Origin of the sequence: Ramlibacter tataouinensis (assembly GCF_027941915.1) — a bacterium.
GTDB classification, from domain to species: Bacteria; Pseudomonadota; Gammaproteobacteria; order Burkholderiales; family Burkholderiaceae_C; genus Ramlibacter; species Ramlibacter tataouinensis_C.
The window spans coordinates 3,300,154-3,355,107 of record NZ_CP116009.1; the positions used below are offsets into that span (position 1 = coordinate 3,300,154).

Consider the following 54,954-nt stretch of genomic DNA (forward strand, 5'->3'; position numbering starts at 1 on the left):
GTTCTGCACGCCTGCCGAAAGGCAGCCCTCAATCACGTTCTGGGCACCCAGCACGTTGGTCTTGATGCACTCGAAAGGGTTGTACTCGGCAGCGGGAACCTGTTTCAGTGCCGCGGCATGCACGACCACGTCGATGCCCTCGAGTGCCCGCGTTAGGCGCGCCTCGTCGCGCACGTCCCCGATGAACCAACGTAGACCCGGGTACCGCTGCGCGGGGAACGCCTGCTGCATCTCGAACTGCTTCAATTCGTCTCGCGAATAGACAACGAGGCGCCGCAGGTGCGGCCATCGCTCCAGCAGGGTCTTGACGAAGGCCCGGCCGAACGAGCCCGTTCCCCCGGTGATCAGGATGCTTTTGTTAGTGAGCATGTGCTACAAACGAACAGTCTGCATTATGAGCTACCTGTTTGCCGGGGCTACCTGCCCCGCATCGCTCGCCTGAGGCGATGCGCACCCGGAAAATCGCCATCCTCGCGTGACACGAATCAGCACCCGGCGCGCCGTCTCGATCCTGCTCGACCTACTGCTGGTGTGGGGGGCCTGGTGGCTCTCATTCTGGCTGCGCTTCAACCTCGACCTCCCCGCGGAGTACACCGAGCTCGCCCTGCAGGCCAGCCCGTTCTGCCTGCTGGCGTACGCAGCGGCCTTGCTGGTCGCGGGCGTATGGCGTCCCGTGTGGGCCTACATCGGCTTGCCGGAGCTGCGCCAGCTGGCGCTGGGATTGGTGCTCGGTGCGGCCCTTTCGGCTGCCGTTGTTCTCGCGCTGCGGCTTCCCAACTTTCCCCGATCGGTGCTCGTCCTGCACCCTTTCATTGCCGTCGTATTGCTGGGAGCCGCACGCGCCGGGTGGCGAACCCTGGTGGAGCGCCGTCTTACGATGCCGGGCGGCCGGCGATTGCTGATCGTTGGCCATCTGCAGGAAGCATCCGATGCCTTGCGGGCCTTGAAGAATTCGCCGTACTGGGCGCCCGTCGGCATTGTCAGCCCCCAGGCCGCCGAGGTCGGCCGCTCCATCCAAGGCATTCCCGTACTCGGGACGCTCGATGCCATGGCGAGCGCCTGCGCCGACGTTCAGGCGCAGACAGCCCTTGTCGCCAGCCCGCCCGGGTCGCCGGCACGGCGCCAGGCCCTGCTGGCAGCGCCGGCTGCGGGCGTGACGCTGCTGACCATGCCGCGGCCGGACGAGTGGCTCAAGGCCGAAGGGACGGGCCCGCGCAAGGTGGCGATCGAAGACCTCCTCGGCCGCGACGCCGTGCAACTGGACATCGAAGGCCTGGCCGGCATGCTCTCCGGCCAGACCGTGATGGTGACGGGCGCGGGCGGCTCGATCGGCTCCGAGCTGTGCCGCCAGATCGCGCGGCTGGGCGCCGCCCGGCTGGTGTGCGTGGATCTGTCCGAGTACGCGGTCTACCAGCTGGAGCAGGAGCTGCGCGAGAGCCACCCGCAGATGCGCGGCATCTACTACACGGCGAACGTGCGCGAGCCGCAGCGGCTGGCCGCCATCGCCCAGCGGCACCAGCCGGCGGTGGTGTTCCACGCGGCCGCCTACAAGCACGTGCCGCTGATGGAGCAGCTCAACGAGATCGAGGCGCTGCGCACCAACGTGATGGGCACGCTCCATGCCGCCCGCGTGGCCGGCGAGTGCGGTGCCCGCCGCTTCGTCATGATCTCCACCGACAAGGCGGTGAACCCCACCAACGTGATGGGCGCAAGCAAGCGGCTGGCCGAACTGATGGTGCAGGCCGTGGCAAAGCAGTACCCGCAGACGCGCTTCGTCTCGGTGCGATTCGGCAACGTGCTGGGCTCCAGCGGCTCGGTGGTGCCGCTGTTCACCGCCCAGATCGCGCGCGGCGGGCCGGTCACCGTGACGCACCCGGACATCGTGCGCTACTTCATGACCATCCCCGAGGCGGCGCAACTGGTGTTGCAGGCCGGCCTGATGGGCCGCTCGGGCGAGATCTTCGTGCTGGACATGGGCGAGCCGGTGCGCATCGTCGAACTGGCGCGCATGCTGATCCGGCTGTCGGGGCACACCGAGCAGGAGATCCCGGTCACCTTCACCGGGCTGCGGCCGGGCGAGAAGCTGTACGAGGAGCTGCTGGCCGACGACGAAACCACGCTGGCCACGCCGCACCCCAAGCTGCGCGTGGCCAAGGCGGGTCTCGCGCTGCCCGACGTGGAGGCCGTGGCGCGCTGGATCGAGCAGGCCGGCGCCGCGCCGTCGGAGGCGGCCGTGCGCGAGTGGTTGCGCGGCCAGGTGCCGGAGTACACGCCGCCCGGCGCGGTGCCCGTGGCAGTGCCCGTGCCGGCCGGCAACTAGCCGCAGGCGGCAGCGGCCGCAAGCGCTGCTACGACGTGATCCCGGTCTTGGCCAGCACGTCGCTCACCAGCTCCAGCCGCAGCAGCGGGTTGTCCAGCTCCATCAGCCGCTGCTTGAGCGCGACCGGCAGCGGCAGCAGCTCGCACCAGCGGTTGGCAACCCAGCCGCAGTCGTCCAGCCGCCACGGCTGGGCGATCGGGATCGGCTCGGCGGCGCCCTTGTCCTGCAGGGAAACGATCAGCCGGCCCAGGGCCTCGGCCGCGGGTTGAAGGTCCTCCGGCACCGCCACCGCGAGGTCGTCCTGGACCTGCTGCACATCGGCCACCCACAGGCCATGCTTGAGCTGTTCGCTGGAGCGGACGCGAAAGCGCTGGCCGCCCAGCGCCCGGATCACCATCAGCCCGGGACGCGGATGCTCCAGCGTGTCGATGGTGGCGAGCGTGCCGACCGCGGCGAAGGCCTCCGGCCCGCTGCCGGGTTGCCGCACCTCGTGGCCCTGCGTCAGCGACACCACGCCGAAGGGGGCGCCGGCGCGGTGGCAGCGGCCGATCATGTCGAGATAGCGGACCTCGAAGATGCGCAGCGGCAGCACGCCGCCGGGGAACAGTACCGTGCCCAGCGGGAACAGCGGCAGCGACTGCAGGGTGAGGGCGTTGGCCAAGAAGGTATCCGGGGGTGACGCCGCTATCATCCCACGCGGATTCAAACGGCGGGGTGATGGGCTACCAGATACTTTCCTTTCTGCTCGATGTGGCCACCGGCCTGCTGGGTGGCGCCTGCCTGCTGCGGCTGTACATGCAGCGCCAGCGCGTGCCCTTCGGCAACCCGATCGGGCGCTTCGTCTTTGCGCTGACCGACTGGATCGTGCTGCCGCTGCGCAAGGTGCTGCCGGCGGCGGGCCGCTGGGACACGGCCAGCGCGGTGGCCGCCTTCCTGTTCGAGCTGGCCCAGTACGCCATCCTGTGGACCCTGTTCGGTGGCGGCGCCGGCTGGCCCGTCGTGTTCGTGATGGCGCTGTACGGCCTGCTGCGGCTGGTGCTGTCGGCGCTCACCGCGCTGGTGATCGTCTACGCCATCCTCTCGTGGGTGCAGAGCGATTCCATCCTCACCGACGTGGTGGACCGGTTGTGCGCGCCGCTGCTGCGGCCATTTCGCCGCGTCATCCCGCTGGTCGGCGGCATCGACCTGTCGCCGTTGGCCCTGCTGGTGCTGCTCCAGGTGCTGACGATGGTGCTGGCGGCGCTGTTCCGGCCGGTGCTGTAGCCTGGCCGTCGCTGCGACCCGCCCCAGGCTCGGGGCGGGCGTTCTTCAGATCACCGCATCGGCCGGCTGCCGCTGCAGCATGGCCAGCGTGTGGGCGATCTTCTGGCGCAGTTCGCGCCGGTCGCAGATGAAATCGACCGCGCCCTTTTGCTGCAGGAACTCGGCGCGCTGGAAGCCTTCGGGCAGCGTCACGCGGACCGTGGATTCGATCACGCGCGGCCCGGCGAAGCCGATCAGGGCCTTGGGCTCGGCGATCACCACGTCGCCCACGAAGGCGAAGCCGGCGCTGACCCCGCCCATGGTGGGATCGGTCAGCACGCTGATGTAGGGCAGGCCCTTCCTGGCCAGCCGGGTGAGCGCGGCGTTGGTCTTGGCCATCTGCATCAGCGACAGCAGCCCTTCCTGCATGCGGGCGCCGCCGGTGGCGGTGAAGCAGACGAAAGGCACCTTCTGCTCGACGGCGCACTCGACGCCGCGCGAGAAGCGCTCGCCCACCACGCTGCCCATGCTGCCGCCCATGAAGTCGAACTCGAAGGCGGCGGCGACCAGGCTGATGCCGTGCACGGCCCCGCCCATCACCACCAGTGCGTCGGTCTCGCCGGTGTTCTCCAGCGCTTCCTTCAGCCGCTCGGGGTAGCGCCGGCTGTCCTTGAACTTGAGCGCATCGACCGGCAGCACTTCCTGGCCGATCTCCCAGCGGCCTTCCGGGTCGAGGAAGGCATTGAGCCGCGGCCGGGCGCCGATGCGGTGGTGGTGGCTGCAGGTGGGGCAGACGTTCTGGTTGTGCTCCAGGTCGGTCTTGTACAGCACCGTCTCGCAGCTCGGGCACTTGACCCACAGGCCCTCGGGCACGCCGCGGCGCTCGTTGGGGTCGGTCGGTTGGATCTTGGGGGGCAGCAGTTTCTCGAGCCAGCTCATGGGCGGGTGCTCCTGGGCAATCGGTTGATTCTATGAGTCGAGGGCCTGGCGGATTTCGCGCAGGAAGGCCGCGGCCACGGGTGCCACGCGTTCGCGCGGCTGGTCTTCGATGAGCTGGATGATCTTCGTGCCGATCACCACCGCGTCGGCGACTCGGCCCACGGCGCGCGCACTGGCCGCATCGCGGATGCCGAAACCGACGCCGACGGGAATGTGCACGTGCTCGCGGATGCGCGGCAGCATCTGCTCGACGGCAGCGGTGTCCAGGTGGCCGGCGCCGGTCACGCCCTTGAGCGAGACGTAGTAGACGTAGCCGCTGGCCACCCGCGCCACCTGCTGCATGCGCCGGGCGGTGCTGGTGGGCGCCAGCAGGAAGATCAGGTCGAGGCCGGCCGCCTTCAGCGCGGCGGCGAAGCCCTCGCACTCCTCCGGCGGGTAGTCCACCACCAGCACGCCGTCGACGCCGGCCGCGGCGGCATCGCGCACGAAGGCGCCGGCGCCCTGCAGCCCGTCGTAGCGCTCGACCGGGTTGGCATAGCCCATCAGCACCACGGGTGTCTGGCTATCGCGTTCGCGGAAGCTGCGCACCATCGCCAGCACCTGGGCCATGCCGACGCCGGCGGCCAGCGCCTGCTCGCCGGCCTTCTGGATCACCGGGCCGTCGGCCATCGGGTCGGAGAAGGGCACGCCCAGCTCGATGATGTCGGCGCCGGCCTGCACCATGGCGTGCATCAGCTCAGGCGTGACGTCCGGGTACGGGAAGCCGGCCGTGACGTAGGGGATCAGGGCCTTGCGTTTCGCGGCCGCCAGTTGCGCGAAGGTGGCGGTGATGCGGCTCATTCGGCCTCCCGACGAGCCGCCTCTATGGCGGCCAGCCCCCTCCGGGGGCAGCGAACGAAGGTGAGCGTGGGGGTCGTCATTCCTTGCCGCCTTTCACCTTCAGCCCGCGCATCGACGGACGATCGTAGAAGTCGACACCTGCCAGGTCGGCCACGGTCCCGATGTCCTTGTCGCCGCGTCCGGACAGGTTGACCAGGATGCTCTGCTCGGGTTGCATGGATTTCGCCAGCTTCATCGCGTAGGCCACGGCGTGGCTGGACTCCAGCGCCGGGATGATGCCTTCGGTGCGGCACAGGTAGTGGAAGGCGTCCAGCGCCTCCTGGTCGGTGATGCCGACGTATTCCGCGCGGCCAATGTCCTTCAGCCACGCGTGCTCGGGGCCGACGCCCGGGTAGTCCAGGCCGGCGCTGACGCTGTGCGTCTCGGTGATCTGGCCGTCGGCGTCCTGCAGGATGTAGGTGCGGTTGCCATGCAGCACGCCGGGGCTGCCGCGCTGCAGCGAGGCCGAGTGCTTGCCGCTGTCCAGGCCTTCGCCGGCCGCTTCCACGCCGACCAGGCGCGTGGATGCGTGCGGCAGGTACGGGTGGAAGATGCCCATGGCGTTGCTGCCGCCGCCCACGCACGCCACCACCACGTCGGGCTGGCGGCCGGTCATCTGCGGCATCTGCTCCAGGCACTCGTTGCCGATCACGCTCTGGAAGTCGCGCACCATCATCGGGTAGGGATGCGGGCCGGCCACCGTGCCGATGATGTAGAAGGTGTTCTCCACGTTGGTGACCCAGTCGCGCATGGCCTCGTTCAGCGCGTCCTTGAGCGTGCGGCTGCCGGATTCGACCGGCACCACGCGCGCGCCCAGCAGGTTCATGCGGTAGACATTGGGGCTCTGGCGCCGCACGTCCTCGCTGCCCATGTAGACCACGCACTCCAGGCCGTAGCGCGCGCAGATGGTGGCGGTGGCGACGCCGTGCTGGCCGGCGCCGGTCTCGGCGATCACGCGCGGCTTGCCCATGCGGCGCGCCAGCATGGCCTGGCCGATCACGTTGTTGATCTTGTGGGCGCCGGTGTGGTTGAGGTCCTCGCGCTTGAGGTAGACCTGCGCGCCGCCCAGCTCGCGGCTCATGCGCTGGGCGTGGTAGATCGGCGAGGGCCGGCCCACGAAATGGGCGAGCTCGTAGCGGAATTCGGCCAGGAACTGCGGATCGTGCTGGTAGCGCGCGTAGGCCTCGCGCAGTTCTTCGATGGCGTGGGTCAGCGTTTCGCTGACGAAGCTGCCGCCATACGGGCCGAAGTGTCCGGCGGCGTCAGGCTGAGGAGAGGAGGGCATTCGGTGACCTTGCAAGAAGTGCGTCGGCGGCACGCACGGCCGCGACGAACCGATGGATCTTGTCCGGGTCCTTGACGCCCTTGGACGCCTCGACCCCGGAGCTCACATCAACGGCCAGCGTCCTGCAACGCGGCCGCACTTGCACGATGCCGTCGGCCACGTTTGCTGGTGCCAGTCCACCAGACAAGACGAGGTGAGCGTTGACGCTTGGTGGAAGCCGTGACCAATCGAATGCCTTGCCGCCGCCGCCGTATCCCTCGACATGGGCGTCGAGGAGCAGGGCCCGGGCGCTGGGATAGGAAGCCGCGAATTTTACCAAGTCAAAGCTGTCCGGTGCCTGCAGCGGGATGCGCGCCGCGCGCATCCACGGGTGCGCGCCGTTGCCGCTGGCAGCCAGGCATTGCTCGGGCGTTTCGTCGCCGTGGAACTGCAGCATCGCCCCCGGCACCGCGTCGCAGGCGGCAGCCACGGTGGCGGGGGCTTCGTTCACGAACAGCAGCACCGGCGTGACGAAGGGCGGCAGGCGTCGTGCCAGTTCGGCCGCGCGCTGGGCCGTCACGAAGCGCGGGCTCTTCGGGTAGAGGACGAAGCCGACCGCATCGGCGCCCGCCTCGACGGCGGTGTCCACGTCCTGCTCACGCGTGAGGCCGCAGATCTTGATCCGCGTGCGCGGACTCGGCAGGGGATGCGCGGCACTCATGGCAGCCAATCATAAGCAGCGGTGCGATCCGGCAGACCCCAGCGGGGTTCGTAGACCGGGCCGAGGAAGTACAACCCGTCCGGCGCGAAGGTCGGCGCGGCGGCATCGCGGGTGCGCGCCGCCAGCACCTCGTCCATCCACTGCGGCGGCTGCAGCCCCTGGCCGATCTGCACCAGGCAGCCCATGATGTTGCGGATCATGTGGTGCAGGAAGGCGTCGGCCTCGAACTCGAAGCGCCAGTAGGCGCCCCGCCGCGCGACGTCGACCCGGCGCATCGTCTTCACCGGCGACCGCGCCTGGCAGGCCGAGGCGCGGAAGGAGGTGAAGTCGTGCTGCCCCAGCAGGCGCCGGGCGGCATCGCGCAATGCGCCCTCGTCCAGCGGCCGGAACACCCAGCCCGCGCGCCCTGCCTCGAGGCTGGGGCGCACCGGCGACTCCAGCAGCACGTAGGCATAGCGGCGGGCGATGGCGCTGGCGCGCGAATGGAACTCGGCCGGCACCGCCTGCGCCCATTGCACCGCGATGTCCGGCGGCAGGTAGCGGTTGGTGCCGCGCACCCAGGAGAAGGGTTCGCGCTCGACTTCGGTGTCGAAATGCACCACCTGCATGAGCCCGTGCACCCCGGCGTCGGTGCGGCCGGCGCAGAGGGTGGAAACCGGCCGGTCGGCGAAGCGGGCGAGGGCGGCTTCGAGCTGGTCCTGCACGGTGCGGCCGGACGGCTGGCTCTGCCAGCCATCGTAGGCCTGGCCGAGGTAGCTGATGCCGAGGGCCCACCTCATGGGTGGCCTGCGCACCGCCGCGGGATCAGCCGATCTCCGCCAGCAGCTTCTGGGCGCGCGACTTGAGATCGCCCGAGGCTTCGGCGATCACTTCCTGCGCCAGGCTGCGGGCGCCGTCGGCGTCGCCGATGGCGTTGAACTCCTCGGCGAGCGCCAGCTTGGTAGCCAGCGGCTCGTCGGTGTCATCCCCGCCGAGATCCAGTCCGGCCGTGCTCATGCCCGAATCGCCGAGATCGGCTGCGGGAGCCGGCGCGGCGCCGCTGGCCGCGCTTGCGGGCGTGCCCAGGTCCAGCGAGAGCGCGCCCAGGTCGAACTCGATCATGCCGCCGTCGGCCGGCGCGGCTGCCGCCGGTGGCGCAGCCACTGCCACCGCCGCCGGTTCGTCCAGTTCGAAGCTGAGGCCGTTGTCCGACAGTGCCAGTTCCGCCGACTCCGGGGAGGCCGGCGCTGCCACCGCGGCAGGCGCCTTGTCCGGCGTGATCAGACCGAAATCCATGTCCAGCGACGGCATCTCGGCCGCCGAAGGCAGCGCCGTGGCGTCCGGGTCCATCGCCAGCGGACGCGAGCCCGGCAGCAGGGTGGCGTCGGGGTCCAGGCTGGCAACCGGCACTCCGGAAGCCGGTTCGTCTGCGCCGGTTTCGTCGAGCGAGAAATCAAGGTCCAGGTCGAGATCGACCGCCGCGCCGCCAGCTGCTTCCTCCGCCGGGGCTTCCTGCCGTGGGCTGGTCAGGCCGGCAGCCCCCGCATCGGCCGAGGGCTGGCCGCCGGGCTGGTACATCGGATTGGATGGGTCCAGTTCCAGGCCGAGCTCGCAGATGTGCGCCCACTCCGGGCCTTCGCCCCGGGCCAGGCTGTAAGCCTCGCCGGCGAGCTGCTCGAAGGCCTTGGCATCGTGCCGCTTGGCGTAGATTTCCAGCAACTTCGCGTGGATGGCGATCCGCTGCGGGTTGATGCGCAGGGCTTCCTTGAGGATTTCCTCGGCCTGCAGGTCGCGGCCGTAGGCCAGGTACACGTCGGCTTCGGCCACGGGATCGACGTCGCCGGCCGCGTCGAGCTGGCTGGGCGAATACACCATCGACGAGCCGGTGGGCGTGCCCTCGGCGGTGTCGATGCGCTGGCCGCCGCTGGCGCCGAAGAACGAGTCGGGTTGCAGCCGGCTTTCGAGGAAGGAGCTGTCGACCTGCATTGCCTTGCGCCGCTGGCGGATCTTCCAGATGCCCAGGCCCAGCAGCAGCGCGAGGATGCCGCCGCCGGCTGCCGGGAGCAGAGGGTTCTCCAGCAGCTCGTCGGCCAGGCTGGGTTCCGGCAGGGGCTGGGGTGCGACTGCGCGCTTGGGGGCGGCAGCAGGTGCCGAGGCGGCAGCTGCTGCCGGTGCAGCGGCCGTATCGACCGGGGCCGATGCCAGGCTCGATGCGGCGGCGGCAGGTGCCGAGGCGGCAGCTTCCGCGCTGGCCGAGGCACTCGCCGCCGCCGGGGCGGAGGCAGCTGCGGAAGCGGCGGCAGCAGGCGCTGCGGCGGCAGGCGCGGTCGCTGCCGCCGAAGCACTCGCTGCAGCAGGGGTGGCCACGCCCCCGGCCGGCAGCGCCGGGCCGGAACCTGTCGCGGCGGGCGCGGTGCCGCTGCCGGCGGGAACCGCTCCGCTGAGCTTGTTGAGCTCGCTGAGGTTGCGATTAAGCTCGGCCACGCGGGCGGCAGCGTCTTGCGCTGCGCGTTCGCTGGCGATCTGGTCGGCGCCGGACTTGCCCTGCACGCCGCCCTTGGACAGCGTCAGCTTGTCGGGCGCGGCATCCGTCGGCTTCTTCTCCTCGACCTGGGCCTGGACCCGGCCGCTGGCCTGGCGCTGCGGCTGGCTGGACGGGGCCGCGGCCACGCCTTCGGCCAGGCGCCGGCGGAATTCATTGAAGTCGCGGCTCTGCGCCACGATCGTCTGGCGGGCTTCGGCGGCACCGACCGCCTGGGCCTGCTCGGCCGATGGCAGGCTGAGCACGGCGCCGGCCCGCAAGCGGTTGACGTTGCCTTCGACGAAGGCGTCCGGATTGGCGCGCAGCATGGCCACCAGCATCTGGTCGAGCGAGACGCTGGACGGTTTGTGCGTGCCGGCGAGGGCACCGGCGGTGTCGCCCGACTGCACCGTGACCTGGCGCGGCTCGGCGCTGCGGGTCCGTTCGGCTGGCGCTGTTGCCGGGGCGGCGGGCGTGCGACTGGCGGTGACCGGCGCGCTGCGCTGGGGCGCCACGGGCACGGGTGCCACCTGGCGCGCCGGCGCCGGCGAGGTGGCCGCGGGCGCAGGAGCGGCCGAGGCCTGCGCCGGCAGCGGTGCGCGGCCCTGGCGCATGGCGGGCGGGTCGAACAGCATCGTGAAGTCGCGCACGATGCGCCCGGAGGACCAGGTGGTCTCCAGGATCAGGTCGACAAAGGGATCGTTGACCGGCCGCTGGCCGGCCAAACGCAGGAAATGGCGCCCGTCGGGGCGCTTTTCGAGGGTGACCGTGACACCGGACAGGGCCGGGCTGTACTCCATGCCGGCGGCGCGGAACGCGTCCGGCGCGGCCATGTTGACACGAAGGCTGGCAATCTCATCGGCCGTGATGCCGGGCAGCTCGATGTCCGCGCGCAGCGGCTCGCCGAGCGCCGACTGGACCGTGATGCGGCCCAGCGCCAGCGCCTGGGCCGGCGGCGAAGGCAGGCTGAACAAGGCGGCCGCGGCAAGCGCCATCGCATGGGCTTGCCACGGCCGGATCGAATTGCTTGTTGAGGTCCCCACCGCTCGGTCTGCAGGCAGTTTTGTTCTCTTCATGCGGACTTACGCCTCGAGACGGATATAGCTAAAAGGACCATAGCATCAATGTCTTAGGCAGACAAGCTGAGACAAGGCTTAACGTCTGCGGGCCCGCGTGCGACGCTACAGGCCGGACCTTCCTGTTGTCGCCCGACAACGTGCTGTAACTGTCCGCTACAGCACGCCGGAAGGCGCCGATCAGGCCTCGAGCAGGATGCGCAGCATGCGGCGCAGCGGCTCGGCGGCGCCCCACAGCAGCTGGTCGCCGATGGTGAAGGCGCCGAGGTACTCCGGCCCCATCGCCATCTTGCGCAGGCGCCCGACCGGGATGTCGAGCGTGCCCGTCACCGCGACCGGCGTCAGGCCCTGCAGCGTGGCCTCGCGCGTGTTGGGCACCACGCGCACCCACTCGTTGTCGGCCGCGATCATGGCCTCGATGTCGGCCAGCGGCACGTCCTTCTTCAGCTTGAAGGTCAGCGCCTGGCTGTGGCAGCGCATGGCACCGACGCGCACGCAGAAGCCGTCCACCGGCACGGCCGCGTTGGCGAAGCCGGGACCCTGGCCCAGGATCTTGTTGGTCTCGGCGCCGGCCTTCCATTCCTCGCGCGAGGTGCCGTCGCCCAAATCCTTGTCGATCCAGGGAATGAGCGAGCCGCCCAGCGGCACGCCGAAGTTCTCGGTCTCGATCGCGCTCATCGATTGCTGGCGCCCCAGCACCTTGCGGTCGATCTCCAGGATGGCGGACTTGGGATCGTCCAGCAGCGCCTTGACCTCGGCGTTGAGCGTGCCGAACTGGGTCAGCAGTTCGCGCATGTGCTGGGCACCGCCGCCCGACGCGGCCTGGTAGGTCATGCTGCTCATCCACTCGACCAGCCCGGCCTTGTAGAGCGCGCCCACGCCCATCAGCATGCAGCTGACCGTGCAGTTGCCGCCCACCCAGTTGCGCCCGCCCTTGGCCAGCGCGTTCCTGATCACGGGCAGGTTCACCGGGTCGAGGACGATGACCGCATCGTCCTTCATCCGCAGCGTCGAGGCGGCGTCGATCCAGTGGCCGTTCCAGCCGGTCGCCCGCAGCTTGGGGAACACCTCGCTGGTGTAGTCGCCGCCCTGGCAGGTGATGACGATGTCGCACTTCTTCAGGGCGTCGATGTCGAAGGCGTCCTTCAGGGTCGCCTCGTTCTTGGCCTGGGCGGGCGCCTTGCCGCCGGCATTGGAGGTGGAGAAGAAGGCCGGCTCGATCAGCCCGAAGTCGCCTTCGGCCTGCATGCGGTCCATCAGGACCGAGCCGACCATGCCGCGCCAGCCGACCAGGCCGACCAGCGGTTGTTGTGCCTTGGAGAGTGCCATCGTCATACGCCTTTCAATTGAATCCGTTTCCCCCGGCTCGTCTCGCCGGGGGACAGGCGCGCGACGAACCGGAGCTGGCTAGCCCTTAATGGTTTTGGTGGTGATCGCGGCCACGACGGCGTCGCCCATGGCGCGGGTGCCGACCTTCGTGGTGCCTTCGGAATGGATGTCCGCCGTGCGCAGCCCCGAGGCGAGCACCTGCTTCACCGCGGATTCGATCCGGTCGGCGGCTTCGGGCTGGTTCAGGGAGAAGCGGAGCATCATGGCAGCGGACAGTATTGTAGCCAAAGGGTTTGCAATTCCCTGGCCGGCGATGTCCGGCGCGCTGCCATGGCTGGGCTCGTACAGCCCCTGGTTGCGCTCGTTCAGGCTGGCCGAAGGCAGCATGCCGATCGAGCCGGTCAGCATGGCTGCTTCGTCCGACAGGATGTCGCCGAACATGTTGCCGGTGACCACCACGTCGAACTTCTTGGGCGCGCGCACCAGTTGCATGGCGGCGTTGTCCACGTACATGTGGTCCAGCTCGACGTCGGGGTACTGCTTGCCTACTTCCGTGACGACGTCCTTCCACAACTGGAAGGTCTCCAGCACGTTGGCCTTGTCCACGCTGGTCACGCGCTTGCTGCGCTTGCGCGCGGCCTGGAAGGCGACATGGGCGATGCGCTCGACCTCCGGGCGCGTGTAGCGCATGGTGTCGAAGGCTTCCTCGGCGCCGGGGAAGTGGCCGTCAGGGGCGCTGCGGCGCCCGCGCGGCTGGCCGAAGTAGATGTCGCCGGTCAGCTCGCGGATGATCAGGATGTCCAGCCCGGCCACCAGTTCCGGCTTGAGGCTGGACGCATGGGTGAGCTGCTCGTAGCAGATGGCCGGGCGGAAGTTGGCGAACAGGCCCAGGTGCTTGCGCAGCCCGAGGATGGCCTGCTCGGGGCGCAAGGCGCGCTCCAGCTGGTCGTATTTCCAGTCGCCCACGGCGCCGAACAGGATGGCGTCGGCCGCCTTGGCGAGATTCAGCGTGGATTCCGGCAGCGGATGGCCGTGCGCCTCGTAGGCCGCGCCGCCGACGGGCGCCGTCTCCAGCTCGAACTTCAGCTCCAGGGCGTCCAGCACCCGGACGGCCTCGGCCACGATCTCCGGCCCGATGCCATCGCCGGGCAGCACTGCAATCTTCATGTCGCTCTTATCCGTTCAGGGTGTGGGCCAGCCACGGCTTGGTGGCCAGGCGCTGCGCCTCGAAGGCCTTGATCTTGTCCGACTGGCGCAGCGTCAGGCCGATGTCGTCGAAGCCGTTGAGCAGGCAGTACTTGCGAAAGGGCTGCACCTCGAAGGCGATCTCGGTGCCATCGGACTTGACGATCACCTGCCGCTCCAGGTCGACGGTCAGTTCGTAGCCGGGGAAGGCCTGCACCTCGTCGAAAAGCTTCGCCATCGTGGCCTCCGGCAGCACGATGGGCAGCAGGCCGTTCTTGAAGCTGTTGTTGAAGAAGATGTCGGCAAAGCTGGGCGCGATCAGCGCGCGAAAGCCGTACTGCTCCAGCGCCCAGGGCGCGTGCTCGCGCGAGGAGCCGCAGCCGAAGTTCTGGCGCGCCAGCAGGATCGAGGCGCCGCGGTAGCGCGGCTGGTTCAGCACGAAGTCCGGGTTGGGCTTGCGGCTGGCCGGATCCTGGCCCGGATAGCCCGGGTCGAGGTAGCGCCACTCGTCGAACAGGTTGGGGCCGAAGCCGGTCTTGCGGATCGACTTGAGGAACTGCTTGGGAATGATCGCGTCGGTGTCGACGTTCTCGCGATCGATGGGGGCGACGAGGCCCTTGTGTACGGTGAACTTCTTCATGGCGTGCAGCGGTGGCGGAAATCCGCCGGTCGCATCCTTCGGTTATTTCTTCCTCGCGGCATCCTCGATGGCACCGCCGGCCTTCTGGATGTCCTGGCCCATGCCCTTCATGGTGTTGCATCCGGCCAGCAGCACGGCCATGGCGAACAGGGCAGCGATCTTCGTGACGGACATGGGCTCTTCTCCTAGATGATTTTTCGGATGTCGACGAAATGGCCGTGCACGGCCGCGGCGGCGGCCATGGCGGGGCTGACCAGGTGCGTGCGGCCGCCGGCTCCCTGGCGGCCTTCGAAGTTGCGGTTGCTGGTGGAGGCGCAGCGCTCGCCCGGCTCCAGCCGGTCGGCGTTCATGGCCAGGCACATCGAGCAGCCCGGCTCGCGCCACTCGAAGCCGGCCGCCTTGAAGATCTCGTGCAGGCCTTCGCGCTCGGCCTGCTCCTTCACCACGCCGGAGCCCGGCACCACCATGGCCAGCTTGACGTTCTTCGCGACTTTCTGCCCCAGTTTCTTGACCACCGACGCGGCCTCGCGCATGTCCTCGATGCGGCTGTTGGTGCACGAGCCGATGAACACCTTGTCGATGAAGATGTCGTCGATCGGCTTGCCGGGCTCCAGGCCCATGTAGGTCAGCGCGCGCTCGATCGCGCCGCGCTTGGTGGCGTCCTTCTCCTTGTCGGGGTCGGGCACGCGGGCGTCCACGCCCAGCACCATCTCGGGCGAGGTGCCCCAGGTCACCTGCGGGATGATCTGCGCCGCGTCCAGCTCGACCACCGTGTCGAACTTCGCGTCGGGATCGGAGTGCAGCGTGCGCCAGTAGGCGACCGCCTGCTCCCACTCGACGCCGGTCGGCGCGAGCGGCCGGCCCTTGACGTACTCGATGGTCTTGTCGTCCACCGCCACCATCCCGGCGCGGGCGCCGGCCTCGATCGCCATGTTGCAGACCGTCATGCGGCCTTCCATCGACAGCGAGCGGATCGCCGAGCCGCCGAACTCGATGGTGTAGCCGGTGCCGCCGGCGGTGCCGATCCGGCCGATGATGGCCAGCACGATGTCCTTGGCAGTCACGCCGCGGGCCAGCTGCCCCTCGACCTTGACCAGCATGTTCCTGGCCTTCTTGGCCAGCAGCGTCTGGGTGGCCAGCACGTGCTCGACCTCGCTGGTGCCGATGCCGTGTGCCAGCGCCCCGAACGCCCCGTGGGTGGAGGTGTGCGAGTCGCCGCAGACCACCGTCATGCCCGGCAGCGTGGCGCCCTGCTCGGGGCCGATCACGTGCACGATGCCCTGGCGCTTGGACAGGAACGGGAAGTAGGCGGCCGCGCCGAACTCGCCGATGTTGCGGTCCAGCGTGGTCACCTGCTCCTTGCTGATCGGGTCGTCGATGCCGTCGTAACCGCGCTCCCAGCCCGTGGTGGGGGTGTTGTGGTCGGCCGTGGCCACCACCGAGCTGATGCGCCAGACCTTGCGGCCGGCCTCGCGCAGTCCTTCGAAGGCCTGCGGGCTGGTGACTTCGTGCACCAGGTGGCGGTCGATGTAGAGGATGGCCGTGCCGTCTTCCTCGGTGTGGATGACGTGCTCGTCCCAGATCTTGTCGTAGAGGGTGCGTCCCATGGCTGCTTCCGGCTGAACGTGCGATTTTATCGGCCAGGGTGGGGGATGCTCTTGCGTAAGGGCACCCGGCGGGATTCGGACCGGCGCCCGCGTCCGCCCAGGCGGCTTTGATCTTGTTGACAGCGGCCGCAGCGAGCGCCGAGCATGGCATGCCGGAAAGGAGACCCGACCATGAAGCAGGCGCGCTGGCTTGTCGTTGCTGCGGCCCTGGCATGCACGGCCGCGGCGCAGGAGCGGCGCAACTGGTTCGACGATCCTTTCGTGCAGGTCACCGCCGCCCTGCCGGGCTGTCCGGTGCCCGCCCCGCCCGGCATGACCGAAGAGGAAATGCGGGCCGAGGCGCACGTGCGGGCCCAGCACGGCACCAGTTGCTACCGGGTCGGCCGCTGCCGGCTGCCGAATTCCTACCTGTACGACAAGGAGCTGATCCCGCGCGTGGCGCAGTACCTGCGCATGGATGGCCGCTTTGACGACACCAGCGTCTGGGTGGTGGGCGAGCGGCGGCTGGTCACGCTGATGGGTTGCGTGCGGACCCGCGAGCAGGCCGAGCAGATGGAAAAGGCGGTGCTGCTGGTCGATGACGTGATGGCGTGGCCAATTTCCTGAGCGTGGGCGCAGCCGCACCGCCGCGCTACCGGACCGGGCCCTGAGCCTCCCGACTCGGTCGATCGGGGAGCGGGGGCGAAGGCCTGACGGAGGACCCGCCCTGGAATGCAAAAAGGCCCGCCGAAGCGGGCCTTCCTGGTGCAAGCCGGATCAGCGCTGGCCGATCGGCTGGACGTCGCGCCGGGCGGCGCCGGTGAAGAGCTGGCGCGGGCGGCCGATCTTGTACTCGGGGTCGCCGATCATCTCGTTGAGCTGGGCGATCCAGCCCACGGTGCGGGCCAGCGCGAAGATGGCGGTGAACAGCGACACCGGGATGCCGATGGCCCGCTGCACGATGCCGGAGTAGAAGTCCACGTTCGGGTACAGCTTGCGCGAGACGAAGTATTCGTCTTCCAGCGCGATCTTCTCCAGCGACATGGCCAGCTTGAACAGCGGGTCGTTCTCCAGGCCCAGCTCGTTCAGCACCTCGTGGCAGGTCTCGCGCATCAGCTTGGCGCGCGGGTCGTAGTTCTTGTACACGCGGTGGCCGAAGCCCATCAGGCGCACGCCGGAGTTCTTGTCCTTGACCTTGCTGACGAACTCGCCGATCTTGGCCACGCCGCCCATCTGCTGGATGTCCTCCAGCATGTTCAGCGCCGCCTCGTTGGCGCCGCCGTGGGCCGGGCCCCACAGGCAGGCCACGCCGGCCGCGATGGCGGCGAACGGGTTGGTGCCCGAACTGCCGCACAGGCGCACGGTGGACGTCGAGGCGTTCTGCTCGTGGTCGGCGTGCAGGATGAAGATGCGGTCCATTGCGCGCACCAGCACCTCGTTCGGTTCGTACTCGGCGCAGGGCGTGGCGAACATCATGCGCATGAAGTTCGCGGTGTAGCTCAGGTCGTTCTTCGGGTACATGTACGGCTGGCCGGCGCTGTACTTGTAGGCCATGGCGACCAGCGTGGGCATCTTGGCGATCAGGCGGATCGCCGAGATCTCCCGGTGCTGCGGATTGTTGATGTCGGTGCTGTCGTGATAGAAGGCCGACAGCGCGCCGACCAGGCCGGTCATCACCGCCATCGGGTGCGCGTCGCGCCGGAAGCCGCGCAGGAAGAACTGCATCTGCTCGTGCGCCATCGTGTGGTTGGTCACGCGCGAGACGAAATCCTTCTTCTGCTGCTCGTTGGGCAGCTCGCCGTACAGCAGCAGGTAGCAGGTCTCCAGGAAGTCGCACTGGGTGGCCAGTTGCTCGATCGGGTAGCCGCGGTACAGCAGCTCGCCCTTGTCGCCGTCGATGTAGGTGATGGTCGACTGGCACGACGCCGTCGACATGAACCCCGGGTCGTAGGTGAACATGCCGGTCTGCGCGTACAGCTTGCGGATGTCGATCACCTGCGGGCCGATGCTGCCCTGGTACACGGGCAACTCGACGCTCGGACTGCCGTTGCTGAACGACAGGGTGGCTTTGTTGTCGGCGGCTTTCATCTCGGTTTCCTTCAAGTCAAATCGTTCGCGGCGGGGCTGGCGCGCGCAGCAGCTCCAGCAACCCGCGCACCTCGCTGCGGTCGAGCTCGCCGGCGGGCTCGCGCCGGCGCAGCAGCAGGTCCATCAATTCATTGTCCGACAGCTGCATCAGTTCCTCCAGCACCGCGCCCTGGCCGGGCGTGAGCCGGTTGCCGTGGCGGGCGAAGAAGCGCTCGAGCAGCAGGTCGTTCTCCAGCATGCCGCGGCGGCAGCGCCAGCGCAGCTTGCCGACCGCGTGTTCGTCGAGCAGGGCTTCGCCCATGGCGGCCTCAGACGGCCCGGCGGACCATCAGCTCCTTGATTTTGCCGATGGCCTGCGCCGGGTTCAGCCCCTTGGGGCAGACGTCCGTGCAGTTCATGATGGTGCGGCAGCGGAACAGGCGGTAGGGGTCTTCCAGGTTGTCGAGCCGCTCGCTGGTGGCCTGGTCGCGGCTGTCGGCCAGGAACCGGTAGGCCTGCAGCAGGCCGGCCGGGCCGACGAACTTGTCCGGGTTCCACCAGAAGCTGGGGCAGGCGGTGGAGCAGCTGGCGCACAGGATGCACTCGTACAGGCCGTCGAGCTCCTCGCGCTCCGTCGGCGACTGCAGCCGCTCCTTCTCGGGCGGGATGCTGTCGTTGATCAGGTACGGCTTGATCGAGTGGTACTGCTTGAAGAAGTCGGTCATGTCCACGATCAGGTCGCGGACCACCGGCAGGCCCGGCAGCGGCTTCAGGACGATCGGGTCCTTCAGCGTGCGCATGTTGGTCAGGCAGGCCAGCCCGTTCTTGCCGTTGATGTTCATGGCGTCCGAGCCGCACACGCCCTCGCGGCAGGAGCGCCGGAACGACAGGGTGGGGTCCTGCGCTTTGAGCTTCATCAGTGCGTCCAGCAGCATGCGCTCGTTGCCGTCCAGCTCGATCTCCACCGTCTGCATGTACGGCTTGGCGTCCTTGTCGGGGTCGTAGCGATAGATCTGGAAGGTGCGTTTCTGCATGTTGGATCCGAAGTGAGTCTGCGGGCTTTGGCGCCGCGCGGGTAGTACGTGGGATTACGGGTGCTTCAGAAGGTACGGACCTTCGGGGGAACCGACTCCACGGTCAGCGGCTTCAGGTTCACCGGCTTGTAGCTCAGGCTGTTGCTGGCGCTGTGCCACAGCGTGTGCTTCATCCAGTTGGCGTCGTCGCGGCCGAGCGGCGCCTGCGGGTCGTCGGCCGGCCGCTCGTAGTCGCTGACCGTGTGGGCGCCGCGGCATTCCTTGCGCGCGGCCGCCGACACCATGGTGGCCTGGGCGCACTCGATCAGGTTCTCCACCTCCAGCGCCTCGACGCGGGCAGTGTTGAAGACCATCGAGTTGTCCTTCAGCGCGATGGCCTTGACGCGTTCGCGCAGCTCGGCGATGCGCACCACGCCCTCGTCCATGCTGGCCTGGGTGCGGAACACGCCGGCGTGCTTCTGCATGGAAGCGCGCATGTCGTTGGCCACGTCCTGCGCGTATTCGCCCGACTTGGCCGCATCCAGGCGCGCCAGGCGCGCCAGCGTGCGATCGGCGGCATCGGCGGGCAGCGGCTTGTGAGCCCTGCCATGGCGGAGGGATTCGACGATGTGGTCGCCGGCGGCGCGGCCGAACACCAGCAGGTCCAGCAGCGAGTTGGTGCCCAGCCGGTTGGCGCCGTGCACGCTGACGCAGGAGCACTCGCCCACCGCGTACAGGCCGTTGACCACCTGGTTGTGCACGCCGCCTTCCTGGACCACCACCTGGCCGTGGATGTTGGTGGGAACGCCGCCCATCTGGTAGTGGATGGTCGGCACCACCGGGATCGGCTCGCGGGTGATGTCCACGTTGGCGAAGTTGACGCCGATCTCGTAGACCGAGGGCAGGCGCTTGTGGATGGTGTCGGCGCCCAGGTGGTCGAGCTTGAGCAGCACGTAGTCCTTGTTCGGGCCGCAGCCTCGGCCTTCCTTGATCTCCTGGTCCATCGAGCGGGAGACGAAGTCGCGCGGCGCCAGGTCCTTCAGCGTGGGCGCGTAGCGCTCCATGAAGCGCTCGCCATTGCTGTTGAGCAGGATGGCGCCTTCGCCGCGGCAGCCCTCGGTCAGCAGCACGCCGGCGCCGGCCACGCCGGTCGGGTGGAACTGCCAGAACTCCATGTCCTGCAGCGGGATGCCGGCGCGCGCCGCCATGCCCATGCCGTCGCCGGTGTTGATGAAGGCATTGGTCGAGGCCGCGAAGATGCGGCCGGCGCCGCCGGTGGCCAGCAGCGTGGTGCGGGCTTCCAGGATGTGCAGGTCGCCGGTTTCCATCTCCAGCGCGGTGACGCCGACCACGTCGCCCTCGGCGTCGCGGATCAGGTCGAGCGCCATCCACTCGACGAAGAAGCTGGTGCGGGCCTTGACGTTCTGCTGGTACAGCGTGTGCAGCATGGCGTGCCCGGTGCGGTCGGCCGCGGCGCAGGCGCGCTGCACGGGCTTTTCGCCGTAGTTGGCGGTGTGGCCGCCGAACGGGCGCTGGTAGATCGTGCCGTCGGGGTTGCGGTCGAACGGCATGCCCATGTGCTCGAGGTCATAGACGACCTTCGGCGCCTCGCGGCACATGAACTCGATCGCGTCCTGGTCGCCGAGCCAGTCGCCGCCCTTGACCGTGTCGTAGAAGTGGTAGTGCCAGTTGTCCTCGGACATGTTGCCCAGCGAGGCGCCGATGCCGCCCTGGGCGGCCACCGTGTGCGACCGGGTGGGGAAGACCTTGGACAGCACGGCCACGTTGAGGCCGGCGCGCGCCAGCTGCAACGAAGCGCGCATGCCGGAGCCGCCCGCCCCGACGATCACGACGTCGAAGCGCCGGCGGGTGATGTTCTTGCTGCTGTATGCCACTTGCTCAAATCCTCCAGAGCACTTGCATGGCCCAGCCGGCACAGCCGATGAGCCAAACGATCACGAACACCTGCAGGACCAGGCGCAGCCCCACCGGCTTGATGTAGTCCATCACCACGTCGCGCATGCCGACCCAGGCGTGCCAGGCCAGCGCGACGATCACGGCGAAGGTCAGCACCTTCATCCACTGGCTGGCGAAGATGCCGGCCCAGCTGTCGTAGCCGATGGGGCCGCTGCTGAACAGCACTTGCGCCAGCACGATGACCGTGAAGATCGCCATCAGGACGGCGGTGATGCGCTGGCTGAGCCAGTCGCGCAGGCCGTAATGCGCACCGGTGACGCTGCGGCGGGATCCGTAGTTGACTGCCATGGTTTGTCTTCTTTCGCGAATCAGTACACGCCGTACAGCTTGAGGCCCAGCACGACCGTGAGGACCACGGCCAGCACCAGCGTGACCTTGGCCGAGAAGCCGCCGCGCTGCTTGGTGACCGCGTCGTGGCTGATGTCCATCCAGACGTGGCGGACGCCGGCGATGAAGTGGTGCAGGTAGGACCAGATCAGGCCCAGGGCAACCAGCTTGACGAACCAGCCCGGCACGAAGCCGATGCCACTGCTGAAGGCGGCCGTGAAGCGGGCAAACGAAAGTTCCGATGACACCGAGGTGTCGAACATCCAGATGATGAAGGGCAGCAGCACGAACATCAGCGCGCCGCTGATGCGGTGCAGGATGGACACGCGACCGGGCGCCGGCAGGCGGTAGGTGGTCAGGTCCCTGAATGCGTTGATGTTCCGGAATTCCGGGCGCGGCTTCTGGGCAACGGACATGGGGGATTGGCTTTCTCGAAGGTGTTGCGCGTGCCGCCACGAGGGCGGACAACCCAAAATTCTATTTCAACGCAACAACCGGACACGAATGCTGCGGATACTCAAGCATCGCGCAGTCCGCCTGGCGGCGTCGACGTACGTGCACTTGGCCCCGTGAGGCGGCGGTCAATTCAGCTCGTTGCGGTAGTGCCGGCTGTCGGTGCGGTACAGCCCGCGGCGCAGTTCCATCGGCACGTCGTTGTAGGTGTAGGCGATGCGCTCCACGCTCAGCAGCGGCGTGCCGCGCGGCACCCGCAGCAGCTGCGCCTGCTGGTCGTCGGCGGCCACGGCACGCAGCTTCTCCTCGGCGCGCACCATGCGCACGCCGAATTCCAGCTCGAACATGGCGTAGGTCGCGCCCTGGTAGCCGGCCATCTGCTCGGCGCCCAGGCCCTTGAAGGCCGCGCCCGGCAGCCAGAGGTCTTCCAGGATGGTGGGCTCGCCGGCGAACGACAGCACGCGGCGCACCTGCACCACGGCGTCGGAGGTGCGCAACCCGAGCGCGCGGGCCACCTCGGCCGAGGCGCGCGTGCGCCGGCACTCCAGGATGGCGCGCTCGGCCGCGCCGCCGGCGTCGCGGTCGCCGTTGTCGGGCACCAGCTTGAGGAACCGGTACTGCACGTGCTGCTCGGCGTGCGTCGCCACGAAAGTGCCCTTGCCCTGGCGGCGCACCAGCAGGTTGTCGGCGGCCAGCTCGTCGATGGCCTTGCGCACCGTGCCCTGGCTGACGCGAAAGCGCGCGGCCAGGTCCATCTCGCTCGGGATGGCCTCGCCCGGCTTCCATTCGCCGGCCTGCAGGCTGCGCAGGATCAGGGTCTTGATCTGCTGGTACAGCGGGCTGAACGCCGGCCCCGCCAGGCCCGGCGCACTCTCGGCTGCGGTGTCGTCGATGGGGGGCAGGGCGGGCATGGCGCGTGGCGTTCCGGAAGGTCGATCATATCTTATATAAGACATAAGACAAGTTGACCCCGGCCATGGCGAGCGGGTACACTCGCCGACTGTCCCGCGCGTGCGCCGCTCCTGCCGGCGCAGCCTGCCGCGCTGCCGCCGCGACCCATCGATTGATCCACTTTCGGAGAACCTCCATGAGCAAGAAGCCCGTCCGCGTCGCCGTCACCGGCGCCGCCGGCCAGATCGGTTACGCCCTGCTGTTCCGCATCGCCTCCGGCGAGATGCTGGGCAAGGACCAGCCCGTGATCCTGCAGCTGCTCGAGATTCCGGATGAGAAGGCCCAAAAGGCGCTCAAGGGCGTGATGATGGAACTGGAGGACTGCGCGTTCCCGCTGCTGGCCGGCATGGAAGCCCACGCCGACCCGATGGCCGCCTTCAAGGACACCGACTACGCCCTGCTGGTGGGTGCCCGCCCGCGCGGCCCCGGCATGGAGCGCGCCGACCTGCTGGCCGCCAACGCCCAGATCTTCACCGCCCAGGGCAAGGCGCTGGACAAGGTGGCCTCGCGCAACGTCAAGGTGCTGGTGGTCGGCAACCCGGCCAACACCAACGCCTACATCGCCATGAAGAGCGCGCCTTCGCTGCCGCGCGAGAACTTCACGGCCATGCTGCGCCTGGACCACAACCGCGCCGCCTCGCAGATTGCTGCCAAGACCGGCGGCAAGGTCGGCGAGATCGAGAAGCTGACGGTGTGGGGCAACCACTCGCCCACCATGTACGCCGACTACCGCTTCGCCACCATCGGCGGCAAGAGCGTCAAGGACGCGATCAACGACCAGGTCTGGAACGCCGACGTGTTCCTGCCCACCGTGGGCAAGCGCGGCGCTGCCATCATCGAGGCGCGCGGCCTCTCGTCCGCCGCCTCGGCCGCCAATGCCGCCATCGACCACATGCGCGACTGGGCGCTGGGCAGCAACGGCAAGTGGGTCACCATGGGCGTGCCCTCCAACGGCGACTACGGCATCCCCAAGGACGTGATGTTCGGCTTCCCCGTCACCACCAAGGACGGCAAGTACGAGATCGTCAAGGGTCTCGAGATCGACGCCTTCAGCCAGGAGCGCATCAACAAGACGCTCCAGGAGCTGCAGGACGAGCAGGCCGGCGTCGCCCACCTGCTCTGATCGCGCGCCCGAGGTGAAGCAGCACCCCCGCGCGATCCTCCTCGGCGCCCAGGCGCGCACCGGCGGCCTGCCGGTGTGCGACCACTACAGCGGCGTCGAGGCGAGGATGCGCAAGAGCCTGCAGCTGCAGGCGGAGCTGGCGCAGGAGTTCGGCGCCTGTGTGTTCGACGTCTCGCTCGACTGCGAAGACGGCGCCCCGGTCGGCCGCGAGGCCGAGCACGCCGAGCTCGTCACCGAGCTGGTGCTGGGCGCCGCTGCCGGCGCCCGGGTGGCCGTGCGGGTCCATCCGGTGGACCACCCGGCCTTCGCGCAGGACGTGCAGACCATCGTCGGCCGCGCCGGCGCACGCCTGGCGCACGTGATGGTGCCCAAGGTGGAGTCCCTGCGCGATGTCGAGATCGCCGTGCGTGCGCTGGATGCCGCCGGTGCGCCGCAGCTGCCGCTGCATGCGCTGGTCGAGTCGCCGGCCGCGGTGCACCGGGCCTTCGACATCGCCGGCCATCCGCGCATCGAGTCGCTCAGCTTCGGGCTAATGGACTTCGTGTCGGCCCACGGCGGCGCCATCCCGGAAGAGGGCATGGGCGCACAGGGCCAGTTCACGCATCCGCTGGTCGTGCGCGCCAAGCTGGAGATCGCTTCGGCCTGCCACGCGCACGGCAAGGTGCCCTCGCACTGCGTGGTGACCGAGTTCAAGGATGCCCAGGCGATGGAGACCGCCGCCCGGCGCGCCAGGTCGGAGTTCGGCTACACCCGCATGTGGAGCATCCACCCGGACCAGATCCGGCCCATCCTGAAGGCGATGTCGCCCAGCGAAGGCGAGATCGCCCAGGCGGCGCGCCTGCTGCAGCAGGCCGAGAGCGCCGACTGGGCGCCGATCAGCTTCGACGGCAAGCTGCACGACCGCGCCAGCTACCGCTTCCACTGGCAGGTGCTGGAGCGCGCCCATGCCACCGGCGCGCGGCTGCCGGCGCAGGCGCAGCCCTGGTTTGCCGGACCCTGAAATCGACGACCCCCAGGAGACACCCATGCATCACCGTCTCGTTCCGGCCGCCCTGACTGCGTTGCTGCTCGCACTGGCCGCGCCCGCGATGGCCCAGTCGGCGTCGCCCGCGCCCGGCCAGGCCGCTGCCGCCAAGCCGGTTGCCAAGCCCGCCGCGAAGTCCGCGAAGAACGGCAAGAAACTGGCCCCCTCGGCGCAAAAGGCGGTCGAGGAGGTGACCCCGATCGACGACGATCCCAGCATCCAGATCAGCGATGCCGACCTGGAGATCGCGCGCCAGGTCTACGTCGGCGAGATGCCCTGCGAGCTCGGCGCCTCGGTGCGGGTGCGCGGTGCGCGCCGCGCCGGCCTGTTCGTCGTCACCACCAGGGGCCACCGCTTCCTGATGCACCCGGTGCACAGCCGCACCGGGGCGATCCGGCTGGAGGATCCCAAGCGCGGCGCCATGTGGCTGCAGCTGGGCAACAAGTCGATGCTGATGAGCCAGAAGCTGGGCCAGCGCCTGGCCGACGAATGCCAGAGCCCCGAGCAGGTCACCATGGCCGACGAACTCCGGCGCAACCCGCGGCCCAGCATCCTGGAGCCGCTGGCGCCGGCTTCGGCGCCCGTGGCCCCGACGCCCGCCGCCGCGTCGGCCCCGACCCCGGCCGCCGCCGCCGCCTCGGCCCCCACCCAGAACAACTGACCCGCATCCCAAGTACGGAGAATCCATGCTGCAAGCCTATGTGAACCACGTGGCCGAGCGCGCGGCGCTCGGCATCCCGCCGCTGCCGTTGACCGCGCAACAGACCGCGGAACTGATCGATCTGCTGAAGAAGCCCGGCACCGCCGAGGCCGACTTCCTGCTGGACCTGATCACGAACCGGGTGCCGGCCGGCGTGGACGATGCCGCCAAGGTCAAGGCCAGCTACCTGGCCGCCGTGGCGCACGGCAGCGAGAAGTGCCTGATCATCAGCCGCGCCAAGGCCATCGAGCTGCTGGGCACCATGCTGGGCGGCTACAACATCGGCCCGCTGATCGAGCTGCTGGACGACGCGGAGGTCGGCGCCGTCGCGGCCGAGGCGCTGAAGAAGACGCTGCTGATGTTCGACCAGTTCCACGACGTCAAGGAAAAGGCCGACAAGGGCAATGCCAACGCCAAGGCCGTGCTGCAAAGCTGGGCCGACGCCGAATGGTTCACCAGCCGCCCCGAAGTGCCCAAGAGCCTGACCGTCACCGTGTTCAAGGTGCCGGGCGAGACCAACACCGACGACCTGTCGCCGGCGCCGGACGCCTGGAGCCGCCCCGACATCCCGCTGCACGCGCTGGCCATGCTGAAGAACAAGCGCGAGGGCGCGCCGTTCCAGCCGGAGGAAGACGGCAAGCGCGGCCCCGTGAAGTTCCTGGAGGAGCTCAAGGCCAAGGGCCACGCCGTGGCCTACGTCGGCGACGTGGTCGGCACCGGTTCCTCGCGCAAGTCGGCCACCAACAGCGTGCTGTGGTGGACCGGCGAGGACATCCCGTTCGTGCCGAACAAGCGCTTCGGCGGGGTCTGCCTGGGCGGCAAGATCGCTCCGATCTTCTACAACACCATGGAAGACGCGGGCGCGCTGCCGATCGAGCTGGACGTCTCGAAGATGGAAATGGGCGACGTGATCGAGCTGCGCCCCTACGAAGGCCAGGCGCTGAAGAACGGCGCCGTGATCGCCACCTTCCAGGTCAAGAGCGAGGTGCTGTTCGACGAAGTGCGCGCCGGCGGTCGCATCCCGCTGATCATCGGTCGCGGCCTGACCGCCAAGGCGCGCGAGGCGCTGGGCCTGCCGCCGTCCACCCTGTTCCGGCTGCCGCAAGCGCCGCAGGACAGCGGCAAGGGCTTCACCCTGGCGCAGAAGATGGTGGGGCGCGCCTGCGGCCTGCCGGAAGGCCAGGGCATCCGCCCGGGCACCTACTGCGAGCCGAAGATGACCTCGGTGGGCTCGCAGGACACCACCGGCCCGATGACGCGCGACGAACTGAAGGACCTGGCCTGCCTGGGCTTCAGCGCCGACCTGGTGATGCAGTCGTTCTGCCACACCGCCGCCTATCCGAAGCCGGTGGACGTGAAGATGCACCACGAGCTGCCGGACTTCATCTCCACCCGCGGCGGCGTCGCGCTGCGACCGGGCGACGGCGTGATCCACAGCTGGCTCAACCGCCTGCTGCTGCCCGACACCGTGGGCACCGGCGGCGATTCGCACACGCGCTTCCCGATCGGCATCAGCTTCCCGGCCGGCTCCGGCCTGGTGGCCTTCGCCGCTGCCACCGGCGTGATGCCGCTGGACATGCCCGAGAGCGTGCTGGTGCGCTTCAAGGGCCAGATGCAGCCGGGCGTCACGCTGCGCGACCTGGTCAACGCGATCCCGCTGTACGCCATCAAGCAGGGCCTGCTGACGGTGGCCAAGGCCGGCAAGAAGAACATCTTCTCCGGCCGCATCCTCGAGATCGAGGGTCTGCCCGACCTGAAGGTGGAGCAGGCGTTCGAGCTGTCCGACGCCTCGGCCGAGCGCTCGGCCGCCGCCTGCACAGTGCACCTGAACAAGGAGCCGATCGTCGAGTACATCACCAGCAACGTCACCTTGATGCGCTGGATGATCGCCAACGGCTACGCCGACGCCCGCACCCTGGGCCGCCGCATCGCGGCGCAGGAAGCCTGGCTGAAGGACCCGCAACTGCTCAAGGCCGACGCCGACGCCGAGTACGCGGCGGTGATCGAGATCGACCTGGCCGACATCACCGAGCCGATCGTGGCCTGCCCGAACGACCCGGATGACGTGAAGACGCTGTCCGACGTGGCCGGCGCGAAGATCGACGAGGTCTTCATTGGCTCGTGCATGACCAACATCGGCCACTTCCGCGCCGCGTCCAAGCTGCTGGAGGGCAAGCGCGACATCCCGGTCAAGCTGTGGGTGGCGCCGCCGACCAAGATGGACCAGAAGCAGCTCACCGAGGAAGGCCACTACGGCGTGCTCGGCACGGCCGGCGCCCGCATGGAGATGCCCGGCTGCTCGCTGTGCATGGGCAACCAGGCGCAGGTCAAGGAAGGTGCGACCGTGTTCTCCACCTCGACCCGCAACTTCCCCAACCGGCTGGGCAAGAACAGCAACGTCTACCTGGGCAGCGCCGAGCTGGCCGCCATCTGCTCGCGCCTGGGCCGCATTCCCACGCGCGAGGAGTACATGGCCGACATCGGCGTGATCAACGCCAACGGCGACAAGATCTACCAGTACATGAACTTCGACCGCATCGACGACTTCCGCAAGGTCGCCGACACGGTGCCGGCGTAAGCGCCTCGGCGCCCGCGTCAAGAACGGCCCTGCGGGGCCGTTTTTTCGTTCACACCAGCACTTCGCAGTGCTCGCCGATGGTGGGGCGCTCGCCGCTCACGGCGGCGGCCGCCAGCTTGAACAACTGGGTCGGCTTGCTCTCGCGGATGTCCCAGAACTCGGCGTGGGTGATGTGCACCTCCACCAGTTCCAGCTCGGGGTCGTCCGGGCCGCCAGGGAACCAGGCCTTGGCCAGCGGGTTGAACAGGCGCCGTCGCGCGTCGGCGTCGTCGCTGATCGTCGCCTGGCCGCTGACCGAGACGTAGTGGTCCTGGTGCGGGTCGGCGTAGGAGACATTGACGTTGCCGTCCATGCGCAGCCGCTGGCCCAGCTCGGTGCGGCGCGAGATGAAGAAGTACAGGATCGCCTGCTCGCCCAGCCCCTGGTTCAAGGTGGTGAGCGGGTGGGCATGCAGCGCGCCGTCGCCGTGCCGGTGCGTCAGCATGCCGAACCGGATGTCCTTGATCATCTCCCACAGGCGCTGGTGGGGGGTCTTGTCCTTGCTCATGGGTGTTCCTTCAACCGCTTGGGCGGGTCGTCGCCGCCATCCTGCGGCGGCCCGCTCATCCGCGGCGTCGGAAGCCTCCGCCGCCCCCTGTGCGCCGGCTCCGACACCCGCCTGCGCCGACCGCCGCCGTGGCGGCCCGGTCCGGCGGACCGCCCACTTCCCTTAGCATGCGCCGTTCCATCCGGCGAAGGCCCTTCATGTTCAAGTCGTTCTTCCTCACCCGCCGCTGGCTGCCCTGGTCGCTGCTGGGCACGGCCGTGATCCTGTTCGCCACCTGGTACCGGGTGGAACTGGACGTGCAGATCAACGAGTGGTTCGGCAGCTTCTACGACCTGGTGCAGAAGGCGCTGGCCCAGCCGGGTTCGATCACGCTGGCCGACTACTGGGGGCAGCTGAACCTCTTCCTGCGCATCGCCATGCTGTACGTGACCATCGCGGTGGTGCTGGACTTCTTCGTCAAGCACTACATCTTCCGCTGGCGCACGGCGATGAACGACTACTACATGCAGCACTGGGACAAGCTGCGCCACATCGAAGGCGCGGCCCAGCGGGTGCAGGAGGACACGATGCGCTTCGCCACCATCATGGAGGGGCTCGGCATCGACTTCATGCGCAGCCTGATGGTGCTGGGCGCCTTCCTGCCGATCCTGGCCACGCTGTCGGCCAAGGTCACCGAGCTGCCATTCTTCGGGCCGGTCCCGTATTCGCTGGTGTGGGTGGCCATCGCCTTCGCCCTGGCCGGCACGGTGCTGCTGGCGGTGGTCGGCATCAAGCTGCCGGGCCTGCAGTTCCAGAACCAGCGGGTGGAAGCGGCCTACCGAAAGGAGCTGGTCTACGGCGAGGACGACCCCGCGCGCGCCGGCGAACCGGAGACCCGGCGCCTGTTCGGCGACGTGCGCAAGAACTACTTCCGCCTGTTCTTCCACTACCTGTACTTCGACGTGGCCAAGTGGTCGTACATCCAGTTCGGCGTGCTGGTGCCCTACATCGCGCTGGCGCCCACGATGGTCGGCGGGGCCGTCACGCTGGGCGTGATGCAGCAGATCGTGCGGGCCTTCGGCCGGGTGGAGAGCTCGTTCCAGTTCCTGGTCCTGAGCTGGTCCACCATCGTGGAGCTGATGTCGGTCTACAAGCGCCTGCGCGCCTTCGAGCGGCAGATCAAGGCCGCCCCGGCGACCGTGCAGCCGGCCGCGACCGCCAGCTAGGGCTCAGTCCCCGCTCGCGGCCGCGAGCTCGCGCAACACGCCGGCGGTGGCCGCGTCCAGCGGGAAGAAGGTCTCCAGCGTCAGCTCCTGCACGGTCACGTCCACCGCGGTGCCGAACACGGTGGTGGTGCTGATGAAGCTGAGCACCCGCCCGTCGGCTGCCCGCAACTGCAGCGGCAGCGCCACGCCCAGGTGCTCGCCCTCGAGCCGGGCGTCACGGGCGTCCACCGGCGCCGGCAGGGCCTGCAGCTGCGCCAGCAGCTCGGCAAGCCGCGGGTCCCCGGTGGCCTGCACCTGCTGGCGCAGCCGCTCGAACAGGTGGGCGCGCCACTGCCCCAGGTTGACGATGCGCCCGGCCAGCCCGCGCGGGTGGAGGCTCAGGCGCAGCACGTTGACCGGAGCCTGCAGCAGGTCGGCGTCGGCTCCCGCCAGCAGGTGCGGCAGCATGCGGTTGGCCGCCACCAGGTTCCAGTGCCGGTCGACCGCCAGCGCCGGGTTGGGCTCGTGCGCCCGCAGGATCAGGTCCACCGCCGCCCGGGCCGGGGCCAGCGCCGGGTCGGCCAGCGGCCGCTCGCGGTACATCGGCGCGTAGCCGGCCGCCACCAGCATGGCATTGCGCTCGCGCAGCGGCACGTCCAGCCGCTGCGCCAGCCGCAGCACCATCTCGCGGCTGGGCAGGGCGCGGCCGGTCTCGACGAAGCTCAGGTGCCGGGTCGAGATGTCGGCCTCCCCCGCCAGCCCCTGCTGCGACAGGCGGCGGTGCTGGCGCCAGTGGCGCAGTTGGGCGCCGAAGGGCGGGGTCGAGGCGAGGGCAGGGCTGGCGGCAAGGCTCATGCGCGGATGCTAGGCGGTGCGCCGGCGTCCTTCCATGACCTCCCAGGTCATGGACCGGGTGCGCCCGGCCCGCGAGCATGCAGGCACCCACTTCCAAGGAGGCTTGCATGTCGATCTTCGCTTCTCCCCTGTTCCTGCGCCGCGTGCTCTGGGCCGATGCGGCCTCGTGCCTGGCCTGCGGGGTCGCGCAACTCGCCGCCCCGCAGCCGCTGTCCGGCTGGTTCGGCTTGCCGCCCGCGCTGCTGCTGTCCACCGGTTCGTTCCTGGTCGGCTACGCGCTGCTGCTGGCGATCCTGGCTGCGCGAACGCGGCTGCCACGCCCCCTGGTCGCGCTGGGTGCCGTCGGCAATGTCGGCTGGGCGCTCGGCTGCGGCGCGGTGCTGGCCTGGCTGACCCCGACCGCCTGGGGCATCGCCTGGGTTGCGCTGCAAGCCGCCACCGTGCTGGTGCTGGCCGACCTGCAGTGGATGGGCCTGCGCGCCACCCGCGGGCGGGCTGGCATGGCCCCGGCCTGACGGGCGCCCGCCCATGGACCTGCCGGGCCAGGCCCATGGGCTTCTTGTATGCTGTCCCACCCTCTTTTCGACAGCATCCGAGACCGTCCCATGACCCGCGTTTTCAACTTCAGCCCCGGCCCCGCCACCCTGCCCGAAGCCGTCCTGCGCCAGGCCGCCGACGAGATGCTCGACTGGCACGGCAGCGGCATGTCGGTGATGGAGATGAGCCATCGCGGCAAGGAGTTCGTGGCCATCCACGCCGAGGCCGAAGCCACCCTGCGCGAGCTGATGGGTATCCCGTCCAACTACAAGGTGCTGTTCCTGCAGGGCGGCGCGATCGGCGAGAACGCCATCGTTCCGATGAACCTGATCGCGCGCAGCGGCCGCGCCGACTACGTCGTCACCGGCGACTGGTCGAAGAAGTCGGTCAAGGAAGCCAAGACCTACGGCACCGTCAACCTGGCGGCCACTGGCGAGGCCTCGAAGTTCACGGCCGTTCCGAAGCAGGCCGAGTGGAAGCTCGATCCCGGCGCATCCTACGTGCACATCTGCTCCAACGAGACCATCGGCGGCGTCGAGTTCCACTGGACCCCCGACACCGGCGACGTGCCGCTGGTGGCCGACATGTCGTCCAACATCCTGTCGCGGCCGATCGACGTCAGCCGCTACGGGCTGATCTACGCCGGTGCGCAGAAGAACATGGGCCCGTCGGGCGTCACCGTGGTGATCGTGCGCGACGACCTGCTCGGGCACGCGCTGCCGATCACGCCCTCGGCGTTCAACTACCAGTTGCAGGCCGAAGCCGACTCCATGCTGAACACGCCGCCGACCTATGCGATCTACATCGCCGGGCTGGTCTACAAGCACGTCAAGGCCCAGGGCGGGCTGGCGGCCATGGAAGAGCACAACCGGGCCAAGGCGAAGATCCTGTACGACTACCTGGACGCCAGCAGCTTCTACCGCAACCCGGTCGCCCGCGAGGACCGCTCGCTGATGAACGTGCCGTTCACGCTGAAGGATGCGGCGCTCGACGAGGCGTTCCTGAAGGGCGCGCAGGAGCGCGGCATGGTCCAGCTCAAGGGCCACCGCTCGGTCGGCGGCATCCGCGCCTCGATTTACAACGCCATGCCGGTCGAGGGCGTCAAGGCGCTGGTCGGCTGGATGCAGGAATTCGAGAGGCAGCATGGCTAGCCGGCAGCGCCCGTTCCAGGTGCTGCTGCTCAACCCGATCTCCGAATCGGGGCTGCAGCGCCTGCCGCCCGGGCGCTACCAGGTGGGCAAGGACGTGCCGCAGCCCGACGCCGTGCTGGTGCGCTCGGCCGACATGCACGCCCTGCAGGTGCCGGCCAGCGTGCAGGCCATCGCCCGCGCCGGCGCCGGCACCAACAACATCCCGGTCAAGGCCATGACCGCGCGCGGCGTGCCGGTGTTCAACGCGCCCGGCGCCAATGCCAATGCGGTCAAGGAGCTGGTGCTGGCCGGGATGCTCATGGCCGCCCGCAACCTGCCGGCGGCGCAGCGCTTCGTGGACACGCTCGATGCCGCCACCGGCGACCTGGAGCGGCAGGTCGAGGATGGCAAGAAGGCCTTTGCCGGCTTCGAGCTGGCCGGCCAGACCCTGGGCGTGATCGGGCTGGGCAAGGTCGGTTGCCTGGTGGCGCAGTCGGCCCTGCAACTGGGCATGAACGTGGTCGGCTTCGACCCCGAGATCACCGTCGATGCCGCCTGGAGCCTGCCCTCGCAGGTGCGGCGGGCCGCCAGCGTGGCCGAGGTGCTGCGCAGCTCGCGCTTCGTCAGCCTGCACGTGCCCCTGGTCGAGGCGACCCGGCACCTGGTCAATGCCGACAACCTGCCGCTGCTCAAGCCCGGCGCCGTGCTGCTGAACTTCTCGCGGGAGGGCGTGGTGGACGACGCCGCCGTGCTGCACGCGCTCGACGCCGGCTCGCTTGGCCGCTATGTCTGCGACTTCCCGCACGGCGCCATCCTGCGCCACGCGGGCGTGATCGCCTTGCCGCACCTGGGCGCTTCCACGCGCGAGGCCGAGGACAACTGCGCCGTGATGGTTGCCGAGCAGCTGCGCGACTACCTGGAGCACGGCAACATCGTCAACGCCGTCAATTTCCCCGGCGTCGTCATGGCGCGCGAATCGGCGTTCCGCGTGGCGATCGCCAATGCCAACGTGCCCAACATGCTGGGCCAGATCTCCACCGCCATGGCGCAGGCCGGCCTGAACATCCACAACATGGTCAACAAGTCGCGCGGCGAGATGGCCTACACGCTGGTGGATGTGGACAGCGCGGTGTCCGCCCAAGTGCTGGACGAGCTGCGCGCCATCGAGGGCGTGCTGGCGGTGCGCTACCTGCCGGTCGAAGACTGAGCCGGCCGCCCGCACGGGCCGTCCGGGCTTGCGGCGCCGGGGCAGCGCTACCGCGGCAGCGGCGGCACAATGGGCCGGCTGTCCCGGGCGGGACAGGAACTCTCCGGAACAAGAAATGGAAGGACCCGATGCCGCACGCCTTTGCCCGCACCCTGAAGAGCTTCAAGATCGGCCGGCAAACCGGCAGCTTCTATTCGCTGCCGGCGCTGGCGGAGGAGTTCCCCAACGTCCGGCGCCTGCCGGTGTCGATGCGCATCGTGCTGGAGTCGGTGCTGCGCAACTGCGACGGGCTGAAGGTCAAGCCGGAGCACGTGCGGCAGGTCGCCAGCTGGTCGGCCCATGCGCCGCGTACTGAAGAGATCCCGTTCGTGGTGGCGCGGGTGGTGCTGCAGGACTTCACCGGCGTGCCGCTGCTGGCCGACCTGGCCGCCATGCGCAGCACCGCCGCCCGGCTGGGCCGCGACCCCGGCCGCATCGAGCCGCTGGTGCCGGTGGACCTGGTGGTGGACCACTCGATCATGGTCGACCACTACGGCACGAAGAACGCGCTCGACCTGAACATGAAGCTGGAATTCCAGCGCAACCGCGAGCGCTACGAATTCATGAAGTGGGGCATGCAGGCCTTCAAGACCTTCGGCGTGGTGCCGCCCGGCTTCGGCATCGTGCACCAGGTCAACCTGGAGTACCTGGCGCGCGGCGTGCACAAGACGCCCGAGGGCGTGTACTACCCCGACTCGCTGGTGGGCACCGACAGCCACACCACCATGATCAACGGCATCGGGGTGGTCGGCTGGGGCGTGGGCGGCATCGAGGCCGAGGCCGCCATGCTGGGCCAGCCGGTGTACATGCTCACGCCCGACGTGGTCGGCTTCGAGCTGACCGGCCGCCTGCGCGAGGGCTGCACCGCGACCGACCTGGTGCTCACCGTGACCGAGCTGCTGCGCAAGCACAAGGTGGTGGGCAAGTTCGTCGAATTCTTCGGCGAGGGCACGCGCACGCTGGCCGTGCCCGACCGCGCCACCATCGGCAACATGGCGCCCGAGTACGGCGCCACCATGGGCTTCTTCCCGGTCGACGAAAAGACCATCGAGTACTTCCGCGGCACCGGCCGCAGCAAGGAGGAGATCGACGCGCTGGAGGCCTACTTCCGCGCCCAGGGCCTGTTCGGCATCCCGCTGGCCGGCGAGCTGGACTACTCGCAGGTGGTGAAGCTCGACCTGGGCGAGGTCACGCCCAGCCTGTCCGGCCCGAAGCGGCCGCAGGACCGCATCGAGCTGGGCAATGTCAAGGCGCAGTTCACCCGCCTGTTCAGCGCGCCGATGGCCGAGAACGGCTTCAACCAGCCGGCGCAGACGCTGCAGACGCGGCAGCTGCTGCACCCCGGCGGGGAGGCGCCCGACCTGAAGACGCCGGCCGCCCCGCCGCTGCGGCGGGGGGCGATCGACTCGGAGACCGAGATGGTGACCAACCGGCCGACGCTGGCCTCGGCCCAGTTCGAGGCCCCGGCCACGCTATCGGCGCCGCACGATGTGACCATCGGCAATGGCGACGTGCTGATCGCCGCCATCACCAGCTGCACCAACACATCCAACCCCGGCGTGCTGCTGGCGGCCGGCCTGCTGGCGAAAAAGGCGGTGGAGGCCGGCATGAGCGTGCAGCCGCACATCAAGACTTCGCTGGCACCCGGCTCGCGCATCGTCACGGAGTACCTGCAGAAGACCGGCCTGCTGCCCTACCTGGAGCGGCTGGGCTTCACGGTGGCCGGCTACGGCTGCACCACCTGCATCGGCAACTCGGGCGACCTGGCGCCGGAGATCAACGAGGCGATCGCCAAGGGTGACCTGGTGTGCGCGGCGGTTCTGTCGGGCAACCGCAACTTCGAGGCCCGCATCCACCCCAACCTCAAGGCCAACTTCCTGGCCAGCCCGCCGCTGGTGGTGGCCTACGCGCTGGCCGGCACCGTGCTGAGGGACCTGATGACCGAGCCGGTCGGCAAGGGCCACGACGGCAAGGATGTCTGGCTGGGCGACATCTGGCCGTCGAGCGAGGAGGTCCACAAGCTGATGAAGTTCGCCATGGACGGCGACGCGTTCCGGCGCAACTACGCCAAGGTCAAGGAGGATCCGGGCGAGCTGTGGAAGGGCATCCGCGGCGTCACCGGCGACACCTACGCCTGGCCGTCCAGCACCTACATCGCCGAGCCGCCGCTGTTCCACGGCTTCGATCCGCAGCCGCCGGCCGCCAACGACTCGAAGCAGGACGTGTCGGTGCGCGGCGCGCGCGTGATGGCGCTGTTCGGCGACTCGATCACCACCGACCACATCTCGCCGGCCGGCTCGATCAAGGCCGACTCGCCGGCCGGCCAGTGGCTGCTGGCGCATGGCGTGGTCCAGCCCGACTTCAACAGCTACGGCTCGCGCCGCGGCAACCATGACGTGATGATGCGGGGCACCTTCGCCAACGTGCGCATCAAGAACCTGATGATCCCGGCGCTTCCCGACGGCTCGCGGGTCGAGGGCGGACTCACGCTGTACCGCGACGCGCAGGGCCGACAGGAGCAGATGCCGATCTTCGACGCCGCGATGAAGTACGTCGCCGAGGGCCGGCCGACCGTGATCTTCGCCGGCGAGGAATACGGCACCGGCTCCTCGCGCGACTGGGCGGCCAAGGGCACCCAGCTGCTGGGCATCAAGGCGGTGATCGCGCGCAGCTTCGAGCGCATCCACCGCAGCAACCTGGTGGGCATGGGCGTGCTGCCGCTGCAGTTCCAGGACACCGACACCTGGCAGTCGCTGCAGCTCGATGGCTCCGAGCTGGTCGACGTGATCCCCGACCCCTCGCTGCGCCCGCGCAGCGATGCCAGGGTGGTGGTCCGGCGCGCCGACGGCAGCAGCCGCGAGATCACGGTGACGCTGCGCATCGACACCGAGATCGAGGTGCAGTACTACCGGCACGGCGGCATCCTGCCGTTCGTGCTGCGGCAGTTGCTGGCCGCCTGAGCCGCGCGGGCGGGGCGTGTCGCGCAGGCGGCAGCCCGGCCCGCCGCGCCGCCGGCCGGCGCTTCGGGACCCGAAGTAACCGGCCGTAAACTCGGATCGACCCCGCCTGGCGCGGGTTGCAACGGGGACCCCGACTTGATCCGATCCAGTGCCGCCGACCAGGCCCTTGCGCCGCCCACCGGGCCGGAGGCAGCCATTGGAGCGGATCCGGCAGCGCCCGCGGCGCAGCCCGAGGTGCTGCGGCTGGTGCGGGTGAGTCGCGCCCGGTTGCGCGGTTCTGCCATGGACGAGCTATTCGCCGCCCGCCAGCGCGTGCATGGCGAAGGCCGGGTTCCCGGCCTGTGTGGCGCGGTGCTGCATGTGGCCGGCTGGTTCGTGCTGTGGCAGGAGGGTCCCGAGACCGCGATCGAGGCCGCCCTGAAGACCGCCAGCCGGCGCCGGCACGAGGTGCCGCGCATCCTGCACCGCAGCTTCGGGCCGCGCACGCTGCACGAGCCGCTGACCCTCAGCGCTACCCAGTGGCTGGAAGGCCCGGTGCCGTTCGAGCGCCGGATCGACGCGGTGGCGCAGGCCGCGGGCACGATGCACCCGCAGGACGTCTGGCGCGTGCTGAGCAAGCCCTGTACGCTGACGCCGCCCGCCATCCTGCCCAGCCTCGACCGCCGCTTCGGCCTGCTGGCCGCCCACGACCAGCGCGCGATCGAGCGGGCGCGCCGCATCGCCGACCACTTCGATCGCCCGCTGGTGTACCGCCGCTTCGCCGATGCGGCGCCGGGCACCAGCGACTTCGGCGCCGCCTACCTGGACCTGCCGCTGCACGATCGGACGCTGCGCGTGCAGGCGGTGTCGCGGCGCGCGTTCGGCCATCCGCTGGTGCATGAGGCCTTGCGGCCGGCTGACCGGCTGGTGCTGCTGGTGGGCGAGCAGGCCCGCCCGACGCTGGAGCTGGCCGCCGGCATGGCCGGCTTCCTGCGGCGCATGGATCCGCGGGCGGTGATCGAGCTGGTGGCCCAGGACGCCGCGGTCGGCGCCGCCGTCGCCGACGTCCTGCGGGGCCAGGTCAGCGCGGCCCTCTCGCTGCGCGAAGCGGCCCTGAGCGAGGCGCAACTGGTCGCATTGCTGCTCGGCGCCGCCGCGCAGGTGCCCGCCGCCTGAGCCGGCTGCCGCGGCGCCGCGCTCATTGGCACAATGCCCGGCGATGGCACAGGACGTACTCGTGGCCGGTGGGGGAATCGCGGGCCTCGCCGCGGCAGTGGCCGCGCGGGCGGCCAACTGGGAGGTGCGCCTGTTCGAGCAGGCCCCCGAGTTCTCCGAAGTGGGCGCCGGCCTGCAGCTCGGGCCCAATGCCACGCGCGTGCTCGGTGCGTGGGGCGTGCTGGAGCAGTTGCAGCCGCTTGCCTGGCAGCCGCCGCGGCTGTCGGTGCGCGATGCGCTCGACGGCCGCGAGCTGGGCTCGCTGGCGCTCGGCGACTCGGCGCAGCAACGATACGGCGCTCCCTACCTGACGGTGCATCGCGCCGACCTGCACGCGACCCTGCTGCAGGCGGCCAGCCGGGCCGGCGCCTGGCTGCGCACCGGGCTGCGCATCGCCTCGGTCCGCGTTGACGGCGAGCTGGCGCAAGCCCAGCTCGAAGGCGGCGCGCAGGTCGAGGCCGACGCGCTGGCGGTGGCCGACGGCGTCTGGAGCCGCCTGCGCGAGCAGCTGGTGGGCGACGGTCCCGCGCCCGCCACCGGCCACGTCGCCTACCGGGCGCTGCTGCCCATGGCGCGCTTGCCGGCGCGGTTGCGCGGCGACGAGGTGCAGGCCTGGCTGGGGCCGCACATGCACCTGGTGCGCTACCCGGTGCGCGCCGGCGAGGCGCTCAATGTGGTGGGCTTCATCGAGGGCCGTGCCGGCGCCGGCTGGGACCACGCGGCGCAGGGCGATGCGCTGCGTGCCGCCGCGGCCGGGCTGTGCGGCGAGCTGCAGGCGCTGGTCGAGGCGGTCGAAGTCTGGCGGATGTGGCCGGTGCATGACCGCGACCCGGTCCGGGCCGCGGGCGAGATGGCGCGCGGCCGCGCGGCCCTGCTGGGGGATGCGGCGCACCCGATGCGGCCGTACCTGGCGCAGGGCGCCGGCATGGCGATCGAGGACGCCTGGGCGCTGCAGCAGGTGATGGCTGTATGCGACGGGCGCGTGATCGACGTGCCGACGGCGCTACAGCGCTACGCCCTCAACCGCTGGCAGCGCTGCGCGCGGGTGCAGCGGCGCTCGCGCCGCAACGGCTGGATCTTCCATGCCGACGGCCTGCTGCGGCGCGCCCGCAACCTGGCCATGGCCGCCGGCGGCGAGCCGCTGCTGGACCTGCCCTGGCTCTATCACGGGACCTGATCACAGGTCGGTGCGCAGGCGCCAGATCTCCGGGAACAGCACCACGTCCAGCATCTTGCGCAGGTAGGGCACGCCGCCGGTGCCGCCGGTGCCGCGCTTGAAGCCGATGATGCGCTCCACCGTGGTCACGTGGCGGAAGCGCCAGAGCCGGAAGGCGTCCTCCAGGTCGGTGAGCTCCTCGCCGAGCTGGTACAGCTCCCAGTGCTGCTCGGCATTGCGGTAGACCTGCAGCCAGGCCTGCTCCACCGCCGCGCTTTCGACATAGGGCTGGCTCCAGTCGCGCTCGACATGGCTGGCCGGCACCGGGAAGCCGCGCCGCGCCAGCAGGCGCAGCGACTCGTCGTACAGCGACGGCGCCTCGAAGGCGGCGCGCACCTGGGCCAGCAGGTCGGGGCGGTGCTCGTGCGGCTTGAGCATGGCCGGGTTCTTGTTGCCCAGGGTGAACTCGATGCGCCGGTACTGCGCGCTCTGGAAGCCGCTGGAGCTGGCCAGGTAGGGCCGGATCGCGCTGTACTCGGGCGGCGTCATGGTGGCCAGCACGTCCCAGGCATGCACCAGCTGCTCCAGGATGCGCGACACCCGGGCCAGCATCTTGAACGCGCTGCCGAGCTGGTCGTGGGCGATGCAGTCGATGGCGGCGCCCAGCTCGTGCAGCATCAGCTTCATCCACAGCTCGCTGGTCTGGTGCTGGATGATGAACAGCATCTCGTTGTGGTTGGGCGAGAGCGGCTTCTGCGCATTGAGGATCGCATCGAGCTGCAGGTAGTCGCCGTAGCTCATGGAGCGGCTGAAATCCAGTTGCGCGCCCTCGGCGTGCACGATGTCTTCGGGTCGGCTGCTGTGGTTCATGTCACGGCGTTGCGCTGGTTGAATTCGGGCCGCTGCCATTCGCCGGTCTCCAGCACCTGGCGCAGCTGCTCGACCGCATGCCAGACGTCCTCGAAGCCCAGGTACAGCGGGGTGAAGCCGAAGCGCAGGATGTCGGGCGCGCGGAAATCGCCGATCACGCCGCGCGCGATCAGCGCCTGCACGATGGCGTAGGCGCCCTCGGCGCGGGCGATGCACACCTGGGAGCCGCGCGATGCGTGCGCGCGCGGCGTGACCAGCGACAACCCCTGGCCGGCGCAGCGCTGCTCGGCCAGCTCGATGAACAGGTCGGTGAGGGCCAGCGACTTGCTGCGCAGCGCCTGCATGCCGCCCAGCGGCAAGGCCGCATCCAGCGTGTCGAGGCCGCACTCCAGGGCCACCAGGCTGAGCACCGGCTGGGTGCCGCACAGGTAGCGGGCGATGCCGGGCGCCGGACGGTAGTCGGGCGTGAACTCGAACGGCGCCGCATGGCTCCACCAGCCGGCCAGCGGTTGCCAGAAGCGGTCGGCATGGCCCGGATGCACCCAGGCGAAGGCCGGGGCGCCCGGGCCGCCGTTGAGGTACTTGTAGCTGCAGCCGACGGCGAAGTCGGCGCCGGCGCCGCGCAGGTCCAGCGGCACCGCGCCGGCGCTGTGGGCCAGGTCCCAGACCGTGAGCACGCCGTGGCGGCGGGCCAGGGCGGCGAGCGCCGCCATGTCGTGCATGGCGCCGGTGCGGTAGTTCACGTGCGTGAGCATCAGCACCGCCACGTCGCCCGCCTGCAGCGCCTGCGGGATCGCGCCGGGCTCCTCGAGCAGCCGCAGTTCGCAGCCGCGCTCGCGGCACAGCGCCTGCGCGATGTACAGGTCGGTCGGGAAGTTGCTGCGCTCGCTCAGCACGACCTTGCGGCCGGGCTGGTCGGCGGCGGCGATGTCCAGGGCGGCGCTCAGGACCTTGTACAGGTTGATCGAGGTGGTGTCGGTGGCCACCACCTCGCCGGCGCCGGCGCCGATCCAGCCGGCGATGCGGTCGCCGAGCCGGCGCGGCATGTCGTACCAGCCGGCGCTGTTCCACGAGCGGATCAGGCCGTCGCCCCATTCGCGTTCCACCGTGCGGGCGACGCGGGCGGCGGTGGCCCTGGGCAGCGGGCCCAGCGAATTGCCATCGAGGTAGATCACGCCCTCGGGCAGGGCGAACAGGTCGCGCAGCGGGCGCAGGGGGTCGGCCGCATCGCGGGCGCGGCAGTCGGGCAGGGTGGTCATGGGGCGCGCAGGACGGCGCGCACCGGCGAGGCGTCGGCCGTCATCAGTTTCAGGGGCAGGGCGATCAGTTCGTAGTCGCCTTCGGGAACGTCGTCGAGCACCAGGTTCTCCAGCACGCGCAGGCCGCGGCGGCGGATCGCCTGGTGGCTGGGCAGGTCCTTGCTGTCGGCCGGATCGATGCTGGCCGTGTCGATGCCGACCAGGCGCACGCCGCGGTCGGCCAGTTGTTCGATGGCGGCGGCCTCGAATGCCGCCAGCGCGCCGTCCCAGCGATCGGCCGGCATGCGCTGGTAAGTGCGCACCAGCACCCGCGCCGGCAGGCCGTGCGCGGCATGGGCCAGGTCGCCCCAGCGCACCAGCGGCCGGCGGCCGATCGCATGGATCACCCGGCAGGGGCCCAGGTAGGGCTCGAGGTCCAGCGCACCGACGGCGGCGCCCTGCGGGTCGTAGTGCAGCGGCGCGTCGGCATGCGCGCCCACGTGCGGCGACAGGGTCAGGCTGCTGACGTTGACTGGGCAGCCGGGCGCGATCTGCGCGGCCCACTGCTGCCGGTATGGCGTGTCGCCGGGAAACACGGGCGAGCGCTCGTGCACCGGCGGCGAGATGTCCCAAAGGCGTGGCATGCGGCGCAGTGTGGAACGCCGAAAAAGACCGTGGTGTCGGTTATTGCCAACAGCGTTTGATTTTTGTTGAGACCTAAAGCATCGGCAACGCGGGCAGGCCGTGCCGGGCCCGCGCCCGGGCGCAGGCGTCGCTGCCCGGCTCCAGTTCACGGCAGGGATTGGGCCGCCACTCGTAGATGCCGCAGGCGGCCTGCTGGCCGATGGAGCCGGTGAGGGCGGCGCAGCGCATCGGCTGGTGGTCGGTGCCGCGCATGCGCCAGGTGCGGCCGGTCACCTCGACCGCCAGCCCGGCTGGCACGCAGCCGCCGTGGACGTCGAGTTCCTCGGCGGCGAAGTCCACGCGGAAGGCGGCGCAGCAGGCGCCGCAGGCCAGGCAAGGGTGGGGGAGGGGGCGGGACATGCTGTCAACGGGACGGCGGCACCCGGCGTTGGGCGATCACTGTACGTAAATACAGTCTTCTCCGAAAGGGACCCCCATGGAACTGCAGGCTGCGCGCGAGATTATCGAAACCCTGGCCCAGGGCATCCACCCGGTCACCGGCCAGGCCATGCCGGAAGACAGGCCCTACAACGCCCCGCCGGTGATCCGGGCGCTGTTCGCGGTCTCGAAGGCGCTGGACACGCTGGCCGGCGCCGCTTCCGGACAGCCGGCGCGCCCGGCCCGGCCGCGCCGGGAGCCGCCGCCCAACACCGGCAAGCCCTGGAGCGCGCAAGACGACGAGCAACTGCGCGCCGGCTTCGACGCTGGCACCCCCACCAAGGACCTGGCGGCGGCGCTCGGTCGCACCCGCTGGGCCATCGAGTCGAGGCTGGTCAAGCTGGGCGTGATGACGCTGGGCGCTGCGCCGGCCGCTCTGGCGACGCACTGAACGCGTGGGTCAGGCCACGCGCCCCAGCAGCAGGTACTCCATCAGCGCCTTCTGCACGTGCATGCGGTTTTCGGCCTCGTCCCACACCACCGACTGCGGGCCGTCGATCACCTCGGCGGTCACCTCCTCGCCGCGGTGGGCGGGCAGGCAATGCATGAACAGGGCGTCGGGCCGGGCCACGCGCATCATGTCCTCGTCCACGCACCAGTCGGCAAAGGCCTTGCGGCGCTGCTCGTTCTCGGCCTCGTAGCCCATGCTGGTCCAGACGTCGGTGGTCACCAGGTCGGCGCCGCGGCAGGCGTCCATCGGGTCCTTGAACACCTTGTAGCTGTCGCGGCTGCGCACGCCGGCCACGGCCTGGTCCACCTCGTAGCCGCTGGGCGTGGACACGTGCACCGTGAAACCCAGCAGCTCGGCTGCCTGCAGCCAGGTGTTCGCCATGTTGTTGCCGTCGCCGACCCAGGCCACGGTCTTGCCGGCGATCGATCCGCGGTGCTCCTGGTAGGTGAACAGGTCGGCCAGGATCTGGCAGGGGTGGAACTCGTTGGTCAGGCCGTTGATCACCGGCACGCGCGAGTGCCCGGCGAAGCGCTCGATCTTGTCCTGGCCGAAGGTGCGGATCATCACCAGGTCGACCATGCGGCTGATCACGCGCGCCGAATCCTCGATCGGCTCGGCCCGGCCGAGCTGGCTGTCGCCGGTGGTCAGGTGCACCACGCTGCCGCCCAGCTGGTACATGCCGGCCTCGAAGCTCACCCGCGTACGCGTGGAAGCCTTCTCGAAGATCATGGCCAGGGTGCGGTCGGCCAGCGGGTGGTACTTCTCGTAGGCCTTGAACTTGCGCTTGATCACCGCGGCACGCTCGAACAGCCAGGCGTACTCGTCGGCGCTGAAGTCGCTGAACTGCAGGTAGTGCCGGATTGTCATGCTCACTCCGCGAGGAAGGCCTTCACCAGCGGCGCCAGGATGCCGACGCACTCGTCGGCCTCGGCCCGGGTGAAGATCAGGGGCGGCAGCAGCCGCACCACGCTGTCGGCGGTCACGCTGATCAGCAGGCCGGCTTCGGCTGCACGGTTGACCAGCACGCCGCAGGGGCGGGCCAGTTCCAGGCCGAGCATGAGGCCCTGGCCGCGGATGTCCGTCACGCCCGGCAGGCTGCCCAGTTCGCGCTCCAGCAGGCCCTTGAGGTAGCCGCCGACGTCGGCGGCATTGGCCAGCAGGCCATCCTCTTCCATGATGCGGATGGTCTCGACGCCGGCGCGCATGGCCAGCGGGTTGCCGCCGAAGGTGGTGCCGTGGTTGCCCGGCTGGAAGATGTCGGCGGCGCGCGGGCCGGCCACCACGGCGCCGACCGGCACGCCCGAGCCCAGGCCCTTGGCCATCGGCACCACGTCCGGGCGGATGCCGGCCCACTGGTGGGCGAACCACTTGCCGGTGCGGCCCATGCCGCACTGCACCTCGTCGATCATCATCAGCCAGTTGCGCTGGTCGCACAGCTCGCGCACCTGCTGCAGGTACTCGGCACGCATCGGGTTGATGCCGCCCTCGCCCTGGATGGTCTCGAAGAACACCGCCACCACGTCCGGGTTGCCCTCGGTGGCGGCCTTGAGCGCCCCGATGTCGTTCAGCGGCACGCGGATGAAGCCTTCCACCAGAGGACCGAAGCCCTGCTGGATCTTCGGGTTGCCGGTGGCCGACAGGGTGGCGATGCTGCGGCCGTGGAAAGCCTTCTCGTAGACCACGATCTGCGGCCGCTCGATGCCGCGGTCGTGGCCGAACTTGCGGGCCAGCTTGATCGCCGCCTCGTTGGCCTCCAGCCCGGTCGAGCAGAAGAACACCTTGGACAGCCCCGACAGCTCGGCCAGCCGGGCCGCCAGCTTCTCCTGGTTGGGCACGTGGTAGTAGTTGCTGCTGTGGATGATCTTGGCGACCTGGTCCTGCAGCGCCGGCACCAGCTTGGGGTGGTTGTGGCCCAGGGTGTTGACGGCGATGCCGGCGAGCGCGTCGAGGTAGGCCTTGCCGTTGAAGTCCCACACGCGCGAGCCCTGGCCGTGCGACAGCGCGATCGGCACGCGGCCGTAGGTGTTCATGGTATGGGGCGAAGCTGCCTCGGTCAGGGCCATCGGAACACTCTCCAGAAAAGAAAAGCGGCTCAACGCGTGAGCCGTTGAGGCCCGATTTTAGGCACAGCCCGGCGGCGCCATCCTTGCCGATTGCGCATCGCAGCGATGCGGTGCGATGCTGGCGGCCGGGCCCGCGACCGGGCCTGGGCCAAGTCTTATATAAGATAGAATACTTGAGCGCTGCCGGCGAGTTCGAACTCCCTTGTCGCGGCGCCGCCATGCCCCCCGCCCGATGGTCACCACACCCGCCAAAGAAGTCTTCATCCAGGGCATCACCCGGGATGGCCGCACGTTCCGGCCGAGCGACTGGGCCGAGCGGCTCGCCGGGGTGATGAGCGGTTTCCGCCCCGGCGGCTCGGCACCGGGCAGCCACCTGAACTACTCGCCCTGGTGCATGCCGCGCGTGATCGACGGCGTCAAGACCGTCGTGGTGCACAGCGACCTGCGCGGCCACGATCCGATGGCCTGGGACTTCGTGATGAATTTCGCCAGGGACAACGACTTGCGCGTGGCGGAGAAGCCGGCGGGAGCTGCGTAGTTCCAGGCGCGCTTTGCGCGAACTCAATTCAATCTAGTCAGTCGAGGACAGAGCGGCTCGCGCTTCGCGCGCTGCCGGTCTGTCCCCGAGGCGTTCGGGTGCCAGCCAAGGCGCGCCTTGCGCGCTTGCGCTGCGCGCAACGAAAAAACCGCCCGAAGGCGGTTTTTCGCTTTGGCTGGCAGCGCACCCGGTTCAAACGGCAGGCCTGCGGCTGCAGGCCCGGGCGGGCCGACTGAGGGGTCTCAGGCGGCGGCGGGGGCGGCGGCCAGGGTCTTGACCTTGGCCGACAGGCGGGCCTTGTCGCGGGCCGCCTTGTTCTTGTGGAAGATGCCCTTGTCGGCGACGGTGTCGACGATGCTCTGGGCCTTGGCGAAGAGTTCGGTGGCCTTGGCCTTGTCACCGGCGGCGACGGCCTTCTCCACGTTCTTCACCGCGGTGCGGTACTTGGAGCGCAGCGAGGTGTTGGCTGCGTTGAGCTTGACGTTCTGGCGCGTACGCTTGCGGCCGGACGCCAGGCGGGGGTTCTTCTTCTTGGGCTTGGTAGAAGCCATGATGGGTTCCTTCGGTGTCTGAGGATGATGCCAGCAAAGCCCTCCATTGTAAGCGAAGCGCCCACTTGTGCCGGCAGGGGCACCGCTACACTTGAGCCGGTGAGCCTGTTCAAAGCCGCCTCCACCGTCTCGCTGCTGACGCTGGCTTCCCGCATCACCGGGCTCGCGCGCGACCTGCTGATGGCCGCGGTGTTCGGCGCCACGGCGCTGACCGACGCCTTCAACGTCGCCTTCCGCATCCCCAACCTGTTCCGCCGCCTGTTCGGCGAGGGCGCCTTCAGCCAGGCCTTCGTGCCGGCGCTGGCCCACACCCGCGAGCAGCAGGGCGAGGAGGCTACCCGCCGGCTGGTCGACAGCGTGGCCACGGTGCTGGCCTGGGTGCTGCTGGTCACCTGCGTGGTCGGCGTGGCGGCCTCGCCGGCGCTGGTCTGGGCGCTAGCCAGCGGGCTGCGGCAGGACCCGCAGGCGTTCGACGCCGCCGTGCGGATGACGCGCTGGATGTTCCCGTACATCGGCTTCATGTCGCTGGTGGCGCTGTCGGCTGGCATCCTCAACACCTGGAAGCGCTTCGCCATCCCCGCCGCCACCCCGGTGCTGCTGAACGTCGCCCTGATCGGGGCGGCCTGGTGGGGCGCGCCGTGGTTCGCCGCTCGCGGCATCGAGCCGATCTATGCGATGGCCGCCGGCGTGATGCTGGGCGGCGTGCTGCAGCTGGGCATCCAGATCCCGGCGCTGCGCCGGCTGGGGATGCTGCCGCGCATCGGCCTCGCCGCGTCGCGGCTGCGCGAAGCCTGGCGCGACCCCGGCGTGCGCCGCATCCTGTCGCTGATGGGGCCGGCGCTGCTGGGCGTCAGCGTCGCCCAGATCTCCCTGCTGATCAACACCCAGATCGCCTCCTGGCTGCCGGCCGGCAGCGTGACCTGGCTGTTCTACGCCGACCGGCTGATGGAGTTCCCGACCGCCCTGCTGGGGGTGGCCCTGGGCGTGGTGCTGATGCCGCAGCTGGCCTCGGCGCGCGGTGCCGGTAACGACGAGCGCTACTCGTCCCTGCTCGACTGGGGACTGCGGCTGGTGGTGCTGCTGGCAGCGCCGGCCTCGGCCGCGCTGCTGGTGTTCGGGCTGCCGCTGGTGGCGACGCTGTTCCACTACGGCGCCTTCCGCGACAGCGACGTGCTGCAGGTCACGCTGGCGCTGGCCGGCTACGGCGTCGGCCTGCTGGGGCTGGTGGGCATCAAGGTGCTGGCGCCCGGCTTCTATGCCAGCCAGGACACGCGCACGCCGGTGAAGATCGCGGTGGTCGTGCTGGTGCTCACGCAGGTGATGAACGTGGCCTTCGTGCCGCTGTTCAAGCACGCCGGCCTGGCGCTGTCGATCGGCCTCGGAGCGCTGCTCAACGCCGGCTGGCTGCTGGTGGGCCTGCGCCAGCGAGGCAGCTGGCGGCCGGCGCCGGGCTGGCCGCGCTTCCTGCTGCAGGTGGTGGCGGCCACCGCGCTGCTGGCGGTGTTCCTGGCCTGGGCCGCCGCGTACTTCGACTGGGTCGCGCTGCGCGCGCAGGCCGCGCAGCGCGCCGGGCTGCTGGCCTCGCTGCTGCTGGCGTCGGTAGCGGTGTATTTCGGCGCGCTCTGGGCCGGCGGCCTGAAGCTGAGGCAATTTGTCACGCGTTGACAAGCCCGGGCCGGTCCTGCCTTGACGCTGGCCGGGCACGTCCCTTACAACGGACGCCACCATGCCGCTCAACCTCGAGGTCCCGACCGCGCTGGAGTACTTCCGTGCACTGGTCCAGGACGATGACCACTTTCCCCTGCTGGAGGCGGCTGCCAGCCTCGCCCAGGACGAGTACCCGGACCTGGACGTCCAGCAGGTGCTGGGCGACGTCGATCAGTTGCTCGCACGCCTGCGGCGCCGCCTGCCGGCCGACGCCTCGCCGCTGCAGCGCCTGCGCGCCCTCAACCAGTTCTTCTTCCGCGACCTGTCCTTCGGCGGCAACGTCAACGACTACTGCGACCCGGACAACAGCTACCTCAACGTGGTGCTGCGCACCCGGCGCGGCATCCAGATCTCGCTGGCCGTGCTGTGGATGGAGCTGGCCCAGGGGCTGGGCCTGCACGCGCGCGGCGTGTGCTTCCCCGGCCACTTCATGATCAAGGTGAACCTGCCCAAGGGGCAGGTGGTGATCGACCCGTTCACCGGCCAGTCGCTCTCGCGCGAGGAGCTGTCCGAGCGGCTGGAGCCCTACAAGCGCCGCAGCGGGCTGGTCGATGAGTTCGAGGTCCCGCTGGGGCTGTACCTGCAGGCGGCGCCGCCGCGCGACATCATCGCGCGCATGCTGCGCAACCTGAAGGAGATCCACCGCGCGCAGGAAGACTGGCAGCGCCTGATCGCGGTGCAGGACCGGCTGCTGGTGCTGCTGCCCGATGCCTGGGCCGAGTACCGCGACCGCGGCCTGGCCCATGCCGAGCAGGGCCATGCGGCGATGGCGGTGCTGGACCTGGAGACTTACCTGATCCACGCGCAGGATTCGCTCGACATCGACGTCATCGCCGAGCGCGTGGCCGACCTGCGGCGGGCGTCGCACTGAGCCACGCGGGCCGCGAGGGCCCTCGCCCGGCGGCTTCAGCCGATCACGACCGCCGCGCCGGCGCCGCGCGGCGCGACCACCCCGATCTCGTGCACGGATTCGCCCTGGCTGCGCAGCGTCGCCGCCACGGCCTGCGCGTCGGCGGCGGCCACCACCACCACCATGCCGATGCCGTTGTTGAAGGTGCGATTCATCTCCTCGTCGGCGATGCCTGCGGTGGCCTGCAGCCAGGCGAACAGCTCGGAGCGCGGCCAGCTACCGGCCTTCAGGTGGGCGGCCGTGCCTGCGGGCAGCACGCGCGGGATGTTCTCCAGCAGGCCGCCGCCGGTGATGTGGGCCAGCGCCTTGATGCCCGGGTGCTGCGCCAGCGCGGCCAGCACCGGCTTGACATAGAGGCGGGTCGGCGCCATCACCGCCTCGCGGAACGGCCGGCCGTCCAGCGTGGCCGGCAGGTGCGCGCCGGCGCGCTCGATGCACTTGCGCACCAGCGAGAAGCCGTTGGAGTGCACGCCGCTCGATGCCAGCCCGAGCACCACGTCGCCGGGCGCCACGCCGGCGCCGGACAGGATTTTCGACTTCTCCACCGCGCCGACCGCGAAGCCGGCCAGGTCGTACTCGCCCGGCGGGTACATGCCCGGCATCTCGGCCGTCTCCCCGCCGATCAAGGCGCAGCCGGACAGCTCGCAGCCGCGCGCGATGCCGCCCACCACCCGGGCGGCGGTGTCGACGTCGAGCTGGCCGCAGGCGAAGTAGTCGAGGAAGAACAGCGGCTCGGCGCCCTGCACCAGCACGTCGTTGACGCTCATGGCCACCAGGTCGATGCCGACCGTGTCGTGCATGCCCCACTCGAAGGCCAGCTTGAGCTTGGTGCCGACGCCGTCCGTGCCGCTGACCAGCACCGGCTCCTTGAACCGCTTGGGCACCTCGAACAGCGCGCCGAAACCGCCGATGCCCGCCATCACGCCTTCGCGCAGGGTGCGTTTGGCCAATGGCTTGATGCGCTCGACCAGCGCATCGCCGGCGTCGATGTCCACGCCGGCGTCTTTGTACGAGAGGGGAGTCTGGCTCATGGGGGCAGAAGGCGCGCGAGGGGCGCCCGATAGAATTCGCGGGATTTTACCGGCGACCCTCCCTTGGCCGGGCGCCCGCAACACCCCTTCCGATGCCCTTCACACCCACGCAGAAACGCGCCGCCATCTGGGCGCTGCTCGCGTTGCTGGCGCTGGGAGCCCTGCGGGCGCTGGGACCGGTGCTCACGCCCTTCGTGGTCGCCGCCGTGCTGGCCTATGCGCTGACCCCGCTGGTGGATCGCCTCGACGAGGCCGGCCGCGGCCGGGTGCCGCGCTTCGTGTCGGTCGTGCTGGTGGAGCTGCTGTTCATCGTGGTGCTGCTGTCGCTGTTCCTGATGGTGGTGCCGATCCTGGCCAAGGAGATCCCGCTCATGCGCGAGCAGGTGCCGGTGCTGTTCCAGTGGCTGGACGGCACGGTGCGACCCTGGCTGGCCCAGTTCGGCATCGAGGTGGCGCTCGACCTGCAGAGCCTCAAGACCCAGGTGCTGCGCTACCTGCAGGCCAATTACGACGAGGCCGTCACCCGCCTGCTGTCGTCGCTCAAGATCGGCGGCAGCGTGGCCTTCGCCATCGTCTTCAACGCGGTGCTGATCCCGGTGGCCCTGTTCTACCTGCTGCTGGACTGGGACCGCTTCGTGCACCGGATGCTGGAGCTGGTGCCGCCCCGCGTTCGCCCGGCGGTCGACTCGTTCACCCACGAAGCCGACCAGGTGCTGGGCCAGTACCTGCGCGGGCAGCTGCTGGTGATGCTGACCATGGCGGTGTTCTATTCGACCGGGCTGGCGCTGTTCGGGCTGGACCTGGCGCTGCCGATCGGCCTGTTCACCGGGCTGGCGATGTTCGTGCCCTACCTGGGCTTCGGCATCGGCCTGGTGCTGGCCATCCTGGCCGGGCTGCTGCAGTTCGCCTCGGCCAAGGCGCTGCTGATGGTGGCGGTGGTCTATGGGTCCGGGCAGGTGATCGAGGGCTTCTTCTTCACGCCGCGCTTCGTCGGCGAGCGCATCGGCCTGCATCCGCTGGCCGTCATCTTCGCCTTGCTGGCCTTTGCCCAGCTGTTCGGTTTCCTCGGCGTGCTGGTGGCGCTGCCGGCCAGCGCATTGCTGCTGGTGGCGATCCGCCGGGTGCGCGCCGGCTACATGGGCAGCCGCCTGTACCAGGGATGAAACAGCTCACGCTTCCGATCGCCATGGCACGCCCGCCCACGCTGGCCGGCTTCAGCGCCGGGCCGAACGAGCCGGCGCTGGCCCACCTGCGGCTGTGGGCCGGCAGCCCGACGCGCTCGCCGGTGCCGACCTACCTGTGGGGGCCGGCCGCCTGCGGCAAGACCCACCTGCTCAAGGCGGTGCAGGAGGCGCTGCGCGAGCAGGGCGCCGCCGTCGGCTGGCTCGACGCCTCGGTGGCGGAGCCGCCGGCCTTCGACGAGCGCTGGGCGGTGGTCCTGATGGACGACGTCCACCTGTACAGCGCCGTGCAGCAGCACGCCGCCTTCGCCTGGTTCGTCGGCGCGCAAACGATGCAGCGCGGGGTGCTGGCGGCCGGGCTGCTGCCGCCGGCCGACCTGCGGCTGCGCGAGGACCTGCGCACCCGGCTGGGCTGGGGCCACGTGTTCCAGCTGCAGCTGCTGTCCGAGCCCGAACGCCGCGCCGTGCTGCGCCGCGCCGCCGATGCACGCGGTATCTTCCTGTCCGACGAGGTGATGGACTTCATGCTGACGCGCTTCTCGCGCGATCTCGACAGCCTGATGCAGCTGCTCGAGCAGCTCGACGCCTATGCCCTGCAGACGCAGCGCGCCATCACCATCCCCTTGATCAAATCCATGCTGGAAAACGAGTGAAGGTCACGCTGTTCGACCTCGACCACACGCTGCTGCCGATCGACTCCGACTACGCCTGGGGCGAGTTCACCCAGACGATCGGCTGGACCGACCCGGTGGTCTTCAAGCAGCGCAACGACGCCTTCTACGAGCACTACAAGGCCGGCACGCTGGACGTGCACGACTACGTGCGCTTCGCCACCGAGGCGATCCGGCTCAAGGGCCGCGAGGCCGCCGAGCGCGCGCACGCGCGCTTCATGCAGGAGGTGATCGCCCCGGCGATCCGGCCCGAGGCGCTGCAGCTGGTGCGCGGCCACCAGCAGGCCGGCGACCGGGTGCTGATCGTCACCGCCACCAACGAGTTCGTGACCGCGCCGATCGCCCGTGCGCTCGGCGTCGACGAGCTGATCGCGGTGCGGCTGGCCCTCGGCGGCGACGGCTGGATCACCGGCGAGATCGACGGCGTGCCGTCCATGCGCGCCGGCAAGGTCGAACGGGTCGGCCAGTGGCTGGCCGAGCAGGGCCTGGACTGGCGCGGCGTCGAGACCACCTTCTATTCCGACTCCATGAACGACCTGCCGCTGCTGGAGCGCTGCAACCACCCGGTGGCCACCAACCCCGACGCCATCCTGCGCGACCTGGCCGTCCAGCGCGGCTGGCGCATACTGGACCTGTTCCCCTCCCATCCATGATCAAGCAATTCATCGACCGCCTGCTGGGCGCCGGCGGCACCGGCCGCAAGCCGCGCTTCGGCAAGCGCCAGGAGATCGGCCCGCAGGAGCACCGGATCGACCCCGCGCTGGTGGACGAGCGCGCCGCCAACGTGGTGCGCACGCTCAAGGAGGGCGGCTACCAAGCCTACATCGTCGGCGGTGCGGTCCGCGACCTGCTGCTGGGCCTGCGCCCCAAGGACTTCGACGTCGCCACAGACGCCACGCCCGAGCAGGTCAAGGCGCTGTTCCGCCGCGCCTTCATCATCGGCCGGCGCTTCCGCATCGTGCACGTGGTGTACGGCCGCGGGCGCGAACACGAGGTGATCGAGGTCTCGACCTTCCGCGCCTACCTGGACAACGCCGCGGCCGAGGCGGTGAGCGGCAACGAGAAGACCAGCAAGAACGAACTGGCGGGCCTCAAGCACGCGGTGGACGCCAGCGGCCGCGTGCTGCGCGACAACGTCTGGGGCCCGCAGGAGGAAGACGCCACCCGGCGCGACTTCACCATCAACGCGATGTACTACGACCCGCAGACGCAGACGCTGGTCGACTTCCATGGCGGCATGAAGGATGCGCGCAAGCTGACGCTGCGCATGATCGGCAACCCGGCCGCGCGCTACCGGGAGGACCCGGTGCGCCTGATCCGGGCGGTGCGCTTCGCCGCCAAGCTCAATCCGCTGGGCTTCACGCTGGAGGCCAAGACCCTGGCGGCGCTGCGGCCCAGCCTGCCACTGCTGGCCGACGTGCCGCAGAGCCGCCTGTTCGACGAGATGCTCAAGCTGCTGCAGACCGGCCATGCGGTGGCCACCATCGAGCAGCTCAGGGCGCTGGGCATGGCGCAGGGCATCTACCCGCTGCTGGACCTGGTGGTCGAGCGCGCCGACCAGTCGTTCGTGCGCTCGGCGCTGCAGGACACCGACCGCCGCGTGGCCGGAGGCAAGCCGGTCGCGCCCAGCTTCCTGCTGGCCTGCGTGCTGTGGTCCGACGTGCGCGAGGGCTGGGCCCAGCGGCTGGCCCGCAAGGAGCATCCCATCCCGGCGCTGCAGGGCGCGATCGACGACGTCTTCGATGCCCGCATCGGCGACGTGTCGGGGCGCGGCAAGCTGGGCGCCGACATGCGCGAGATCTGGATGATGCAGCCGCGCTTCGACAAGCGTGTGGGCAGCACCCCGTTCAGCCTGGTCGAGCAGCCGCGGTTCCGCGCCGGCTTCGACTTCATGCGGCTGCGCGCCGACGCCGGCGAGATCGACGTGGTGCTGGCCGACTGGTGGCAGGAGTTCAGCCTGGCCGACGAGGCCGCCCGCGAAGACCTGATCGCCCAGGTGCGCGCCGAACAGCAGCAAAAGGGCGCGCGCCGGGTGCGCGTGGTCAAGCCGCAGGAGAAGGCCTCGCCGGTGGAGCGTCCGGCCGCCGGTGCGCCGCTGGCGGCCGCCGAGACTGAGCAGCCGGATGCCGAGGCCGCCGGTGAGGGCGCCGCCGACGCGCCGCGCAAGCGCCGCCGCCGGCGCCGCAAGCCGGCGGGCGCTGGCGCTGCGGCCGGCGACGCCCCGCCGCCAGCCGTCGCCGGCGACTGAGCCCGTGGCCGCGCCGGCGCCGGCCTCCCCCGCGGCGGCGACCCGCGGCCCCGTCACGGCCTACGTGGCGCTGGGCGCCAACCTAGGCGATGCGGTGGCCGCCGTGTCGGCGGCGCTGCAGCGGCTGGCGGCGCTGCCGCAATCCAGCCTGGCCGCGCACTCCTCGCTCTACCGAACGGCGCCGGTGCAAGCCACCGGGCCCGACTTCGTCAATGCCGTGGCCGCGCTGCGCACGTCGCTCACGGCGCCGGCCCTGCTGGCCGAACTGCAGCGGCTGGAGGACGAAGCCGGCCGCGACCGCCCTTATCGCAACGCGCCGCGCACGCTGGACCTGGACCTGCTGCTGTACGGCGATGCGCGCATCGCCAGTCCGCGGCTGGTGGTGCCGCACCCGCGCATGCACGAGCGCGCCTTCGTGCTGGTGCCGCTGGCCGAGATCGCGCCGCAACTCGTTGCGCCGGCGGCGCTGGCGGCGATGACCTCGCAGGTCATTGCCCGCATTCCCTGAGCCGGCGAGCATGGAGCCATCCCAACCCAAGGAGGCTTCCATGAGCGATACCGGACTGATTGCACTGGCGTGCGGACTGATCATCGGCCTGGGTGCCATCGGCGCCTGCCTGGGCATCGGCACCATGGGCGGGCGCTTCATCGACGGTGCCGTGCGCCAGCCCGAGATGATGGAGCCGCTGCAGGTCAAGATGTTCCTGCTGGCCGGCCTGATCGACGCCAACTTCCTGATCGGCGTGGGCGTGGCGATGATGTTCGTGTTCGCCAATCCCTTCACCACCGGCTGAGCTTCAGCTCAGCCGCAGCGACAATCCTGCCGCGCCCGCTGCGGGCGGCAGGAGGGGCAAATTGGAGGACAGGGTCGATTTCAGCCGCCGCCACGTGCGGCGTTTCCGCAACGAGCCGGCGGCGGAGCAGGCGCTGGTGCAGGCGTTCTTTGGGGACCGGCCGGGCTTCTACGTCGATGTCGGCGCCAACGACCCGGTGCTCGACTCCCAGAGCTGGCATCTCGAGCAGCGCGGCTGGACCGGGCTGCTGGTGGAGCCCGACCCCGATTGCGCCCAGCGCCTGCGCGAGCAGCGCACCGGCACCGTCATCGAGCGCGCCTGCTCCAGCGCCGCCAACGCCGGCCAGATGCTGCTGCTGCACCGCGCCGGCCCGCACTCCACGGTGGAGGCGCAGCCGATCGCGCGAGGCACCGCCATCCCGCGCGAGTCGGTGGCGGTGCGCTGCGACACGCTGGACCACATCCTGGCCGAACACGGCGTGCGGCCCGGCTTCGACCTGCTGTCGGTCGACATCGAGGGCCATGAGCTGGTGGCGCTGTCGGGGTTCGATTTCGCGCGCTGGCAGCCGCGCCTGGTACTGCTGGAGGACCACGTCATCCACCTTGCCAAGCACCGCCTGATGCAATCGCAGGGCTACCGGCTGGTGCTGCGCACCGGCCTGAACAGCTGGTACATGCCGCAATCGCAGGCTTTCAGCCATTCGCTGGCGGCGCGGCTGGAGTTTCTGCGCAAGTACTTCCTCGGGCTGCCGCTGCGCAAGCTGCGGTACGCCCGCTAGGGGCACGCGCACGCTGCCATGCGGGGCGGGCGCCGATGCGCCGCCGTCCTACAACCCCGCGGCGGCGGCCTTCCTAGAGTGGCTTCGAGGACCCCGCC

General features: G+C 69.9%; 55 protein-coding genes (1 of these 55 only partly in view). 25 read left to right on the forward strand and 30 right to left on the reverse strand.

The features are described 5' to 3' along the window. Nucleotides 1–369, reverse strand: the start of a protein-coding gene (gene pseB, locus PE066_RS15760; protein WP_271233473.1) for a UDP-N-acetylglucosamine 4,6-dehydratase (inverting). It extends 639 nt beyond the left edge of the window; the window shows 369 of its 1,008 coding nt (coding positions 1–369); the start codon lies at nt 367–369; its stop codon lies beyond the left edge, outside the window. Between the two features lie 106 nt (nt 370–475). Between pseB and PE066_RS15765 the strand changes: the two genes are divergently transcribed. After that, complete coding sequence (locus tag PE066_RS15765; protein ID WP_271233474.1) at nt 476–2,320, forward strand: polysaccharide biosynthesis protein; 1,845 nt, start codon at nt 476–478, stop codon at nt 2,318–2,320. A 28-nt stretch (nt 2,321–2,348) separates the two neighbouring features. Here the strand turns inward: PE066_RS15765 and PE066_RS15770 are convergent, their stop codons facing one another. Continuing rightward, on the reverse strand, nt 2,349–3,011 hold the full coding sequence (locus tag PE066_RS15770; RefSeq protein WP_440480538.1) for an LON peptidase substrate-binding domain-containing protein: 663 nt from the start codon (nt 3,009–3,011) through the stop codon (nt 2,349–2,351). 26 nt (nt 3,012–3,037) lie between these two features. Between PE066_RS15770 and PE066_RS15775 the strand changes: the two genes are divergently transcribed. After that, a complete protein-coding gene (locus tag PE066_RS15775) occupies nt 3,038–3,583 on the forward strand; it encodes a YggT family protein (RefSeq protein ID WP_271233476.1) in 546 nt (181 codons plus the stop codon). A gap of 45 nt (nt 3,584–3,628) precedes the next feature. Here the strand turns inward: PE066_RS15775 and accD are convergent, their stop codons facing one another. From accD to leuC, 11 genes are all read right to left on the reverse strand, one after another. Then, on the reverse strand, nt 3,629–4,501 hold the full coding sequence (accD, locus tag PE066_RS15780; RefSeq protein WP_271233477.1) for an acetyl-CoA carboxylase, carboxyltransferase subunit beta: 873 nt from the start codon (nt 4,499–4,501) through the stop codon (nt 3,629–3,631). Between the two features lie 30 nt (nt 4,502–4,531). After that, nucleotides 4,532–5,341: a tryptophan synthase subunit alpha gene (gene trpA / locus PE066_RS15785; protein ID WP_271233478.1), complete on the reverse strand. Its 810-nt coding sequence runs from the start codon at nt 5,339–5,341 to the stop codon at nt 4,532–4,534. A 76-nt stretch (nt 5,342–5,417) separates the two neighbouring features. Continuing rightward, the gene (trpB, locus tag PE066_RS15790) at nt 5,418–6,665 is read right to left on the reverse strand and encodes a tryptophan synthase subunit beta (protein ID WP_271233479.1); all 1,248 of its coding nucleotides are present in this window, start codon (nt 6,663–6,665) and stop codon (nt 5,418–5,420) included. After that, nucleotides 6,643–7,365 (reverse strand): phosphoribosylanthranilate isomerase, encoded by a 723-nt coding sequence (locus PE066_RS15795; RefSeq protein ID WP_271233480.1) that lies wholly within the window; start codon nt 7,363–7,365, stop codon nt 6,643–6,645. The genes trpB and PE066_RS15795 overlap by 23 nt, the downstream gene beginning before the upstream one ends. Then, nucleotides 7,362–8,144: a tRNA pseudouridine(38-40) synthase TruA gene (gene truA, locus PE066_RS15800; protein WP_271233481.1), complete on the reverse strand. Its 783-nt coding sequence runs from the start codon at nt 8,142–8,144 to the stop codon at nt 7,362–7,364. The genes PE066_RS15795 and truA overlap by 4 nt, the downstream gene beginning before the upstream one ends. Nucleotides 8,145–8,169: 25 nt before the next feature. Continuing rightward, nucleotides 8,170–10,860, reverse strand: a complete 2,691-nt coding sequence (locus tag PE066_RS15805; protein WP_271233482.1) for a FimV/HubP family polar landmark protein — start codon at nt 10,858–10,860, stop codon at nt 8,170–8,172. Between the two features lie 261 nt (nt 10,861–11,121). Then, the gene (gene asd, locus PE066_RS15810) at nt 11,122–12,270 is read right to left on the reverse strand and encodes an aspartate-semialdehyde dehydrogenase (RefSeq protein WP_271233483.1); all 1,149 of its coding nucleotides are present in this window, start codon (nt 12,268–12,270) and stop codon (nt 11,122–11,124) included. Nucleotides 12,271–12,348: 78 nt separating this feature from the next. Continuing rightward, entirely contained in the window at nt 12,349–13,437 is a 1,089-nt protein-coding gene (gene leuB, locus PE066_RS15815) for a 3-isopropylmalate dehydrogenase (protein WP_271233484.1), read from the reverse strand. A 7-nt stretch (nt 13,438–13,444) separates the two neighbouring features. Continuing rightward, on the reverse strand, nt 13,445–14,095 hold the full coding sequence (leuD, locus tag PE066_RS15820) for a 3-isopropylmalate dehydratase small subunit (RefSeq protein ID WP_271233485.1): 651 nt from the start codon (nt 14,093–14,095) through the stop codon (nt 13,445–13,447). A gap of 42 nt (nt 14,096–14,137) precedes the next feature. Beyond that, nucleotides 14,138–14,269, reverse strand: a complete 132-nt coding sequence (locus PE066_RS15825) for an entericidin A/B family lipoprotein (RefSeq protein WP_271233486.1) — start codon at nt 14,267–14,269, stop codon at nt 14,138–14,140. Between the two features lie 11 nt (nt 14,270–14,280). Next, nucleotides 14,281–15,702, reverse strand: a complete 1,422-nt coding sequence (gene leuC / locus PE066_RS15830) for a 3-isopropylmalate dehydratase large subunit (RefSeq protein WP_271233487.1) — start codon at nt 15,700–15,702, stop codon at nt 14,281–14,283. 171 nt (nt 15,703–15,873) lie between these two features. Between leuC and PE066_RS15835 the strand changes: the two genes are divergently transcribed. After that, nucleotides 15,874–16,308, forward strand: a complete 435-nt coding sequence (locus PE066_RS15835; RefSeq protein ID WP_271233488.1) for a BON domain-containing protein — start codon at nt 15,874–15,876, stop codon at nt 16,306–16,308. Nucleotides 16,309–16,458: 150 nt separating this feature from the next. Here the strand turns inward: PE066_RS15835 and gltA are convergent, their stop codons facing one another. The 7 genes from gltA to PE066_RS15870 form a co-directional block, all read right to left on the reverse strand. Further along, nucleotides 16,459–17,769 carry a citrate synthase gene (gene gltA, locus PE066_RS15840; RefSeq protein WP_271233489.1) on the reverse strand — a complete coding sequence of 437 codons (1,311 nt, stop codon included), beginning with the start codon at nt 17,767–17,769 and terminating at the stop codon, nt 16,459–16,461. A 16-nt stretch (nt 17,770–17,785) separates the two neighbouring features. Then, entirely contained in the window at nt 17,786–18,070 is a 285-nt protein-coding gene (locus tag PE066_RS15845) for an FAD assembly factor SdhE (protein ID WP_271233490.1), read from the reverse strand. Nucleotides 18,071–18,077: 7 nt separating this feature from the next. Beyond that, on the reverse strand, nt 18,078–18,782 hold the full coding sequence (locus PE066_RS15850; RefSeq protein WP_271233491.1) for a succinate dehydrogenase iron-sulfur subunit: 705 nt from the start codon (nt 18,780–18,782) through the stop codon (nt 18,078–18,080). A gap of 65 nt (nt 18,783–18,847) precedes the next feature. Next, nucleotides 18,848–20,584 (reverse strand): succinate dehydrogenase flavoprotein subunit, encoded by a 1,737-nt coding sequence (sdhA, locus tag PE066_RS15855; protein WP_440480608.1) that lies wholly within the window; start codon nt 20,582–20,584, stop codon nt 18,848–18,850. Between the two features lie 76 nt (nt 20,585–20,660). Further along, entirely contained in the window at nt 20,661–21,026 is a 366-nt protein-coding gene (sdhD, locus tag PE066_RS15860) for a succinate dehydrogenase, hydrophobic membrane anchor protein (RefSeq protein ID WP_271233493.1), read from the reverse strand. Between the two features lie 20 nt (nt 21,027–21,046). Continuing rightward, nucleotides 21,047–21,481 (reverse strand): succinate dehydrogenase, cytochrome b556 subunit, encoded by a 435-nt coding sequence (gene sdhC, locus PE066_RS15865; protein WP_271233494.1) that lies wholly within the window; start codon nt 21,479–21,481, stop codon nt 21,047–21,049. Between the two features lie 165 nt (nt 21,482–21,646). After that, nucleotides 21,647–22,429, reverse strand: a complete 783-nt coding sequence (locus PE066_RS15870) for a GntR family transcriptional regulator (RefSeq protein WP_271233495.1) — start codon at nt 22,427–22,429, stop codon at nt 21,647–21,649. A 176-nt stretch (nt 22,430–22,605) separates the two neighbouring features. Between PE066_RS15870 and PE066_RS15875 the strand changes: the two genes are divergently transcribed. The 4 genes from PE066_RS15875 to acnB are packed head-to-tail and all read left to right on the forward strand — an operon-like array spanning nt 22,606 to nt 27,894. Beyond that, nucleotides 22,606–23,592: a malate dehydrogenase gene (locus PE066_RS15875; protein ID WP_271233496.1), complete on the forward strand. Its 987-nt coding sequence runs from the start codon at nt 22,606–22,608 to the stop codon at nt 23,590–23,592. 13 nt (nt 23,593–23,605) lie between these two features. Continuing rightward, nucleotides 23,606–24,592, forward strand: a complete 987-nt coding sequence (locus tag PE066_RS15880) for an HpcH/HpaI aldolase/citrate lyase family protein (protein ID WP_271233497.1) — start codon at nt 23,606–23,608, stop codon at nt 24,590–24,592. Between the two features lie 25 nt (nt 24,593–24,617). After that, nucleotides 24,618–25,277, forward strand: coding sequence for a hypothetical protein (locus PE066_RS15885; RefSeq protein ID WP_271233498.1), 660 nt, complete (start codon nt 24,618–24,620; stop codon nt 25,275–25,277). A 25-nt stretch (nt 25,278–25,302) separates the two neighbouring features. Then, on the forward strand, nt 25,303–27,894 hold the full coding sequence (acnB, locus tag PE066_RS15890; protein ID WP_271233499.1) for a bifunctional aconitate hydratase 2/2-methylisocitrate dehydratase: 2,592 nt from the start codon (nt 25,303–25,305) through the stop codon (nt 27,892–27,894). 49 nt (nt 27,895–27,943) lie between these two features. On the opposite strand, the gene PE066_RS15895 is transcribed toward acnB, so the two are convergent. Then, nucleotides 27,944–28,441, reverse strand: coding sequence for a pyridoxamine 5'-phosphate oxidase family protein (locus PE066_RS15895; protein ID WP_271233500.1), 498 nt, complete (start codon nt 28,439–28,441; stop codon nt 27,944–27,946). A 197-nt stretch (nt 28,442–28,638) separates the two neighbouring features. Between PE066_RS15895 and sbmA the strand changes: the two genes are divergently transcribed. Continuing rightward, on the forward strand, nt 28,639–29,646 hold the full coding sequence (gene sbmA / locus PE066_RS15900) for a peptide antibiotic transporter SbmA (RefSeq protein ID WP_271233501.1): 1,008 nt from the start codon (nt 28,639–28,641) through the stop codon (nt 29,644–29,646). A gap of 3 nt (nt 29,647–29,649) precedes the next feature. Here the strand turns inward: sbmA and PE066_RS15905 are convergent, their stop codons facing one another. Next, a complete protein-coding gene (locus PE066_RS15905; RefSeq protein WP_271233502.1) occupies nt 29,650–30,480 on the reverse strand; it encodes a helix-turn-helix domain-containing protein in 831 nt (276 codons plus the stop codon). A 107-nt stretch (nt 30,481–30,587) separates the two neighbouring features. Between PE066_RS15905 and PE066_RS15910 the strand changes: the two genes are divergently transcribed. The 6 genes from PE066_RS15910 to PE066_RS15935 all read left to right on the forward strand — a co-directional run bounded on the left by PE066_RS15910 (nt 30,588) and on the right by PE066_RS15935 (nt 38,724). After that, a complete protein-coding gene (locus tag PE066_RS15910) occupies nt 30,588–30,995 on the forward strand; it encodes a hypothetical protein (RefSeq protein WP_271233503.1) in 408 nt (135 codons plus the stop codon). Between the two features lie 90 nt (nt 30,996–31,085). Continuing rightward, on the forward strand, nt 31,086–32,168 hold the full coding sequence (gene serC / locus PE066_RS15915; RefSeq protein ID WP_271233504.1) for a 3-phosphoserine/phosphohydroxythreonine transaminase: 1,083 nt from the start codon (nt 31,086–31,088) through the stop codon (nt 32,166–32,168). Continuing rightward, on the forward strand, nt 32,161–33,354 hold the full coding sequence (locus tag PE066_RS15920; RefSeq protein WP_271233505.1) for a phosphoglycerate dehydrogenase: 1,194 nt from the start codon (nt 32,161–32,163) through the stop codon (nt 33,352–33,354). The genes serC and PE066_RS15920 overlap by 8 nt, the downstream gene beginning before the upstream one ends. A 128-nt stretch (nt 33,355–33,482) precedes the next feature. Then, on the forward strand, nt 33,483–36,353 hold the full coding sequence (locus PE066_RS15925; RefSeq protein WP_271233506.1) for an aconitate hydratase: 2,871 nt from the start codon (nt 33,483–33,485) through the stop codon (nt 36,351–36,353). A gap of 135 nt (nt 36,354–36,488) precedes the next feature. Further along, a complete protein-coding gene (locus tag PE066_RS15930; protein ID WP_271233507.1) occupies nt 36,489–37,508 on the forward strand; it encodes a hypothetical protein in 1,020 nt (339 codons plus the stop codon). Between the two features lie 43 nt (nt 37,509–37,551). Continuing rightward, the gene (locus tag PE066_RS15935; RefSeq protein ID WP_271233508.1) at nt 37,552–38,724 is read left to right on the forward strand and encodes an FAD-dependent monooxygenase; all 1,173 of its coding nucleotides are present in this window, start codon (nt 37,552–37,554) and stop codon (nt 38,722–38,724) included. On the opposite strand, the gene kynA is transcribed toward PE066_RS15935, so the two are convergent. The 4 genes from kynA to PE066_RS15955 form a co-directional block, all read right to left on the reverse strand. Further along, the gene (gene kynA, locus PE066_RS15940; RefSeq protein WP_271233509.1) at nt 38,725–39,573 is read right to left on the reverse strand and encodes a tryptophan 2,3-dioxygenase; all 849 of its coding nucleotides are present in this window, start codon (nt 39,571–39,573) and stop codon (nt 38,725–38,727) included. Continuing rightward, complete coding sequence (gene kynU / locus PE066_RS15945) at nt 39,570–40,832, reverse strand: kynureninase (protein WP_271233510.1); 1,263 nt, start codon at nt 40,830–40,832, stop codon at nt 39,570–39,572. Before kynU ends, kynA begins: the two co-directional genes overlap by 4 nt. Then, complete coding sequence (kynB, locus tag PE066_RS15950) at nt 40,829–41,455, reverse strand: arylformamidase (RefSeq protein WP_271233511.1); 627 nt, start codon at nt 41,453–41,455, stop codon at nt 40,829–40,831. Before kynB ends, kynU begins: the two co-directional genes overlap by 4 nt. Before the next feature lie 73 nt (nt 41,456–41,528). Next, nucleotides 41,529–41,855: a YkgJ family cysteine cluster protein gene (locus PE066_RS15955; protein WP_271233512.1), complete on the reverse strand. Its 327-nt coding sequence runs from the start codon at nt 41,853–41,855 to the stop codon at nt 41,529–41,531. 76 nt (nt 41,856–41,931) lie between these two features. On the opposite strand from PE066_RS15955, the gene PE066_RS15960 reads away from it, so the two are divergent. Next, entirely contained in the window at nt 41,932–42,324 is a 393-nt protein-coding gene (locus PE066_RS15960; protein ID WP_271233513.1) for a hypothetical protein, read from the forward strand. A gap of 9 nt (nt 42,325–42,333) precedes the next feature. Here PE066_RS15960 and argF read toward each other — a convergent pair whose 3' ends face one another. After that, nucleotides 42,334–43,251 (reverse strand): ornithine carbamoyltransferase, encoded by a 918-nt coding sequence (argF, locus tag PE066_RS15965; RefSeq protein WP_271233514.1) that lies wholly within the window; start codon nt 43,249–43,251, stop codon nt 42,334–42,336. Between the two features lie 2 nt (nt 43,252–43,253). After that, the gene (locus PE066_RS15970; RefSeq protein ID WP_271233515.1) at nt 43,254–44,447 is read right to left on the reverse strand and encodes an aspartate aminotransferase family protein; all 1,194 of its coding nucleotides are present in this window, start codon (nt 44,445–44,447) and stop codon (nt 43,254–43,256) included. A gap of 232 nt (nt 44,448–44,679) precedes the next feature. Here PE066_RS15970 and PE066_RS15975 point away from each other — a divergent pair, with 232 nt between their 5' ends. Next, nucleotides 44,680–44,985: a DUF3579 domain-containing protein gene (locus PE066_RS15975; protein ID WP_271233516.1), complete on the forward strand. Its 306-nt coding sequence runs from the start codon at nt 44,680–44,682 to the stop codon at nt 44,983–44,985. Nucleotides 44,986–45,227: 242 nt separating this feature from the next. On the opposite strand, the gene rpsT is transcribed toward PE066_RS15975, so the two are convergent. Next, complete coding sequence (gene rpsT / locus PE066_RS15980) at nt 45,228–45,536, reverse strand: 30S ribosomal protein S20 (protein WP_271233517.1); 309 nt, start codon at nt 45,534–45,536, stop codon at nt 45,228–45,230. 99 nt (nt 45,537–45,635) lie between these two features. Here rpsT and murJ point away from each other — a divergent pair, with 99 nt between their 5' ends. Beyond that, on the forward strand, nt 45,636–47,201 hold the full coding sequence (gene murJ, locus PE066_RS15985; RefSeq protein ID WP_271233518.1) for a murein biosynthesis integral membrane protein MurJ: 1,566 nt from the start codon (nt 45,636–45,638) through the stop codon (nt 47,199–47,201). A gap of 61 nt (nt 47,202–47,262) precedes the next feature. After that, nucleotides 47,263–48,114, forward strand: a complete 852-nt coding sequence (locus tag PE066_RS15990; protein ID WP_271233519.1) for a SirB1 family protein — start codon at nt 47,263–47,265, stop codon at nt 48,112–48,114. Between the two features lie 35 nt (nt 48,115–48,149). Here the strand turns inward: PE066_RS15990 and purM are convergent, their stop codons facing one another. After that, nucleotides 48,150–49,184, reverse strand: coding sequence for a phosphoribosylformylglycinamidine cyclo-ligase (purM, locus tag PE066_RS15995; RefSeq protein ID WP_271233520.1), 1,035 nt, complete (start codon nt 49,182–49,184; stop codon nt 48,150–48,152). A 92-nt stretch (nt 49,185–49,276) separates the two neighbouring features. Here purM and PE066_RS16000 point away from each other — a divergent pair, with 92 nt between their 5' ends. The 7 genes from PE066_RS16000 (at nt 49,277) to PE066_RS16030 (ending at nt 54,856) form a co-directional block, all read left to right on the forward strand. After that, nucleotides 49,277–50,347, forward strand: a complete 1,071-nt coding sequence (locus PE066_RS16000; protein ID WP_271233521.1) for an AI-2E family transporter — start codon at nt 49,277–49,279, stop codon at nt 50,345–50,347. Next, nucleotides 50,344–51,018, forward strand: a complete 675-nt coding sequence (hda, locus tag PE066_RS16005; protein WP_271233522.1) for a DnaA regulatory inactivator Hda — start codon at nt 50,344–50,346, stop codon at nt 51,016–51,018. Before PE066_RS16000 ends, hda begins: the two co-directional genes overlap by 4 nt. Further along, nucleotides 51,015–51,689: an HAD family hydrolase gene (locus tag PE066_RS16010; protein WP_271233523.1), complete on the forward strand. Its 675-nt coding sequence runs from the start codon at nt 51,015–51,017 to the stop codon at nt 51,687–51,689. Before hda ends, PE066_RS16010 begins: the two co-directional genes overlap by 4 nt. Then, nucleotides 51,686–53,284 carry a polynucleotide adenylyltransferase PcnB gene (gene pcnB, locus PE066_RS16015; protein ID WP_271233524.1) on the forward strand — a complete coding sequence of 533 codons (1,599 nt, stop codon included), beginning with the start codon at nt 51,686–51,688 and terminating at the stop codon, nt 53,282–53,284. The genes PE066_RS16010 and pcnB overlap by 4 nt, the downstream gene beginning before the upstream one ends. Before the next feature lie 4 nt (nt 53,285–53,288). Beyond that, the gene (gene folK, locus PE066_RS16020; RefSeq protein ID WP_271233525.1) at nt 53,289–53,792 is read left to right on the forward strand and encodes a 2-amino-4-hydroxy-6-hydroxymethyldihydropteridine diphosphokinase; all 504 of its coding nucleotides are present in this window, start codon (nt 53,289–53,291) and stop codon (nt 53,790–53,792) included. Between the two features lie 40 nt (nt 53,793–53,832). Next, nucleotides 53,833–54,078: a F0F1 ATP synthase subunit C gene (atpE, locus tag PE066_RS16025; protein WP_271233526.1), complete on the forward strand. Its 246-nt coding sequence runs from the start codon at nt 53,833–53,835 to the stop codon at nt 54,076–54,078. A 61-nt stretch (nt 54,079–54,139) separates the two neighbouring features. Then, entirely contained in the window at nt 54,140–54,856 is a 717-nt protein-coding gene (locus PE066_RS16030; RefSeq protein ID WP_271233527.1) for an FkbM family methyltransferase, read from the forward strand. Nucleotides 54,857–54,954: the final 98 nt, after the last annotated feature.

Excerpts from the sequence above, each read along its gene's own strand:
- PE066_RS15775 (WP_271233476.1), top strand. The coding sequence starts at position 3,038 with ATGGGCTACCAGATACTTTCCTTTCTGCTCGATGTGGCCACCGGCCTG.
- PE066_RS15925 (WP_271233506.1), top strand. The coding sequence starts at position 33,483 with ATGCCGCACGCCTTTGCCCGCACCCTGAAGAGCTTCAAGATCGGCCGG.
- PE066_RS15990 (WP_271233519.1), top strand. The coding sequence starts at position 47,263 with ATGCCGCTCAACCTCGAGGTCCCGACCGCGCTGGAGTACTTCCGTGCA.
- trpA (WP_271233478.1), bottom strand. The coding sequence starts at position 5,341 with ATGAGCCGCATCACCGCCACCTTCGCGCAACTGGCGGCCGCGAAACGC.
- PE066_RS15955 (WP_271233512.1), bottom strand. The coding sequence starts at position 41,855 with ATGTCCCGCCCCCTCCCCCACCCTTGCCTGGCCTGCGGCGCCTGCTGC.
- PE066_RS15835 (WP_271233488.1), top strand. The coding sequence starts at position 15,874 with ATGAAGCAGGCGCGCTGGCTTGTCGTTGCTGCGGCCCTGGCATGCACG.
- PE066_RS15825 (WP_271233486.1), bottom strand. The coding sequence starts at position 14,269 with ATGTCCGTCACGAAGATCGCTGCCCTGTTCGCCATGGCCGTGCTGCTG.
- PE066_RS15870 (WP_271233495.1), bottom strand. The coding sequence starts at position 22,429 with ATGCCCGCCCTGCCCCCCATCGACGACACCGCAGCCGAGAGTGCGCCG.
- argF (WP_271233514.1), bottom strand. The coding sequence starts at position 43,251 with ATGACAATCCGGCACTACCTGCAGTTCAGCGACTTCAGCGCCGACGAG.
- truA (WP_271233481.1), bottom strand. The coding sequence starts at position 8,144 with ATGAGGTGGGCCCTCGGCATCAGCTACCTCGGCCAGGCCTACGATGGC.
- PE066_RS16000 (WP_271233521.1), top strand. The coding sequence starts at position 49,277 with ATGCCCTTCACACCCACGCAGAAACGCGCCGCCATCTGGGCGCTGCTC.
- asd (WP_271233483.1), bottom strand. The coding sequence starts at position 12,270 with ATGGCACTCTCCAAGGCACAACAACCGCTGGTCGGCCTGGTCGGCTGG.
- PE066_RS15895 (WP_271233500.1), bottom strand. The coding sequence starts at position 28,441 with ATGAGCAAGGACAAGACCCCCCACCAGCGCCTGTGGGAGATGATCAAG.
- sdhC (WP_271233494.1), bottom strand. The coding sequence starts at position 21,481 with ATGTCCGTTGCCCAGAAGCCGCGCCCGGAATTCCGGAACATCAACGCA.
- rpsT (WP_271233517.1), bottom strand. The coding sequence starts at position 45,536 with ATGGCTTCTACCAAGCCCAAGAAGAAGAACCCCCGCCTGGCGTCCGGC.
- gltA (WP_271233489.1), bottom strand. The coding sequence starts at position 17,769 with ATGAAAGCCGCCGACAACAAAGCCACCCTGTCGTTCAGCAACGGCAGT.
- PE066_RS15960 (WP_271233513.1), top strand. The coding sequence starts at position 41,932 with ATGGAACTGCAGGCTGCGCGCGAGATTATCGAAACCCTGGCCCAGGGC.
- trpB (WP_271233479.1), bottom strand. The coding sequence starts at position 6,665 with ATGCCCTCCTCTCCTCAGCCTGACGCCGCCGGACACTTCGGCCCGTAT.
- PE066_RS15910 (WP_271233503.1), top strand. The coding sequence starts at position 30,588 with ATGTCGATCTTCGCTTCTCCCCTGTTCCTGCGCCGCGTGCTCTGGGCC.
- PE066_RS15885 (WP_271233498.1), top strand. The coding sequence starts at position 24,618 with ATGCATCACCGTCTCGTTCCGGCCGCCCTGACTGCGTTGCTGCTCGCA.
- PE066_RS15970 (WP_271233515.1), bottom strand. The coding sequence starts at position 44,447 with ATGGCCCTGACCGAGGCAGCTTCGCCCCATACCATGAACACCTACGGC.
- leuB (WP_271233484.1), bottom strand. The coding sequence starts at position 13,437 with ATGAAGATTGCAGTGCTGCCCGGCGATGGCATCGGGCCGGAGATCGTG.
- PE066_RS15920 (WP_271233505.1), top strand. The coding sequence starts at position 32,161 with ATGGCTAGCCGGCAGCGCCCGTTCCAGGTGCTGCTGCTCAACCCGATC.
- leuC (WP_271233487.1), bottom strand. The coding sequence starts at position 15,702 with ATGGGACGCACCCTCTACGACAAGATCTGGGACGAGCACGTCATCCAC.
- PE066_RS15845 (WP_271233490.1), bottom strand. The coding sequence starts at position 18,070 with ATGGGCGAAGCCCTGCTCGACGAACACGCGGTCGGCAAGCTGCGCTGG.
- acnB (WP_271233499.1), top strand. The coding sequence starts at position 25,303 with ATGCTGCAAGCCTATGTGAACCACGTGGCCGAGCGCGCGGCGCTCGGC.
- purM (WP_271233520.1), bottom strand. The coding sequence starts at position 49,184 with ATGAGCCAGACTCCCCTCTCGTACAAAGACGCCGGCGTGGACATCGAC.
- PE066_RS15905 (WP_271233502.1), bottom strand. The coding sequence starts at position 30,480 with ATGAGCCTTGCCGCCAGCCCTGCCCTCGCCTCGACCCCGCCCTTCGGC.
- PE066_RS15795 (WP_271233480.1), bottom strand. The coding sequence starts at position 7,365 with ATGAGTGCCGCGCATCCCCTGCCGAGTCCGCGCACGCGGATCAAGATC.
- leuD (WP_271233485.1), bottom strand. The coding sequence starts at position 14,095 with ATGAAGAAGTTCACCGTACACAAGGGCCTCGTCGCCCCCATCGATCGC.
- kynB (WP_271233511.1), bottom strand. The coding sequence starts at position 41,455 with ATGCCACGCCTTTGGGACATCTCGCCGCCGGTGCACGAGCGCTCGCCC.
- serC (WP_271233504.1), top strand. The coding sequence starts at position 31,086 with ATGACCCGCGTTTTCAACTTCAGCCCCGGCCCCGCCACCCTGCCCGAA.
- sbmA (WP_271233501.1), top strand. The coding sequence starts at position 28,639 with ATGTTCAAGTCGTTCTTCCTCACCCGCCGCTGGCTGCCCTGGTCGCTG.
- sdhA (WP_440480608.1), bottom strand. The coding sequence starts at position 20,584 with ATGCGCGCTTCGTTGCAGCTGGCGCGCGCCGGCCTCAACGTGGCCGTG.
- sdhD (WP_271233493.1), bottom strand. The coding sequence starts at position 21,026 with ATGGCAGTCAACTACGGATCCCGCCGCAGCGTCACCGGTGCGCATTAC.
- PE066_RS15805 (WP_271233482.1), bottom strand. The coding sequence starts at position 10,860 with ATGGCGCTTGCCGCGGCCGCCTTGTTCAGCCTGCCTTCGCCGCCGGCC.
- kynA (WP_271233509.1), bottom strand. The coding sequence starts at position 39,573 with ATGAACCACAGCAGCCGACCCGAAGACATCGTGCACGCCGAGGGCGCG.
- kynU (WP_271233510.1), bottom strand. The coding sequence starts at position 40,832 with ATGACCACCCTGCCCGACTGCCGCGCCCGCGATGCGGCCGACCCCCTG.
- PE066_RS15875 (WP_271233496.1), top strand. The coding sequence starts at position 22,606 with ATGAGCAAGAAGCCCGTCCGCGTCGCCGTCACCGGCGCCGCCGGCCAG.
- PE066_RS15935 (WP_271233508.1), top strand. The coding sequence starts at position 37,552 with ATGGCACAGGACGTACTCGTGGCCGGTGGGGGAATCGCGGGCCTCGCC.
- PE066_RS15850 (WP_271233491.1), bottom strand. The coding sequence starts at position 18,782 with ATGCAGAAACGCACCTTCCAGATCTATCGCTACGACCCCGACAAGGAC.
- PE066_RS15770 (WP_440480538.1), bottom strand. The coding sequence starts at position 3,011 with ATGATAGCGGCGTCACCCCCGGATACCTTCTTGGCCAACGCCCTCACC.
- pcnB (WP_271233524.1), top strand. The coding sequence starts at position 51,686 with ATGATCAAGCAATTCATCGACCGCCTGCTGGGCGCCGGCGGCACCGGC.
- atpE (WP_271233526.1), top strand. The coding sequence starts at position 53,833 with ATGAGCGATACCGGACTGATTGCACTGGCGTGCGGACTGATCATCGGC.
- hda (WP_271233522.1), top strand. The coding sequence starts at position 50,344 with ATGAAACAGCTCACGCTTCCGATCGCCATGGCACGCCCGCCCACGCTG.
- PE066_RS15975 (WP_271233516.1), top strand. The coding sequence starts at position 44,680 with ATGGTCACCACACCCGCCAAAGAAGTCTTCATCCAGGGCATCACCCGG.
- accD (WP_271233477.1), bottom strand. The coding sequence starts at position 4,501 with ATGAGCTGGCTCGAGAAACTGCTGCCCCCCAAGATCCAACCGACCGAC.